The sequence below is a fragment of the Vibrio sp. Vb1980 genome (assembly GCF_033338615.1).
Taxonomy (GTDB): Bacteria; Pseudomonadota; Gammaproteobacteria; order Enterobacterales; family Vibrionaceae; genus Vibrio; species Vibrio alginolyticus.
The window spans coordinates 94406-152076 of sequence record NZ_JAWOSZ010000008.1 but is presented as its reverse complement, the minus strand read 5'-3'; the positions used below and the strand labels follow the sequence as shown (position 1 = coordinate 152076).

Below are 57671 nucleotides of genomic sequence, written 5' to 3'. Positions count from 1 at the left end.
CTTCAAGGTCAGTTAATTATCATGACGATGTTCATGCTGTGCTTCAACTTAATGGCTGACATGCTGTACATGATTCTAGACCCTCGCCTACGTACGGGAGGCAAATAATCATGAAAGAACTATTCAAACTTATTTTAGGTAACGCATTCGCTCGAATCGGTCTTGGTATTGTTACCGTATTCGTATTCGTTGCGATCGCCGCTCCTTTACTTACAAAGCATGCGCCAGACAAGCGAACCGGTAACCCACACGAATACCCAAGCTTTGTTGTAAAACAGGCACAAAACAATCCTGATGGTTGGGTCGCTAAAAACCTAGCAGACGATCGTCGTACGCTGATTATGTCTAAAAAGGCCGACCACGTATTAGGTACTAGCCGAATGGGTCGCGATATCTGGTCGCAAGTGGCTTACGGTGCACGAGTATCACTGGGTGTAGGCTTTGGCGCTGGCATCATCGTGTGCTTCTTAGCAACAGTCATTGGTATATCGGCAGGTTACTTCGGCGGCAAAGTGGATGACGTATTGAGTGCCGCGATGAACATCATGTTAGTAATTCCGCAGTATCCATTGCTATTCGTGTTGGCGGCCTTTATCGGTGAAGCAGGCCCACTCACCATTGCCTTGATTATCGCTGGTACTTCTTGGGCATGGGGTGCACGTGTTGTCCGCTCTCAAACTATGGCACTACGCGAGAAAGAGTTCGTTAAAGCTGCCGAAGTATTGGGAGAGTCTTCATTCCGCATCATCTTCGTTGAGATTTTACCAAACCTTATCCCAATTGTCGGTGCGAGCTTCATTGGCTCAGTAATGCTGGCGATCAACACTGAAGCGGTCATTTCGTTCCTAGGTTTGGGTGATGCCAACACGATCAGTTGGGGCATCATGCTTTACAACGTGCAAACCTCATCAGCCATGCTGATTGGCGCATGGTGGGAAGTACTAGCACCTTGTATTGCCCTAACACTACTGGTTACTGGTCTTGCTCTGTTGAACTTTGCCGTTGACGAAATTGCGAACCCTCAACTTCGTTCTCACAAAGGCATGAAACGCTGGAAAAAACTAGCTGCAAAAGACAAGAAAGAACGTGAGCCTGAACTGGCACCACAAAATGCACTATGGAGCGGAGATAAATAATCATGACTGCACCACTAATTTCCATCCGTAACCTATGCGTAGACTACATCACAGACGCGGGCGATGTCCGCGCCTGTAACAACGTGAGCTTCGACATTGCACCAGGTGAAGTATTCGGTCTGGCTGGTGAATCTGGCTGTGGTAAATCCACTGTTGCCTTCTCACTAATGCGCCTTCATAAGCCGCCAGCGTTTATCACAGGTGGTGAGGTTATCTTCAACGGTGAAGATATCCTTCAGTACAGCGATGATCGCATGCAAGCGTTCCGCTGGAGTGAAATGTCGATGGTATTCCAGAGTGCGATGAACGCTTTGAACCCTGTTCTAACCATGGAAGAGCAGTTCTGTGACGTCATCATGCGTCATACCAATATGACTCGCGCTCAAGCAAAAACACGCGCTGAAGGTCTGCTGGAAATCGTTGATATCCACCCTAGCCGATTGAGTGATTACCCGCACCAGTTCTCTGGTGGTATGCGTCAACGTCTAGTAATCGCAATCGCTTTGGCTCTGAACCCAAAAATGATCATCATGGACGAACCGACTACCGCATTGGATGTAGTGGTTCAACGTGAAATTCTACAAAAAATTTACGCGCTTAAAGAAGAGTTTGGTTTCTCAATTCTATTCATCACACATGACTTGTCATTGATGGTCGAGTTCTCGGATCGTATCGGCATCATGTACTCAGGTGAGTTGATTGAAGTCGCGCCTTCTAAGCAAATTCTGGAAAGTCCTTACCACCCTTACACCAAAGGTTTGGGTAGCTCTTTCCCTCCACTAACTGGACCAAAGACCAAATTGACTGGTATTCCAGGTAACCCGTTGAACTTGCTAGAAGTTCCACAAGGCTGCCGCTTCCAAGCTCGTTGCGATCGCGTACATGAAGCATGTACACGTGTACCAACCCAATTACGTCAAATTGAACCAGGTCGCCTCTCAAATTGCCATTTGTACGGCGACACCATTGCTCAAGCTAAGGTTTAACAACAAAAAAACGCTAGCTAAGAACAAAAATTACACTGGAGAGAATTATGAGCAAACAATTCGGCGAACTGCTGATTGAGGGTAAAAATGTCGTTAAGGACTTCCCTTTAAACAGTAACTCAATCAAACAATCTAAGATGCGCGCAATCAACGACGTCTCTTTCAAAATGTACAAGAGCCGCGGCTTGTCAGTGGTAGGTGAATCTGGTTCAGGTAAGTCTACTACTGCAAAAATGATTGCAAAAATGTACGCACCAACCGATGGCATCATTGAATACAAAGGTCGTGATATCCAAGACATCACCTCTCGTCACGATTTAATGACCTACCGTGAAGGTGTACAAATGGTGTGGCAAGACCCATTCGGCTCGCTAAACCCAACACACAACATTTTCCACCATATTGCGCGCCCGCTGCTGATTCATAAGAAAGTAGCACCGGGCAACAAGAAAGAACTGGAAGAGCGTGTGTACGACCTACTTGAACAAGTTGGTCTTATTCCACCAAAAGAAACGGCGCAAAAGTTCCCGCACCAGCTATCTGGCGGTCAGCGTCAACGTGTAAACCTAGCTCGTAACATCGCAGTTGGTGCAGAAGTGGTATTGGCGGATGAGCCAACATCGATGCTCGATGTATCAATCCGTGCCGGTGTTCTGAACTTGATGGAAGAGATGAAGTTCGAGAAACAAATGTCTCTGCTTTACATCACTCACGACATCGCAACAGCGCGTTACATTGCTGAAGATCTCGCGGTCATGTACGTAGGTCACATGGTTGAATGGGGCGATACTGAAGAAATCATTCACGATCCTCAACACCCATATACGCAACTGTTGGTATCTGCGGTTCCAGATCCATCGAAGTCTATTCACGAGAAACTGAAAGGCAACAAAGGGGAAATCCCACTTTGGACACCAGAATCTGTCGGCTGTCCATTTGCTGGACGTTGTGTACACGCTACCGACAAATGTCGCGAACGACTACCGGGCGTCACTCAACTGTCCGACAACCACTTTGTCCGCTGTTACTTATTTGAAGATTAATCATAACGAGGGTCAGGTTCAGCCTGGCCCATTCCTGTTTTTATCGTTTCCCGGAGACATTGAATGCTGCTACTGACTAACCACATTGGTTATGAACGTCTGGGCCCAAAGAAAGCCATTATCCAGACCGAACAACCACACTTGTCTTCTTACACTGCTCAATTGATTTGTGCCACTAGCGAGCAAACCGTGGCAACTTTTGCGGTTGAAGAACAAGGTAAAGTGGCGAACTGGCATCAGGGCTATTTCTACCTCATCGACTTTTCCTCTTTCACAACGTCAGGTGACTATTTCTTGCAAGTAGAAGATACGCGCTCTTCCTCTTTCATCGTTGGCGAACACATTCTGTTGGATCAAACTTTGTCAGATGTGATCCACTACTTCAAATCGCAACGTTGCGGCGGGATCTTCGATCAACAAGATCGACAACTTCCAGTACTAAACTCCAATAAAAAGGTTGATGTACACGGCGGCTGGTACGACGCATCAGGAGACGTTAGCAAGTATTTAAGTCACCTTTCATACGCGAATTATTTGAATCCTCAACAAACCCCAATGGTGGTTTGGAACATCCTAAAAGGGGTTTCATTGCTTGAAGGAAGCGAAGACATTGCAGCTTTCACACGTACACGTCTGATTGAAGAAGCCCTGTTCGGTGCAGACTTTCTTGTGCGTATGCAAAACGAAAAAGGCTTTTTCTACATGACGGTCTTTGACAAGTGGAGCAAAGATACTGCGCAACGCGAGATTTGCGCGTACGAAACTCAACTTGGTCACAAATTTGACGACTATCAAGCAGGCTTTCGACAAGGTGGCGGTGTCGCCATTGCAGCGCTAGCGGCAGCATCGCGTTTAAGTGTTCACGGTGAATACGATCAACAAAAATACCGCAACGCTGCCGAAAATGGTTACTGGCACTTAAAAGAGCACAATACGCAGTACCTCAATGATGGGGAAGAAAACATTATCGACGAATACTGTGCGCTACTGGCTTGTGTAGAACTGTTTAAAGCAACCAAAGAAACTCGCTACTTGGAAGAGAGCCGTTTGTGGGCGCAACGTTTAGTTGCACGCCAAATGAGCGACGAGCAGATTCAACACTTTTGGTCAGCAAACCAAGACGGCAGCCGTCCATATTTTCACGCAGCCGAAGCTGGTCTACCAGTTATTGCCCTATGCGAATATCTATCAATTGAAGACGACTCAGCACGAGCGGAATCGGTAAAACGTATCGTCAACCTAGCGTGTGAGTTTGAGATCACAATATCGAATAAAGTGATCAACCCATTCGGTTACCCTCGCCAATATGTTAAAGGCGTAAATGAGTCAAAACGCGAGGCATTTTTTGTCGCACACAACAATGAATCTGGCTATTGGTGGCAAGGCGAGAATGCTCGACTGGGCTCACTCGCGACCATGGCGTACCTTGCTCAACCGCATATAGCGTCGCAAGAAGTACAGCAACAACTTTCTGTGTTTGCTCAAGATGCATTGAACTGGATTGTAGGCTTAAACCCATACGACATGTGCATGCTAGATGGCCATGGTCGTAACAACCCTGATTACCTCCCTCAATATGGTTTCTTCAACGCAAAAGGTGGCGTGTGTAACGGAATCACTGGCGGCTTTGAAGACGAGGAAGACATTGCATTTAACCCACCAGCACAAAAAGAAGACGTGTTACAAAACTGGCGCTGGGGCGAACAATGGATCCCGCATGGCGCTTGGTACCTACTCGCGATAATCAGTCAAGCTCAGCATGTTTCTCAGTTGGCGACCTCTAAAAATATGAAGGAAGAATAATCATGGGAATGTATTTTGTCGGTATCGATGGTGGCGGCACGTCATGTCGAGCCAGGATTAAAGATTCACAAGGTAATTTTCTTGGCGAGGCCAAAAGCGGCAGTGCCAACATCATGCTAGGTGCTGAAATAGCAATGGCTTCGATTCTTGAATCCATCACTTCGGCTACCGAGCAAGGCGGTCTGACACAACAAGATTTCGCGTCGATGCACGTCGGCTTAGCCCTTGCTGGCGCAGAGCACAAAGCATCTTGGCAAGCCTTCATGTCTCTTCCTCATCCATTTGCCAGTATGACTCTGAATACCGATGCTTACGGTGCGTGCGTTGGTGCGCACAATGGCGAAGATGGCGCAATCATGATTGCGGGAACCGGTTCTTGTGGCATCTACCTTAAAGGATTGGAGCAACACGTTGTCGGTGGTCGTGAATTCCCTATTTCGGATCAAGGTGGCGGCGCAGTGATGGGGCTACGCCTAGTTCAGCAAGTTTTGTTAGCTGAAGATGGCATCAGAGAAAAAACGCCCCTAGCACAACACGTTATGAAGCATTTCGAAAATGAGGTCGACAACGTGGTGGCGTGGTCAAAACAGGCGCTTCCTCGTGATTATGGGCAGTTTTCTCCGGCTATTTTCCAACATGCGGAACAAGGCGATGCACTGGCCATTGAAATGCTGAAGCAAACCGCAGCGGATATAGAAATGTTTCTCGTGGCATTAAACAAGCGCGGCGCAACACGTATTTGTTTAATGGGTAGCATTGCTGAACGCATTTTACGTTGGCTCTCACCACCAGTTCAGCAATGGATTGTTGAGCCACAGTTTGACGCGATTGAAGGCGCAATTATGTTTGCTGGCAAACCAGAACATAACCTTTACTCGCTCAGTGCGGCGTAGGAGTAGATATGGAATATCGTGTTGATCTCGTGGTCCTTTCTGAGCAGAAACAAAACTGCCGCTTTGGCCTTACCTTTCATAACTTGAGCGACCAAGACCTGAACAGCTGGAGCTTAACTTTCGCTTTCGATCGTTACATTCTTCCAGACAGCGTTTCAAATGGTCAACTGACTCAAATTGGTAGTTTTTGCACACTTAAGCCAGAAGGGCTGGTACTGGCTGCCAACCATCACTATTACTGTGAATTCAGTATTGGTTCGAACCCATTCCGTTATTACTCGGATGGCTTTAACGAAGCGATGATCAACTTTGTCGTTGATGGAAACCCACAGCGCGCACAAGTGGATGTCACGCCTATCGTATTAGCTTCACCATACCGTGAACGCAGTGAGATTCCTGCAAGTTTAACCCATGCACAGCCCTTGCTGCCAAAACCAAACCATATTGAGGTCAGCGATCACTATTTTAGCTTTGATCATCATGCTGGCGTCGCGGTTTATTCAAGCCTGGCCAATTCAGCTAAAGAATGGCTACTTGATGAGCTTAAGCGCATTCACCAATTTGAGTTCGCATCAGACAATGGCAGTCAGATCATCTTCAAAGGCAACCCAACCTTGGATGAAGGCGCTTACAAACTGAAAGTAGCCGAAGAGTCAATCAAAATTGAAGCAGGATCTTCGTCTGGTTTTACCCATGCTTGTGCAACGTTATTACAACTAATCAAAGTTGGCGATCAACCTAACTCAATGGAAGTAGTTTGCTGTTCAATCAAGGACAGGCCACGTTTTCGTTACCGCGGTATGATGCTGGATTGTGCTCGTCATTTTCACTCCGTTGAGCAAGTCAAACGCTTGATCAACCAACTGGCTCATTACAAGTTCAATACGTTCCATTGGCATCTTACCGACGATGAGGGTTGGCGAATTGAAATCAAATCACTGCCTCAACTGACCGATATTGGTGCTTGGCGCGGATTGGATGAGATCAATGAACCACAGTACACGCACTTTGATGAACGTTACGGCGGCTTCTACACACAAGAAGACATCAAAGACGTTATCGAGTTTGCATCGCAACGCGGCATCACCATCATTCCTGAAATTGATGTACCTGGTCATTGCCGAGCCGCCATCAAGTCGTTACCACACCTATTGGTAGAAGCGGAAGATACCACCGAATACCGCAGTATTCAGCATTACAACGACAACGTCATTAACCCTGCTCTGCCGGGGAGTTATGAATTTATCGACAAAGTGCTAGAAGAAGTCTCTGCGCTTTTTCCTGCGCCTTACGTTCATATTGGTGCCGACGAAGTACCTAACGGCGTATGGTCAAAAAGCCCAGCATGCCAAGCACTAATGGAACAACTGGGTTACAGCGACTACAAAGATTTGCAAGGACACTTCTTGCGTTATGCCGAAGACAAACTTCGTAAATTGGGCAAACGCATGCTGGGCTGGGAAGAAGCTCAACACGGCGACAAAGTCAGTAAAGATACGGTGATCTACTCATGGCTAAGCGAAGAAGCGGCCTTGAACTGTGCTCGCCAAGGCTTTGATGTGGTGCTGCAACCAGCACAAACCACTTACCTAGATATGACCCAAGACTACGCACCTGAAGAACCGGGCGTGGACTGGGCAAACCCACTGCCACTAGAAAAAGCTTACAACTACGAGCCGCTCGCTGAAGTGCCTGCTGACGACCCAATACGTAAGCGCATTTGGGGCATTCAAACAGCATTATGGTGCGAAATTATCAATAACCAACCTCGCATGGACTACATGATCTTCCCTCGTTTAACTGCAATGGCAGAAGCATGTTGGACAGACAAACAACACCGAGATTGGACCGACTATTTATCACGCTTGAAAGGCCATCTACCTCTGCTTGATTTGCAGGGAGTGAATTACCGTAAACCGTGGAAGTAATACAAAACTGATGTCGAAACATCACGCTTGAAGAGTTTTTAAATTTTGGCTGCTGATGCAGCTTCGTAAAAAGGAAAGACACAAATGAAATACGGCTATTTCGATAACGAGAATCGCGAATACGTCATCACTCGCCCTGACGTACCAGCACCATGGACCAACTACCTAGGTACTGAGAAGTTCTGTACGGTTATCTCGCACAACGCGGGGGGCTACTCGTTCTACAACTCTCCAGAATACAACCGTGTTACTAAATTCCGTCCAAATGCGACATTCGATCGCCCAGGACACTACGTTTACTTGCGTGATGATGAGACAGGTGATTACTGGTCAATCTCTTGGCAACCAGTTGCGAAGAGCTTAGACGAAGCAAACTACGAAGTTCGTCACGGCTTGTCTTACTCTAAGTTCAAATGTGAATACAGCGGTATTACCGCAACAAAAACTCTGTTCGTGCCAAAAGGCGAAGACGCTGAAATCTGGGATGTAGTGATTAAAAACACCTCTGACAAACCACGTACGATCAGTGCATTCTCATTTGTTGAGTTCTCATTCAGCCACATTCAGTCTGATAACCAAAACCATCAGATGTCTCTGTACTCGGCAGGTACGGCTTACAACGAAGGCGTGATAGAGTACGACCTGTACTACAACACCAACGATTTCGAAGGTTTCTACTACCTAGCTTCAACATTTGATCCAGATTCATACGACGGCCAACGTGACAGCTTCCTAGGTCTATACCGTGACGAAGCAAACCCGTTAGCAGTAGAACAAGGTAAGTGTTTCAATACAGCGCAAACTTGTTACAACCACTGTGGCTCTCTGCACAAGCAATTCACTATCCAGCCGGGTGAAGAAGTTCGCTTTGCTTACATTCTAGGTATCGGTAAAGGCAATGGTGACCGTCTACGTGCTAAGTACCAAGACCTTGCAGAAGTCGACAATGCATTTGCGGGTATCAAAGCACACTGGGATGAGCGTTGTGGCAAGTTCCAAGTGAAATCACCAAACGAAGGTCTAGATACCATGATCAACGCTTGGACCCTATACCAAGCAGAAACGTGTGTGGTGTGGTCTCGTTTTGCTTCATTCATCGAAGTGGGTGGTCGTACAGGTCTTGGTTACCGCGATACAGCGCAAGATGCAATCTCAGTTCCTCACGCTAACCCAGCAATGACGCGCAAACGTATCGTTGACCTACTGCGCGGCCAAGTAAAAGCGGGCTACGGTCTACACCTATTCGATCCAGATTGGTTTGATCCAGAAAAAGCGGATGTTAAACCATCTAAATCTCCAACCGTAGTTCCAACACCTTCTGATGAAGACAAAATTCACGGCATCGAAGACACCTGTTCTGATGATCACCTATGGCTAGTTCCAACCATCTGTAAGTACGTGATGGAAACCGGTGAGCACAGCTTCTTCGACGAAGTGATCCCTTACGCCGACGGTGGCGATGCAACGGTTTATGACCACATGAAAGCCGCGCTAGACTTCTCGGCTGAATACGTAGGTCAAACCGGTATCTGTAAAGGTCTGCGTGCAGACTGGAACGACTGTCTGAACCTAGGTGGCGGCGAATCTTCAATGGTGTCGTTCCTACATTTCTGGGCACTGCAGGAGTTCATCGACCTAGCGAAATACCTAGGTAAGGAAGCCGACGTTGAAAAATACACCGAGATGGCAGCAAACGTGCGTGAAGCGTGTGAAACACACCTTTGGGACGAAGAAGGCGGCTGGTATATCCGTGGTCTAACGAAAAACGGCGAAAAGATCGGTACAGCGCAACAAAAAGAAGGTCGTGTACACCTAGAGTCAAACACACTTGCGGTACTTTCTGGTGCGGTATCTCAAGAGCGCGGCGAAAAAGCGATGGACGCTGTCGATGAGAACCTATTCTCTGAATACGGCCTCCACCTAAACTCACCATCTTTTGCAACACCGAATGATGATATCGGCTTCGTAACTCGTGTTTACCAAGGCGTAAAAGAGAACGGTGCGATATTCTCGCATCCAAACCCATGGGCTTGGGTAGCTGAAGCGAAACTGGGTCGTGGTGATCGTGCAATGAAGTTCTACGATGCGCTAAACCCATACAACCAGAACGACATCATCGAAAAACGTATTGCAGAACCATACTCATACGTTCAGTTCATCATGGGTCGTGACCACCAAGACCACGGTCGTGCAAACCACCCATGGTTAACAGGTACGTCAGGCTGGGCTTACTTCGCTGTTACCAACTTTATTCTTGGTGTGCGTACAGGCTTCGATGGCCTAACTATCGATCCATGTATCCCAACGAACTGGCCTGGTTTCGAAGTGACTCGCCAATGGCTAGGAGCAACGTACAACATCAAAGTCGTTAACCCAGACTCAGTAAGCAAAGGCGTTAAGTCGATTACCGTGAACGGTGAAGCTGTAAATGGTGCATCTGTACCAGTTCAAGCGGAAGGTTCAGTAAACGAAGTTATCGTTACTCTAGGTTAATCATCTTTTGGGGGAGTCCTTCTCCCCTTTTGATTTATCCGGTGCATTTATGTTTTACAAGTGCATCGGTTCGCTAGCAAAGATTTAAGACGCGGTGGGATGCCGCTCTTATCGAGGATCGAATCATGATCAAATTTGGTACAGGCGGTTGGCGTGCATTTATTGGTGAGGAGTTCACCAAAGATAACGTACGCTTGGTTGCCCAAGCAGTTGCAAACATCACGAATAACGAATCGGTTGCTGATCGCGGCTTTGTGATTGGCTATGACCGTCGTTTTCTTTCCGATAAAGCAGGTCGTTGGTTCGCTGAAGTTCTAGCAGCAAACGGCATTGTGGTTAGCTTTATCGACAAATTTGTCCCAACACCTATCGTAATGTTTAAAGCGAAAGAAATGGGCTGCGCATACTCGGCATGTATTACCGCATCACACAACCCTGCCGATTACAACGGCATTAAAGTCTTCATTGAAGGCGGTCGTGACGCAGATGAAATCATCACCCAAAAAATCGAATCACAAATAGACGCGCTCACTGCGCACGATGTAAAAAGCGTCGACTTTGAACAAGCGGTTGAAGATAAGCTGATTGAAATCATCAATCCGATGAACGAATTCGTTGACTCAATCATCGACTTTATCGACATCGAAGCGATCAAGAAGGCGAATTTACGTGTTTTGATCGACCCAATGTTTGGTGTCGCGAAAAACGCACTGCAAACCGTATTAATCAACGGCCGCTGTGACGTTGATGTGATTAACGATGGCAAAAACCCAGATTTCGGTGGGTTAATGCCTTCGCCAAGCGCTGCAACACTCTACCGTTTGATGCACCTAGTGAAAGAGCAAGGTTACGATATTGGCATCGGTACTGATGGCGATGCGGACCGTCTTGGTATTATCGACGAAAAAGGTAACTTCATTCATCCAAATGAAGTGCTACTGCTGCTTTACTACTACCTACTTGAATACAAAGGCTGGAAAGGCTCCGTGGTACGTAACATCGCAACCACCCACCTTCTCGATAAAGTCGCCGAAGATCATGGCGAGAAATGCTTTGAGGTTCCTGTAGGCTTTAAGCACATCAGCTCCCAAATGGAAGCGGATGACTCACTGATTGGCGGGGAAAGCTCTGGTGGCCTAACCATTCGCGGCCACATCAAAGGTAAAGACGGCGTATTCGCATCAAGCCTATTGGTAGAAATGATTTCAGTAACCGGCAAGAAGCTGTCTGAGTTGCTGGATGAAATCTACAGCAAGTACGGCTATGCCTACATGGCAGAAGGCGATTGTAAGTTCAAACCAGCGCAAAAAGACGTACTGTTCAACAAGATTTATGTTGAAAAGCAGTTGCCTGAGTTTGAGTTTGAAATCGAAAAAGTCAGCTATGAAGATGGTGCGAAAGTCTACTTCAAAAACGGCGGTTGGATCATCGCCCGCTTCTCTGGCACTGAGCCACTGCTACGAATTTTTGCAGAGATGCAAGATAAGGACACTGCGGAACGTGTTCTTCAACAGTTTAAAGACTTCTTGTCTTTATAACTGAACCTTGTGCCCGCTTCGAGCACTATGATGAGAGTCGACGCTGTCTGAAAGGGCGCTCATCAACAGGAGAAGAGCACTTGCCCGGCCCCACTGCCGGGCTTTTTTATTGTATATTGGAAAGTCGTAAACGAGATAGCAAAGATACTCAGGAGCGTTAAGCAAATGCCAGGACGCCTTGCGTTTCAATTTTCACCGCGACGGACTCACCTATATTTAATGCTTGTGAAGCTGTAGCTAACAAACGGTCACCATTCGCGTTAATCACATAACGGCAGTGATCACCCATAAAATGCTGTTCCAATACGGTTACCGAACTATCTTCATCGGATTGAATTTGCACATGCTGCGGTCTTAGCAGTAAAGAGCACTCCGCCTGTACTGGAATATCTTGTTGAGCCGTGGCTTCAACCACGCCCAAGTGGGTTTCATATTCTGAATTCGAAACCCGTTTAGCAGCAAGGTAACTGCCACCACCTAAGAAATCAGCGACAAATTTACTTGAAGGCTGGTAGTAAAGCTCAGATGCTGTGCCATATTGCTCGATGACTCCATTGTTCATCACTGCCATTTTATCGGCGAAAGCAAAAGCCTCTTCACGGCTATGCGTAACAAAAATGGCAGTCACACCTTGGGCCTTAAAAATCTTACGGATCTCACTTATCAACTCATGGCGAACTTGCGTATCAATATTAGAAAACGGTTCATCCAGTAACAGTAAGTCTGGGCTGTAAGCTAATGAGCGAGCAATCGCAACACGCTGCTGCTGTCCACCAGACAATTGATGAGGATAACGATCGCCATAACCTTGAAGGTGCACGAGTTCTAACATTTCTTGAACTTTGGCATTTTTCTCTTTTGTCGAGCACTGCTTTAAGCCAAAGGCAATGTTTTGCTCCACCGTCAAGTGAGGAAAAAGTGCGTAATCTTGGAAAATCATCCCTATGTTACGCTGTTCTGGCGGCAACCAGTTTTCCCCATCATCAATTGTGACGCAATTTAGACTCATTTCGCCTGACGTTAACGGCAATAATCCCGCAACGGCCTTTAATAGTGTTGTTTTCCCACAACCACTTGCTCCTAGCAAACAGACAATCTGCCCTTGTTCTACCTCAAGAGACAATGATTCGAGTACGGTTTGATCGTCATATTGGCACGTTAGGTTTTTAATTGATAATGCACAGCTCATCAGTGATTTTGCTCCAGTGAACGGTTAACAACAACAAGCGGGATCAACCCAACAAGAACCAACAGAACCGCTGGCAAAGCGGCCAATTCTAAATGCTCATCCGAGGCGAAGTTATAAACGTATGTGGCTAGTGTTTCAAAGTTAAACGGACGAAGTAACAAAGCAGCATTAAGCTCTTTCATCGACTCGATAAACACTAATAAAGCCGCAATCAGTGCACCGCGCTTAACCAGCGGAAAGTGCACGCGCCATAGCATGACATTGGGCTTACAACCCATAGTGCGCGATGCCATATCTAACGACGGAGAAATTTTATTTAAATTACTTTCGATACTACCAATCGCTACCGCGGAAAAGCGCACAACCATGGCAAATACTAGTGCGAACATGGAACCAGAAAAGATAAGTCCCGGCCTTCCCCACTCCATGGCTTTAGCAACATCGTTGACACGATGATCCATAAACAGCACAGCGACCATCACACCGATGGCTAGTACCGTTCCTGGTACTGCATAGCCCATAGAAGAAAGACGCATAAATGCCAAGCTTTCTCGTTTACCACTGACTCGATGGGTAAAGTTAACGATCAGTGCGACAGCAACACCAATAATCGCAGCAATAACAGACACAACTAAGCTATTCCATGCGTATTCACGAAACTCTGAGGTCCAACTCTGCGCAAAATAAGTGATCGCATAATCAATCAGCTGTAGTAGCGGCAAAATAAAAGCGACTGAAACCAAGCCCCAACACCAAACCAGTGCGGTCCACTTTTTCCAGCCCGTCAACTCGTAACGAAAATCTTCGTGACTGTTAAATTGGCTTTGAAAAAGCTTTTGTTTACGGCGGCTGTATCGTTCGGCACTAAGAAGCAGTACTACAATGACGAGCATCATGGCAGAAATCTTGGCTGCCGCATTAAGATTAGAGTACCCCAACCAAGTATCGTAGACCGCTGTGGTTAACGTATTCACCGCGAAGTAACTTACCGTACCAAAGTCACCGATGGTCTCCATTGCGACCAATGATAAACCTACTGCGATAGAGGGTCTTACTAACGGCATCGAGATGCGCCAAAAGCTTTCCCATGGAGAGCACTTGAGCAAACGCGCGCTTTGCAATAAAGATACATTTTGCTCCATAAACGCAGCCCGGCACAATAAATACACGTAAGGATACAACACCAAAGCCAACACAAAGGTCGCACCAGGCAACGTACGAATGTCAGGGAACCAATACTCGCCAGGTCCCCATCCGGTTACATCACGCAAAAAGATCTGAATCGGGCCTGCAAAATCAAACCAATCAGTAAAAATATAACCAATGATATAACCTGGCATTGCAAGAGGTAGCACCAATGCCCACTGCAACCATTTTTCGGTCGGCAGTTTACACATGGCCATTATCCAAGCGCTTGGAATACCAAGAATTACGGACAGCACCATTACGCCAACAGTTAGCGCAACCGTGTTAAAAATATAAGTCGGCATGACCGTTGCCATTAAATGAGCAAACAAATCATCCGTTTCACCAATTGCGGTGTAGAAGATCGCTAAGATCGGCAAAACCAGTAGCAGAGTTATTACCCCACTACTGGTTTTCCATAAAGAGTGTTTATCTTTCATCGCCTAATTACTGCAAGGCTGTATGAAATACAAATGCTGTTGCAAATACATCTCATATCCTTTAATCAAATGGGGGTACTGTTATACCCCCACAAGGAATTAAAGGTCAAATTTCACTTCATCTAATAGCTTAATTGCCGCTTCGTGGTTGGCTGCAATATCGTCTAGAGAAAGCTTGTCTGCTTTAAAGTCACCCCAAGATTCCACAAGCTCAGAACGCTTCACGCCTTCTTTAACTGGGTACTCGTAGTTAACTTCTGCGTACATTTGCTGCGCTTTGTCACCCGTTAGGAATTCCATTAGCTTCACAGCATTGTCTTTGTTTGGAGAGTACTTAGCCATCGCCATACCAGAGATATTCACGTGAGTGCCTGTAGTCTCTTGGTTAGGGAAGTTGATGTAAACTGCATCAGCCCAAGCTTTTTGCTCTTTGTCGTTAACCATTTTACCTAGGTAGTAGCTGTTACCTAGAGAAACATCACATAGGCCTTCTTTGATCGCTTTAACTTGTGCACGATCGTTGCCTTGTGGTTTGCGAGCAAGGTTTGCTTTCACGCCTTCTAACCACTCTTTGGTTTCTGCTTCGCCATTGTGAGCAATCATTGCTGAAACTAGAGAAACGTTGTACGGGTGCTTACCGCTACGAGTACAAATTTTACCTTTGAACTCTGGCTTAGCTAAGTCTGCGTAGTTGAAATCTGCGCCTAGTTTACCTACGCGATCACGTGATGAATAAACGCTACGAGAACGTAGAGTTAGAGCAAACCACTCATTCTCTTTATCTTGGTATTGAGCAGGTACGTTTTCTTCAATGATTTTGCTATCGACTTTCTGAACTAAACCTTTGTTTGTCAGTTCAGCTAGACGGCTGATGTCTGTCGTAAGAATAACGTCAGCAGGGCTGTACTCACCTTCTTGAGCTAGCTTTTCTGCTAAGCCTTTTTTAGCAAATTTTACGTTTACTTTGATACCAGTTTCTTTAGTGAACTCATTGAACATAGGTTCAACTAGGAAAGGTTGACGGTAAGAGTAGACGTTCACTTCTTCAGCAGCCATTGCTGTTGGAGCTAGAGTAGCGCAAGTTAGTGCTGAAAGAGTTAGCAGTTTTTTCATTGTTTAATCCTTTACCATGCTAATGATAACGTTTATCAGTTGCGTTATTATATGTATGTTCAATAAGAAGACAATGACGAATATTAAAAAACCTGCTCATCGGAGCAGGTTTTATTGTGTTAAGTGTGTAACCATTTATTACAAGCTAATGATTATTTCACCGTAACAAACTCTGGGTAAGCACCAACACCACAATCATGCATGTCCATACCTTCCATTTCTTCATCTTCTGTAACGCGAATCCCAACGGTCGCTTTCAAGATTGCCCACACAACTAGGCTAGCACCAAATACCCAAGCAAAGATAACTACGGCACCTAAAAGCTGTGCACCAAACGTTGCATCACCGTTGCTCAGTGGCACTACCATTAGGCCGAAGAAACCACACACACCGTGAACTGAGATAGCACCTACTGGATCGTCAATTTTAAGTTTATCTAGAGCAATGATACTGAATACTACTAGTGCACCCGACACCGCACCAATCGCAACCGCGTACAGTGGTGATGGCGATAGAGGGTCTGCAGTGATGGCAACCAAGCCAGCTAGCGCGCCATTGAGGATCATCGTTAAATCGGCTTTACCCCAAGTAGTTTTACAAACGAATAGCGCCGCAATTGCACCGGCAGCCGCTGCTGCGTTAGTGTTTAGAAAGATCTGACCTACCGCTGTAGCATTCTCAAAATCTGAAACCATCAACTGAGAGCCACCGTTAAATCCAAACCAGCCAAACCAAAGGATAAAAGTACCCAACGTTGCCAAAGGCATGTTAGAACCTGGAATCGGATAGATTTCACCATTTTTACCGTACTTACCCTTACGCGCGCCAAGCAGTAACACACCAGCAAGAGCAGCAGAAGCACCTGCCATATGTACGATACCAGAACCCGCAAAGTCACTAAATCCAGCTTCTGCTAGGAAGCCTCCACCCCATGTCCAGTAACCTTCCATTGGATAGATAAACGCAGTTAAAATCGCAGAGAAAATCAAGAAAGACCAAAGCTTCATGCGCTCAGCTACCGCACCAGAAACGACGGACATGGCAGTTGCAACGAAGACAACTTGGAAGAAGAAGTCAGACTCTAAAGAGTGGTCGGCCCCTTCACCTTGAGTACCAATTAGCGTACCAAATGAAGGTAACCAGCCTCCTTCTCCATTATCGACATACATGATGTTATAACCGACAATCAGAAACATCGTACATGCGATGGCGTACAAACAGATGTTCTTCGTAAGAATTTCTGTTGTGTTTTTAGAGCGCACAAGGCCAGCCTCTAGCATCGCAAAACCTGCTGCCATCCACATTACCAACGCACCGGAAATGAGGAAGAAAAAGGTGTCAAGTGCGTAACGTAACTCGGTTACTGTTGTTGTTAATTCCATAATAAGTATCTCCAATCCTTTGAATTCTTAAAGTGCTTCTGCGTCCATTTCGCCAGTTCGGATACGCACCGCTTGGTTCAGATCGTAAACAAAAATTTTACCGTCGCCGATTTTTCCGGTTTGCGCAGCTTTTGTAATTGCTTCAACAACGCGATCTACATTGTCTGCGTGAGTCGCGATTTCAATTTTCACCTTTGGTAGAAAATCGACTTGATACTCTGCACCGCGATACAATTCCGTGTGACCTTTTTGACGACCGAACCCTTTAACTTCTGATACTGTCATCCCTTCGATACCGACATCAGCCAATGCTTCTCGTACATCGTCTAATTTAAACGGCTTAATAATGGCATTGATTATTTTCATTGAGTTATCTCCGAAGCTTTCATCCTGAAACACTTCTTATAATCCAATCTACGTGCCAAGTTTTTAAGTTATTGAATAATAAAAACTAACCTCAATTTACATATCTATAAACAAAAAGGGCGCACCATATCGGTGCGCCCTTTTCACAAATTTAAAGCAACGGCAGAGAAGTTACCCAAAACTGTGCATTAAATGTTCAAAAAGTCTTTCCACTGTTCGATAAGTGCCATGAAATCCTCTATCCCACAACTTGCTGTACTTTCTGCATTGTAGAAGTCGAACTCACTTTCCATCTCGACATCATATTCATGGGCTAATGCGTTTTCTTGTACAAGAACTTCGTCGCCCTGAATCATCAAGCTAATTTCCGTGCCTGTTAGGTTATGCTCCTGAGAAGGCGCTGAAAATGACCGCTCAATTAGCTTTTCAACCTGTGCAATCTTCATCGGATCTTTGCCAATTTCTTCTTGCAACCAGCGCCCTACAATCTCATGTCCCATGCTACATTTTACGTAGTACTCGCCCATCAACGTGTTACGAATGAATTCAAATTCCACCGAGATTGCCTATTTCGTATCAATTTGGTGCGAGTATAGCGAATTGCTCCCATAAAAAAAGCACCTCATGTGAGGTGCTTTTGAATTGTGCATTTCTGATTATGCTGGTTCTTGGAAGATCACTTCGTCCGCTTTCTTGGTGTATTGATCCATTTTATGGAAGTTCAAGTAGCGGTACGTATCCGTTGCCGTAGCGTCGATTTGCTTCGCGTATTCTAGGTATTCTTCTTTGGTTGGAATCTTACCTAGGATTGCACCTACTGCAGCTAGCTCAGCTGACGATAGGTAAACATTCGCACCAGTACCCAGACGGTTCGGGAAGTTACGCGTTGAAGTCGACATTACTGTTGATTTATCTGCAACACGCGCTTGGTTACCCATACAAAGTGAACACCCTGGCGTTTCAATACGCACCCCTGCACGTCCGAAGATACCGTAGTAGCCTTCTTCAATCAGCTGGTCTTTATCCATCTTCGTTGGTGGCGCTACCCAAAGGCGCGTCGCTAACTGGCCATTGAACTTATCAAGCAATTTACCTGCTGCGCGGAAGTGACCGATGTTCGTCATACAAGAACCGATGAACACTTCATCAATCGCTGTGCCTTGTACTTCAGACAACAAACGAGCGTCATCTGGGTCATTCGGTGCACATAGTACTGGCTCATTGATTTCAGCCATATCGATTTCAATCACATGTGCGTATTCAGCGTCTTTATCTGCTTGCATCAACTCAGGGTTTGCTAGCCACTCTTGCATTGCAGTAATGCGGCGCTCGATAGTACGGCGATCACCGTAGCCTTCAGAGATCATCCACTTCAGCATCACGATGTTAGAGTTTAAGTACTCTTCGATCGACTCTTGAGACAATTTCACAGTACAACCTGCCGCCGAACGCTCTGCAGATGCATCAGAAAGCTCAAATGCTTGCTCAACCGTTAGCGTTTCTAAGCCTTCAATCTCAAGGATACGGCCAGAAAATTCGTTGATCTTGCCCGCTTTTTCTACCGTTAGTAGACCTTGCTGAATCGCGTAGTAAGGGATGGCATGAACAAGATCACGCAGTGTAATACCCGGTTGCATTTCACCTTTAAAACGAACCAAGATTGACTCTGGCATGTCTAGCGGCATAACGCCTGTTGCAGCTGCAAAGGCAACCAAGCCCGAGCCAGCTGGGAATGAAATACCCAGAGGGAAACGAGTATGTGAGTCACCACCCGTACCGACAGTATCCGGTAGTAGCATACGGTTCAGCCATGAGTGGATAATACCGTCACCAGGACGAAGAGATACACCACCGCGGTTCATAATAAAGTCCGGAAGTGTATGGTGAGTGTTAACGTCTACTGGTTTTGGATAAGCCGATGTGTGACAGAAAGACTGCATGACAAGATCAGCAGAGAAGCCGAGACACGCCAAGTCTTTAAGTTCATCACGAGTCATAGGGCCTGTAGTATCTTGCGAGCCTACTGTCGTCATTTTCGGCTCACAGTAGGTTCCAGGACGGATGCCTTCTACGCCACATGCTTTACCAACCATTTTCTGTGCAAGCGTGTAACCCTTGCCAGAATCTGCGATTTCACCAGGTTTGCGGAATACGTCCGAAGGCTCAAGACCTAGCGATTGACGCGCTTTGTCTGTCAAACCACGACCGATGATCAATGGGATACGACCACCAGCACGAACTTCATCAATCAGTACTTCTGTTTTTAGCGAGAATTCAGCTAGAACCTCACCAGTTTCGTGGTTGCAAACTTTACCTTCATATGGGTAAACATCGATAACATCGCCCATGTTGAGCTTAGTTACGTCAACTTCGATTGGTAGTGCGCCAGCATCTTCCATTGTGTTAAAGAAGATAGGGGCAATTTTGCCACCAAGCACATACCCACCAGCTCGTTTGTTTGGAACGTAAGGGATATCATCACCCATAAACCAAAGCACTGAGTTGGTTGCAGATTTACGTGAAGAGCCAGTACCAACAACATCACCAACGTAAACCAATTGATGGCCTTTGTCTTTTAACTCTTCAATTTGCTTGATCGGGCCAATAGTACCCGGTTGATCAGGGTTTATTCCTTCACGCTCGTTTTTAAGCATCGCCAGTGCGTGTACTGGGATATCAGGGCGAGACCAAGCGTCAGGTGCAGGTGAAAGGTCATCCGTGTTCGTTTCACCTGTTACTTTAAATACGGTTAGAGTGACTTTTTCTTCAAGCTTAGGCTTAGAAAGGAACCACTCAGCATCAGCCCATGATTGAAGTACTTTCTGTGCATGCGCATTGCCTGCTTTCGCTTTCTCTTCTACGTCATAGAAAGCATCAAACATCAGCAGCGTATGAGACAGCGCTTTTACTGCGATCTCTGCCAGTGCTTCATCATCCAATAGCTCAACTAGCGGTTCGATGTTGTAACCACCTTGCATAGTGCCTAGCAGTTCAGCCGCTTTTTCACGACTCACTAATGGTGATTTAACTTCACCTTTTGCTACTGCTGTTAGGAAACCCGCTTTTACATAAGCAGCTTCATCAACACCTGGAGGGATACGGTTTTCAAGTAGGTCAAGAATGACTTCTTCTTCACCTTGCGGGGGATTTTTCAGAAGTTCTACAAGTCCAGCAACTTGTTCTGCGTCTAGCGGTTTAGGAACAACTCCTTCAGCAGCACGCTCTTCGACGTGTTTACGGTAGGCTTCAAGCACGACTTTTTCCTCTCATTGCGGTTCCTCCTCTATTATTACTATTGTTAAAGTAAAGGAGTGAACATCCTTGGAAACTTGGCTCTCCATTGCCCTTGTTTTCATTCAATTATGATTGAGAAACAGCGCCGTAGAGGCCAAACTGTGGGCAAAATAATAGCAAATTTAACCTTAAATTAAAATCTTATCATTTTGACCAACATAGCAACTTACGACTAAAGTTCTGCTAATTTTGACCAAATATGCCAAGTTTTTGCTTTCTCATACCCGATTAATTAAACGATGTTCCTACGATCAAATACACAGCATCCAAATCTTGCTCGGTACGACCGTATGCCAACATTATTGGTCCTATTGGTGAGTCAACACCAAAGAAGATGGAGCCAGCATTGTAAAGCGGCGCTTCGTTTAGTTTCAGATCATTATCAGACCAAACACCGCCATATTCGACCGATGCGCCCAGGTAGACTGGAGCTTCAAACAATCCGAAATCATTATCAAACCACTTATATCGGTACACCAAACTGCTGAAAAATAAGTTCTGTCCGATCAGGCTATTTCTTGGGATTCCCGATAGGCTTAAGAAGCCGCCCAACTCTCTGGGATCAAGCGGTAAAGATGAGTTTTTACTCTCTACAAAACTATATTCAGCATGTCCGACTAAAGTATGACGCTGATGACTCACTGCACCTTTAAATCGTGCAGAGATTTCATAAACGGTATCTTCAATAATTTTGTCAGTTTCTAAAAGGCTAACGCCTTGAGGACTTTGATCATGAGACACTAAATATTCGAGATCGACTAAAAGCCCACGAGTCGGAAATGCGAAATCATCAAGTGTATCTAGGCGATAATTGGCAAACAGGCCACGACGTTCAAAATCCAATTTACCAGCAGAAGCCAAAGTAGAAAGCTCAATATCTCCGGTTGAGTAGCGAGCGCCAAATCGAAGTTCTTGCCACAATGTGGGTTGGATACCTATCGCTAACTCTGTTGTAAAATCATCGTAAGTGACCGGAAAAAAGTCATTTACTGACTCTAAATCTGGTGCTTGAGGCTCTGTTAAAGGTAAGTTTCGGCTCTCACTACCATAGGAAATTCGCCCCGATACAAAAAGTTCTTGGCTAGATAAAACAGGGGAATACAACTCAGCTTCAATCAGCTTATCCGTGCCCATTTCTACGTTGAACGCCAACTCCGCGCCATGAGAGTTTAAATTGGTAAAGTTGGTCGATATTCCTATGCCGTACTGGCTATCTGTATCGAAGTCATCTTCAAGAAAAAATCGGAAGTTGAGATAATTAGGCCCCCACGACTTCTCGTTAACATCAAAAACCAACAATGTCTCACCATCAACCTCTTCAAAGTGATAAGTGATGAGCTCGAACCGATCTAACGCGTAGAGGTTTTCAACGGCTTTCTCAATTTCGGCCGTTGAAATACGACGTCCGGTTTCTAATTCAATACGATTCGTCAACAACACATCGCTGTAGTGCGTGTTATTAACAATCACTATGTCATCAACCACACGCTGATCGCCATAAATCAAAGTTTTACGAACTTCTTGTTTGCGATCGATGTATTTTTGATAGTCCGCATTGGACAAGCGCAACCCTTTCAGCTTGTCTTTTAACTGCTTGGTAATATCGTACCCAGCTTGAAAAGCCCAAGGCATTTTGTCGAACTCGACAGTTTCCATGGTGCCCACATTGGGACGAATATAGATATCTTGAGGTTCAAGCTCGTCCACTTGCTGTTGTGTACTACGACGAACGAGATAGTTAGAGAGTTGGTCCGCGACAGTAAACAGCCCCGTAAATTCATCTTCGGTTTTGTAGTCGGTGCTAATATCGACGGCAATAACGACATCAGCCCCCATGGCGCGAGCCACATCGACAGGCATGTTATTGACGACACCGCCATCGACAAGCATATGGCCATTGAGCTTATAGGGAGGAAGCGCTCCTGGTACAGACATGCTAGCCATCATGGCGTCCACAAGGTAACCATTGCCCAGTACGACTTCTTCTAGGGCAAGAATATCTGTCGCAACAGAACGATAGGGAATGGCAAGATCATCAAAAGAATCGAATCGCCCTAAGTTCCCTGTAGTCTCACGCAATACTCGCAACATGTTCTGGCCTTGCACCACACCCGTTGGTGCTCGTACCTCACCGAATCTTAAGCCGAGGTCGGTATTAATTTGATAGCGGTCTTCATACTCTTTGTCACGAACTCTACGTTGGCTACGGTCAACACGATCTCGATAACCGCTGCCCCAATCGACGGTGTAGATAAAACTCTCGATTTCATCAGCACTCATCCCCGTGGCATAAAGCCCACCCACATAGGCGCCCATACTGGTACCGGTCACAATATCCACAGGAATCTGCATTTCTTCCAATGCTTTTAAAACTCCAATGTGTGCCGCCCCTTTCGCTCCGCCACCAGCGAGCACAACCGCCACCTTTGGTCGAGGTTCCAAGTCATCCGTTTTTGTTAGAGAGTTTGCGAGGGAAACAGAAGGAGTGATCATCAAAAAGGTACTAACCCAAAGCGCAAAGTTGCGAACCGATGGGCTTGATAACAGCTTTTTGAACATTCACTTCTTCCTTTATTGAATATCTGATCAAGTAGGGCGTGCTAGCAGTACTGTACTAACACGCCCTAATATGTACTAAGAATTAATCAGATAAACAAGCTAATGTTGTTGATTTGGCGATGCTACCAATCAAATATGCTATTTAACCAGTTTGATTTCTTCTCACACTGTTGCTTTATCTGACCGGTTTTATCCCAAACCGGCAGTTTGTAATCACTACGGCAGTTCATTTCTAAACCTCCATCAGATGTAGGCTTGAACCCTAATGTGGTGATTTCTCTTGGCCATGGGAGCTCTAAGCGCTCAGGAATACGCTGCTTCAAGTACTCTGCGTACACTCGTAATGCACCACTCGACCCCGTTAGATTCACGGGTTTATTATCGTCGCGGCCTAGCCAAATTGTCGTCACCTCACGACCATCAACACCGACAAACCAACTATCGCGGTTGTCATTACTGGTACCCGTTTTTCCTGCCAATGCAGCCCAACCAAACTGGCTTTGTAAGAAGCGGCCAGTGCCTTGAGCAACCCCTTGTTTCATCGCGTAGGTCGTTAGCCATGCAGCTTGTTCATCCACGGCTCTTGATGAACGAGGCAAGGATTGATACAGCACATTACCTTCCATATCCATGACTGAGCGCAGAGCGGTCAGTTTTGCACGCTTACCTGAATTCGTCAGAGTCTGATACATCTGTGCAACTTCGAATGGCGTCAAAGAAAACGAACCCAAAAACATCGAAGGCACTGGGCGAATTTCGTCTTTGTTCACGCCCAAACGCTCTAAAGTATTGGAGACTTCAGGAATGCCAAGTGCCATACCTAAGCGCACGGTTGGTACGTTGAGTGATTTCGCTAAAGCAATGTAAAGTGGTACATCACCACGATATTTTCTATCGTAGTTGCGCGGCGTCCACACGTTACCTTTACTGCTCTTCAGACTTAACGGCGTGTCGTGTAGCGTCGTGCCTAGGTTGTATTTATCCGGTTGTTCTAGAGCCGTTAAGTAAATCGCTGGTTTCACTAAAGAACCAATCGGACGACTGGCATTGAGCGCGCGGTTAAAGCCTTCATAACCGACACGTTTACCACCTACCATCGCACGGATTTCACCACTATGGCGATCAACGGCCACAGCTGCGGCTTCTAACTCTTTACCACCCCGTTTAGCTAGTTCTGGGATCTTTTTCGCGATAGCTTGTTCCATTTTGCTTTGCGATACTGGGTCCAGAGACGTAAATACGCGCAGTCCGGTCCCTGCCTTAAATCGCTCCCCAACTTTTTCTTTTAATTCAATACTCAATTGTTGGAAATAAGCTGGCTGACGGCTCGCAATACGTGGTTTGCTTTGCGTATCGAGTGGACGACTTACAGCTTGTTCATACTGCTCTGAAGTCAACATGTTTTGCTGCATTAACAGGCGCAGAACGAGATCACGACGCTCTTTCGTTCTCTCAGGGTAACGAATTGGGTTGTAGTAAGACGGTCCTTTTACCATCCCAACTAACATCGCCAGCTGATCGATTCGCAACTCCTGAATTGGCTGCCCAAAATAGTAACGCGACGCCAAGCCAAACCCGTGGATCGCTTCACCTCCACTTTGACCTAGGTACACTTCGTTGAGGTAGGCTTCTAAGATACGATCTTTGCTGTAACGGTAATCCAAAATTAGCGCGATATACGCTTCTCGAACTTTACGCCACAGTGTTTTATCACGAGTCAAAAACAGGTTTTTTGCCAATTGCTGAGTCAGCGTACTACCACCTTGAACAGTACGGCCGGCCTTAATGTTCGCAACCAATGCACGTGCAATCGCCAGCGGTGACACCCCGTCATGTTGATAAAAATCCCGGTCTTCGGTCGCAAGCAGTGCATCCACTAAAATTTCAGGGAACTGATCACGACGTAAGAAAAGACGCTGTTCATCACGGTCTTTCTCCAGCATGCCCAACATCTTCGGTTCTAGGCGCAAGTAACCAAGGTCTCCTCGAGATTCTAAAGACTGAATACGTTGCAAGCCGGAATCAGAGAAATGCAGCATAATGTGACGATCCGGCTCGGGACCATCGGCAAACTCGAATGGACGACGAATCAATTCAATCCGAGTGGAAGAAGAGGAATATTCGCCTGGGTAACGAGGTTGACTCACTTTACGGTAATTCAACACATCTAGCTCGTTGCGCAGTTCTTGGATGGTGATATTCTCACCAGGGCTTAGATTCAAGATACGGGCATAAACCACCGTTGGCAGCTCAAACAGCTGGCCTTCAAAGCGTTCTTTCACCACACTATCTAAGTAAATCCCAACAAACAGCAAAACAGCGGCAAGTGCAACGCCAGCTTTCCAGCTAAACGACCACAGAACTTTCAACCACGAACGTTTCTCGTTAGTCGGCTTTTTACTCGGCGTACGTCGAGTCTGTTTTGCGGTTCCTTTATTGGTTGTACTTTTCTTCGCTGGCGCTTTTTTCGCGCTAGGCTTCTTGCTGTCAGTCATTATTCAATTGTCTTTTTGTTTTCGTTGTTGCTACATGATTGGCAGGATCATCTGGCCAAACGTGTTTTGGGTAGCGCCCTTTCATCTCTTTTTGAACGTCTTTGTAGCTTCCGTTCCAGAAAGCCGCCAAGTCCGACGTTACTTGCAATGGACGTTGTGCCGGTGAAAGCAGTTCAAGCACCAAACGCTTGCGGCCAAGAGCCACCGTTGGGGAACCACTCTCCCCAAATACTTCTTGCATACGCACCGATAATATCGGCTCGTGGCCATATTGGTAACGGATACGCTTCTTTGAACCTGTGGGTAGTTGGTAATGCTCAGGTAACCATTCATCCAGTTGTTGATTGAGTGGCCAACCTAATAGAGCATTAAGCGCTTCGACCAAGTTTATCTTGCTCAGGTCTTTAACCGAGCTGACAGACGTCATGTATGGTTCTAACCACTCCTCTAATGAATCCAGCAAACTGGCTTCATCAAACACTGGCCATGACTGCTCAGGTAACCATTCCACCGCACAACGAATCCGAGCCAACAAGCTCTCCGCTGCCGGTGTCCAGTTTAGACTCTGTAAGCCCTGGCGGCGGACATACGTGAGTAAAGCTTGTGTCATTTTTTCTTTGCCCGGGCTTGGCAACGGCTCGCTTTCAACGACTAGCAGGCCGAGTTTTGTTTGTCGCTCAGCTATTAGACGGCCTCTTTTTTCATCCCAGCCCACTACTTCTTCAGACGAAAATAGCGTATCAAAGGTCGTTCGCAATATATTGACATCCAATTCACATGCCGAATGAATTTGACTTGAGTTAGAATGAGAACGCATTAAGTCAACGGCAACCAAATACTCACAGCCACCTAGCATGTCTTCCTGACGACATTCTGCACCATGACCATTAGCCAAAGTAAATCGCCCAAATTGATTTGTGCGCTGCTGCGCAATGCGATCTGGAAATGCCAAACTTAACACCAGCGGTAATGCATCTTCATCCACGCCTTTCAGGTCAAATACCGTATCCAATTTGTACGCTAGAGATTGAGCACGCTTGAACAACATCGACTTTTTTGGATGAGTACCAACAAGCCAACGATGCAAGCTATGAGCGATATTGGTAACACTCCTCTCTGGCTCTTCAATCAGTGCGACCGCCGTCAAAGCAGCATTTAACATCTTATCACTGTAAGATTGCGCTTTAATTAGCATCGCAGCCGCACGAGGCTCAACGCCTAGTTCATGCGCCTGTTTTCCTTCGGACGTTAATTGCCCTTTTTCCGTCAGTAGTCCCAATGACACCAATAGCTGCTTCGCTTGTTCCAATGACGCATTAGCTGGAACATCAAGCCACTTTAGAGCGTGGATATCACTCGCTCCCCAAAAGGCAAGCTCCATAACTAAACTAGCCAAATCGGAATGCAAAATTTCGGGTTGGGGAACCAGCGGTTGCTGCTTGAACTGGCTTTCAGAATAAAGACGAACACAAATGCCCTCTTCTATTCGTCCCGCTCGTCCTGCACGCTGAATCGCTGAAGACTGTGCAATGCGTGTTTGCTCTAAGCGTGTTAAACCGTTTTTCAAATCAAAGCGGGCAACACGCTCTAACCCAGAATCAACGACGAGGCGAATGCCTTCAATCGTTAGTGAAGTTTCTGCAATGTTGGTCGCTAGAACGACTTTACGCTTACCTTGTTCTGCTGGCGTAATCGCTTTTTGTTGATCTGCAAAACTCAGTTGACCATAAAGTGGGCATACGTCGATATCATCCGCTAAATGAGACAACCGCTCTTCAACTTGTTTTATGGCACCAACACCCGGTAGGAAAGCTAACAAAGATCCAGACTCTTTGTTCATAAGACTTTCTATTGTTTTTGCCATACTCGTAGGTAAATGCTCGTTCACACCTAACGGCTGGTAGCGCATTGCCACATCAAAGCTGCGCCCTTCAGATTCAATGTAACTGGCTTCTGGCAACAACGATTGTAATGCTTGTTGGTCAAGCGTTGCCGACATTACCACCAGCTTGAGATCGTCTCGCAATGCCTCTTGAACTTCTAAACTGAATGCCAAAGCGGTATCGGCATGAATGCTGCGTTCATGAAACTCATCAAAGATCAGTAGATCAACCCCATCCAACTCCGGGTCCGTTTGAATCATCCGAGTCATGATCCCTTCGGTCACGATCTCCAGCTGCGTTGCAGAACTTACCTTTGCCTCACCACGGACTCGATAACCCACGCGTTGACCTACTTGCTCTCCCAATTGCTCAGCAAGATAACGGGCAATGTTACGCGCCGCGAGTCGTCTTGGCTCAAGCATGATGATTTTTCCAGCAACCGAATGATTTAAGAGTAACTGCAAAGGGAAGTAAGTCGACTTACCGGCACCAGGCGCCGCTTTTACGATCACTTGATGTTGATTTTTGACCGCCGTCAGCAACTCAGGCATCACGGCTTCAATCGGCAATTGTGACAAAGGAAATACCTTATGGTGTAATGATGGCAACATTGTACATAAAAAATTTTTTGTCTAAATAAGCAAATGCATTTCACACCCGCTTTAGAGTCCGCCACTCTACTCAAACGCTATAAACGCTTTCTTGCCGATATCGAGCTCGATACTGGTGAAATCCGTACAATCCACTGCGCAAATACAGGTGCAATGACGGGTTGTGCAACGCCCGGAAACAAGGTTTGGTTTTCTACTTCCGACAACCCGAAACGAAAATACCCCAATAGTTGGGAGTTGAGTGAGACCGAACAAGGCCACCGTATTTGTATCAACACCGCGCGTGCCAATCAATTAGCCGTAGAGGCTATTGAAAATAATGTCATTTCAGAGCTTTGTGGTTATGACACACTTCAAACTGAGGTGAAATACGGCAATGAAAATAGCCGAATTGATATCTTGCTCAGCGCAGACGACAAGCCAAAGTGCTATATAGAAGTGAAAAGCGTCACTCTTCTTGATGAGACCGACTCTACTGGACAAGGATACTTCCCAGATGCGGTCACGACTCGGGGACAAAAACACCTGAGAGAGCTCACAGAAATGGCACAAAATGGAAGTAGAGCCATACTTTTATTCACTGTTTTACATTCAGGTATTGAAAAAGTATCCGCGGCGCACCATATAGACGCGAAATATTCACTATTACTCAAACAAGCACAAGACGCTGGAGTGGAAGTTCTCTGCTACAAAGCTGAACTGAGCGATACTGGAATGAAGCTGATTTCCGCTATTGATTTTATCAATTAAGAGAAAAAATGATGTCGTCTTCACATTGACGATAACTTTGCGATTCAGTATTTGCTTGCACCGCCTCTTTTTGCTATAGATACCCGCCTTAAATTGACTGCGTAGCAGTTGACTAGGTGTAAGTAGGAGATGCTGTATGCCAGAATCAAAGAAGAAAACGATAGGCATCCTAGCCATTGCCGGCGTGGAGCCATATCAGGAAAAACCTGGTGAAGAGTACATGTCACCAGAGCAGGTTGAACACTTTACGAAAATCTTAACAGCTTGGCGCGACCAGCTAAGAGCTGAAGTGGATCGTACTGTTCACCACATGCAGGACGAAGCAGCAAACTTCCCAGATCCAGTTGACCGCGCCTCTCAAGAGGAAGAGTTCAGCCTAGAACTGCGTAACCGTGACCGCGAACGCCGTTTGATCAAGAAGATTGAAAAGACTTTGGATAAAATCAAAGAAGACGATTTTGGCTTCTGTGAGTCTTGTGGCGTAGAGATTGGCGTTCGCCGTCTTGAAGCACGTCCAACCGCTGACCTTTGTATTGACTGTAAAACACTTGCAGAAATCAAAGAGAAGCAAATGCAAGGTTAATCACCCAGCATTATGATTGTTGAAGGGAGCTCAGGCTCCCTTTTTGTTTTGGCTATCTTCGCACCCTATTTGTTTACTAAATTCGAGATACACGCATGACACGCTATGTAGGTCGATTCGCCCCATCTCCTTCTGGTCCACTGCATTTTGGTTCACTGATTGCCGCTCTTGGCAGTTATTTTCAAGCGAAAGCACAAAACGGAGCTTGGTTAGTACGTATTGAGGACTTAGACCCACCAAGAGAAATGCCAGGTGCAGCGCAACTTATCCTAGAGGCACTCAAGGCCTATCAGCTGCATTGGGATGGAGAAGTGGTATACCAGAGCGAACGTCACGACCTTTACCAAGCTCAAATAAACAAATGGCTCGAAAATGGAGAAGCCTATTATTGCCAATGTACTCGTAAGCAAATTAAAGAGCATGGCGGTTTTTATCCTGGCACTTGCCGCGATAAAAACTTGAAAGACGGCGCGATTCGCCTAAAAATGACCAAGCCTGTCGCTCATTTCCTCGACCAAAAGCAGGGAACCATTACGATTCCAGAGCAACTCGTTAATGAAGATTTCATTATTAAACGTCGAGATGGATTATTTGCTTATAATCTTGCGGTAGTATTAGACGACATCGACCAAGGCGTCACAGAAGTCGTGCGAGGTGCAGACTTAATCGAGCCGACAGGGCGTCAAATTAGCCTGTACCAAATACTTGGTCAGCCTGAAGTTAGCTACTTGCATTTACCATTGGCGATGGACAACAACGGCAATAAATTGTCGAAACAAAATCACGCGACGGCTATTGATATAGATACACCAAAACCTACTCTATTGCGCGCCATGACATTTTTAGGTTTCGAGATACCTGAAACCGTAAGGGCGGCCAACATAGAAGATATTCTTCGTTGGGGCTGCGAAAACTGGCGGTTGGAACAGCTTCCAGCAGAGATCGAGATCACACCGTGATTCTCAAATGGCATTGTGTAGGCTATCATTAGCCGCAAATTAGGCCCTAGAGGCGTATAAAACTAACCAAAGCAAGATTGGATTAAACCCAGTTATTGCCAGATGCACATGAATACAAACGACTATACACCAAGCGAACCTGCCACAATTCCAGAGCTCGCTCTCAATGTAATAACTCGTGAAGAGCACAACATTTCGCGTAAGCAGATCAGTGATAATGCGCTGAAGGTACTGTACCGCCTAAATGGTGCTGGTTTCGATGCTTTTCTTGTGGGTGGCGGGGTTCGAGACTTACTGCTTGGACAAAAACCAAAAGATTTTGACATTGCGACCAACGCAACGCCGGAACAGATCAAACAGCTATTTCGTAACTGCCGTTTGATTGGTCGCCGCTTCCGCTTGGCTCATATTATGTTTGGCCGAGACATCATTGAGGTTGCGACATTCCGTGGTCACCACCAAGAGCAAAAGAATAAGAGCATTTCTCAGCAATCAAAAGAGGGTATGCTGCTGCGTGACAACGTCTACGGCACCATCGATGAAGATGCTGAGCGCCGTGATTTCACGATTAACTCGATGTACTACAACATCGCAGATTACTCGATTCACGACTACGCACGTGGTATTGAAGATTTAGAAGATCGCCTAATTCGACTGATTGGTGATCCAGAAACACGCTACCGTGAAGACCCTGTGCGCATGCTGCGTGCGGTTCGTTTCGCGGTAAAACTAGACTTTGATATTGAAGAAGACACCGCAGCGCCAATCGAACACATGGCACCGTTGCTCGGTGACATTCCGTCAGCGCGTCTTTTTGAAGAGTCACTCAAATTATTGCAATCCGGTCATGGCTTAGAAACCTACCACCTACTGCGTGAGTACAACCTATTCCAGCAACTATTCCCGACGATTGCAGCGCACTTTACAGAAGATTACTCCTCTCATACTGAGCAGATGTTGGATCTTGTCCTAGATTCTACCGACATGCGCATCGAAGATGGGAAACGCATCAATCCAGCATTTATGTTTGCTGCAATGCTGTGGTACCCACTGTGTGCGAAAGCCGATGAACTGATGGAAGAGCGCAACTTAGGCCATTACGACGCCATTATGGAAGCGAGCAACATCATTCTTGACGAGCAAGTTCGCACAATTGCCATTCCAAGACGCCACACCGCAACCATTCGCGAGATTTGGCAGTTACAGCTTCGTCTTCCACGACGTAACGGTAAACGTGCATTCCGTCTTATGGAGCTCAATAAATTTAGAGCTGGCTTTGATTTTCTTGAAATGCGCGGTGAAATTGAAGGTGGTGACACTCAGAAGCTTGCCAAGTGGTGGGAAACTTTTCAAAATGCAGGCCGAGAAATGCGTCAAGCAATGGCTGCCGACTTAGACGGTCAATCACCGAAAACAGGCCAGCGCCGCCGTAAAACTTATCGCAAGAAAAAGAGTAAGCCCAAATCATGATTACAGCGTACATTGCGGTAGGCAGTAACTTGGCTGATCCTGTCAGCCAAGCAAAGCAAGCGATTGAAGCATTAAAAACGCTGCCTAAATCAGAGTTTGTTCAAGCTTCTTCGCTATACAGCAGCACGCCAATGGGGCCACAAAACCAACCGGATTACATCAATGCGGTTGTGTCTATTAACACCAGTTTGACGCCTATTGAATTGCTCAATTGCACACAAGCTATAGAGCAAGAACAAGGGCGTGTCCGTAAAGACGAACGCTGGGGACCAAGAACCTTGGACCTCGACATTGTGCTTTATGGCAATGAGGTGATTAATTCCGAGAGGCTGATCGTTCCTCATTATGGAATGAAAGAGCGTGAATTCGTACTCTACCCTCTTGCGGAAATTGCACCAAGTTTACAACTCCCTGATGGGACCGAGGTCTCTGAACTACTGGAACAAGTAGATAGAAACGGCCTCAGTATCTGGCAGTCATAGCCAACTCCTAGTAAGGATAAAACCATGAAAAAAATGACCATCAACGACCTAATCAAGTGGAAGCAAGAAGGTCGTAAATTTGCTACTTCAACCGCTTATGATGCGAGCTTTGCCCAACTGTTTGAAAGCCAAGAAATGCCAGTACTTCTTGTCGGTGATTCTCTAGGTATGGTTTTGCAAGGTCACAACGATACTCTGCCAGTAACGGTCGATGATATCGCTTACCATACTCGTTGCGTACGCGCTGGTAGCCCAAATTGTTTGTTGATGGCAGACATGCCATTCATGAGCTACACCACGCCAGAGCAAGCTTGCGAAAGTGCGGCTAAACTGATGCGTGCTGGTGCCAATATGGTAAAAATTGAAGGTGGTGACTGGCTTGTCGACACGGTGAAAATGCTCACTGAACGATCAGTTCCAGTTTGTGCTCATCTTGGTTTAACTCCTCAAGCTGTTAATATTTTTGGTGGTTACAAAATCCAAGGTCGCGATCAAGAAAAAGCAGACCGCATGGTAAAAGACGCATTAGCGCTGCAAGAAGCAGGCGCTCAAATCGTCTTACTAGAATGCGTACCAGCTGAGCTTGCTGAACGTATTACGCAAGTGCTTGACGTTCCTGTTATCGGTATTGGTGCAGGTAACGTAACAGATGGTCAAATTCTCGTGATGCATGATATGTTCGGTATTTCTGCCAACTACATGCCGAAATTCTCCAAAAACTTTCTTGCTGACACAGGTGATATGCGCAAAGCCGTTACTAAATACATTGAAGATGTAGCCAACGGTGTATTCCCAGACGACGCTCATACCATTGCCTAGAGGATAAATGCATGCAAACTTTTGCGGAAATCTCAGCAGTTCGTGAACACCTTAAAACCTTTAAACGTGAAGGTCGTAAAGTGGCGTTTGTCCCTACCATGGGCAACCTTCACGAAGGCCACTTAACTTTAGTGCGTAAAGCACGCGAATACGCTGATATCGTTGTCGTAAGCATCTTTGTTAATCCGATGCAGTTTGATCGTGCTGACGATTTAAATAATTACCCACGCACGCTAGAGGAAGACTTAAGCAAGTTAACCTCTGAAGGGGTCGATGTGGTATTTACGCCAACACCAGAAGTTATCTACCCTGAAGGTCTGGATAAGCAAACCTTCGTCGATGTCCCTGGCCTATCAACAATTCTCGAAGGCGCGTCTCGACCAGGTCATTTCCGTGGCGTGACGACGATTGTGAATAAGCTGTTTAACATCGTACAACCGGATGTCGCGTGCTTCGGCGAGAAGGACTTCCAACAACTTGCTGTTATCCGCAAGATGGTTGATGACCTAGCAATGGACATTGAAATCATCGGTGTACCAACCGTACGTGAAATGGACGGTTTAGCAATGAGTTCACGCAATGGCTTGCTTACGCTGGACGAGCGTCAACGCGCTCCTGTACTTGCTCGTACAATGCGTTGGATCAGTAGTGCCATTCGCGGTGGCCGCGATGACTACGCATCGATCATCGAAGATGCAAGCGACCAACTTCGAGCTGCAGGTCTGCACCCTGATGAGATCTTCATTCGTGATGCTCGTACATTACAAGTGATCACACCAGAAACGACACAAGCTGTTATTCTGATGTCTGCGTTCCTAGGCAAAGCTCGTCTTATCGATAACCAAACGGTAGATATGGTTGTCGAAACGAAGGAAGAAGCTGAATCTAACAATACAAACTCAGAGAACGCAGAGTAAGCTCTGAGCCATAAAAGTAAAAAGGTCGACTCTTAGTCGACCTTTTTTATACTCTACGTATAGACGCAATCTAACCCTTCAGGGCGAGTTTTAAACCGCTTGTGCAGCCACATCCACGCTGGAATATCACGTTTTATCATTTTCTCAAGCTCTTGGTTCAAGATGCTTGCCGCTTTAACCGCATTACGTCTCTCGAAACGCTCGCTAATGTCTTTTCCAATGTACAGCGTGTAATGGTGATTTTTACTCACTGTAACGCCAGATATAACCGCGCACTTTGTTGCATCAATGAGAACACTAGACCCGACGGTACTCGCCGCTTGTTCAACAGCAAAAAACGGCGCAAAAACAGAATGGCTAACGCCATAATCATGGTCGGGTAAATACCAAAGTCGATGACCATTCTTCAGAACTTTGAGCATTGATTTCACGTCTTTTCGATCAATCATTTGATGTCCAAAACGAGTTCGACCTCGATGTTGAATAAACTCATAAGCAGGATTCGAATTTGGGCGATAAACGCCATAACCTTGGGCAAACTGGCTAAAAATACGAGCGGTTATCTCCAAGTTTAAATGGTGACTGCACACCACCAACACACCACGTCCATTCTTTTCCTCAGCGAGTAAACGATCTTTTCCAACAATAGAGGTTATCCGACGTATCCGCCAATCTGGCCAAAACCAAGCGATACCGGTTTCGATGATCGCCATTCCAGTATATTGAAAGTTTTTTCGTACTACGTCCTTACATTGCCAATCCGTAAAATCAGGGAAACACAGCTGGAGATTACGCAGAGCGATCTTGTGTCGGCGCTTCATTACATGCATCGCAATACAGCCGATGCTTCTACCTAAGATTCGCAATACTACGTATGGCAGTACATTAACAAGAATCGCTAAAGATCCAAATGCCAGCCATACAGACCAATATTTGGGCTTAAGTAACTGATAGGAGAAAGGCGGCGGCGGGACAATATTCATAGGATCACTCATTTATTACAAATGATTGAAACCTACCATGATAAAAGCCGAAAAATTGTATGGGTATGTATTGTTATGCACGCGAAAGAGCAGCGTGAATCGCCGCTCTTTGCTTTATGAGAATGGCTTAGCTTCTTAGCCCAATCCCTTTGGTTACTAGATAATGCGCAATGGCATACAGTGCAACAACAAACACTGCAAGTACACTAAATGAAGTGACAATGCCCACATCCGAGACACCTAAAAAGCCGTAGCGGAACGCATTCACCATGTAGACGATTGGGTTGATCTTAGAAACGCCTTGCCAAAATTCAGGCAGCAGACTGATCGAATAAAAGACTCCTCCCAAGTAAGTTAAAGGAGTCAATACAAACGTAGGGATGATCGAAATATCATCAAACGTTTTTGCGTAAACCGCATTGATCAAGCCACCGAGAGCAAATACAACCGACGTCATGAAGACAGTCGCGACAATAATGCCCCAGTGCTCCACTTGCAAATCAACGAACAAAAGTGACACACAAGTAACAATTGCACCGACCAACAAACCTCGAGTCACGCCGCCCATCACATAGCCAGCAATAATCACATAGTTTGGTACCGGTGCCACCAGCAGTTCTTCAATATTCTTCTGTAGCTTTGCACTAAAGAATGACGACGCCACGTTCGAGTATGAGTTAGTGATCACCGACATCATGATCAAACCTGGAACAATGTACTCCATGTAACTAAAGCCGCTCATCTCACCAATTCGAGAGCCAATAAGATTGCCGAAAATGATGAAGTACAACGTCATCGTAATGGCTGGCGGCACTAAGGTTTGCACCCAAATACGTGTAAAACGAGTAACTTCTTTGCTCAGCAAGCTGCGAAATGCCGTCCAATATAAACCGTACATTTAATTACTCCCCTCTCTTACAATGCTGACAAACAACTCTTCAAGTCGGTTGGCTTTGTTACGCATTGAGAGAACTTTAATGCCATGCTCTGTTAACTGACTGAATACCGAATTCAATCCTTGGCTCTTATCTAGTTCTATCTCTAAAGAGCCATCAACAATACTTTGTCGATTAACACCTTCAAGCTCAGGCACCTCGACTTCTGACTCAATATCCAAGATAAATGTCTCGACGCTTAGCTTACCTAGTAACGCCTTCATGGTGGTATTTTCAATCAGCTCACCACGATTAATAATGCCGATATTTCGACACAGCATCTCCGCTTCTTCTAGGTAGTGTGTCGTTAAAATAATCGTAATTCCTTGCTCTTGGTTGATCTCTTTCAGAAACCCCCACATTGAGCGGCGTAGTTCAATATCCACTCCAGCCGTTGGTTCATCTAAAATGAGTAATTGCGGCTCGTGCATCAAAGCTCTTGCGATCATTAAACGACGCTTCATCCCACCGGATAGGTTACGAGCACGCTCTTGGCGTTTTTCCCATAAATCCAATTTTTTCAGGTATTTTTCTGCTCTTTCTTTGGCTAATACTTTAGACACACCGTAATAGCCAGCTTGCTGCATCACAATTTGCTCAACGGTTTCAAACTGGTTGAAGTTGAACTCCTGTGGCACCAAGCCTAAATTCTGCTTGGCCAATTCGAGGTCGGTATCAATGTCATAACCGAAAACTTTCGTCGTTCCGGAGGTTTTATTCACTAAGGAGGAAATGATGCCAATCGTGGTCGATTTTCCTGCACCATTGGGACCCAGAAGCGCGTAGAAGTCACCCTTTTTCACTTGGAGACTTATACCTTTTAACGCCTCAAAGCCACCTGCATACGTCTTGCGCAATTGTTCAATTTCTAATGCGTACATAAGGTCTTGATTGCCGTTTGTTTGTGATTACTAATACCGACTCATATTTAGCAGCGGTTTACTACAAAATCGCCTTGGGTATCGTACTGGAGGTCCATCAGTTTATCGTTGAATAACGATGATTACAAATAAACCTTTCGATAATATTGGAAATATAACCCTTACCTCGTAAAGGTTATCTCTAAGTAAGACAAAATAGAGCATAAAAAAACGCAACAGGAAACTGTTGCGTTTTTAACTGTCAGAATGATTACGCCGTTATGCGCTGATACTGGTCTGCCTCAACATGTGCCACCGCCGCATTCAATGCTTCGTAACGGAATTGGTACATATTTTCATCCGGGACAAGGTCAATCACATGGAATTTCTCTAGCTGTTCTCGTGTTCGCTCATTCGGGCATAATAAATACACGGCACAATTGGCATCGAGAGCATCCTTAATCGCATTCTCTAACGCCAAACCGACGGTTACATCAATCATTGGTACATCCGTAAGATCGAGAATCATCACGTCATAGTCCGAAATACTAGAGTGCTGACGTGAAATGGCTTTAGAAACACTAAAGATCATCGGACCGGAAAGATAAAAGAACAGCACTTTACCATTAGCACGATCCAACAAACCACGCTCGCTGTCAGTCAGCGGCACATCATCTTCATCCGCGTCGCTGATCGCTTTTACTTGTCGCGCCTGCTCTCGGCTCAAACGCTCGATGATGATAATGTTCGAGATAAAGACGCCTAAACCCACCGCAACGATAAGATCAACGAATACTGTAAGCAACATAACGCCATACATCACCGCCATTCCGGAAAAGCTTACCTTATGTGCCCTCTGAATAAAGCTCCAGTCTAGGATGTTAAAGCCAACATACACCGCAATGCCTGCTAACACAGCCATCGGGATTGGCTCTGTTAATCCGCCAGCAACCAGTACAACCAACGCCAACATTAGTGCACGAATCACACCAGATAATGGCGAACGAGCCCCAACTTGGATATTCGTTACCGTCCCCATGGTAGCCCCCGCCCCCGGCAGCGCACCAAACAAGCCTGAGATCATGTTAGCTAACCCTTGACCTCGCAGCTCTTTATCTGAGTCGTGTTCTTTACGAGTTAATGAGTCACCGATAACCGCCGTTAACAAAGTATCAATACAACCTAATGTGCCTAGCACTAATGCATCAATGACCATCTCGACAAACATATCTGTGTCAATATAAGGGGCGACGAGAGAAGGTAACCCAGCAGGAATTTCACCGATACGACGAATATCTTCTGTATCAAAGAGAATCACAGACAATAAAGTCACCGCGACCAATGCCACGAGCTGTGCAGGAACGTATTTACGATATTGCTTAGGGAAGAAAAAAAGAATCCCCAAAGTCAGTAGTCCCAAAAACAACTCACTGAACTTAAGGTTAGAAATGGTCTCCGGCAAAGCAGATAACGTTCCGAGTACTCCCCCTGAAGGCGCAGCATGCCCCATCAAAGGCGATAACTGCAGAATGATAAGAATCACACCTATGCCAGACATAAAACCGGAAATAACGCTGTAAGGCATCAAGGTAACGTATTTACCCAGTTTTAATGTCCCCAATAGGATTTGGAACGCGCCAGCCATCATGACAACCGTGAAAGTCATAGCCATGCCCGTTTCTGGGTATTTCGCCATCATACTGGTTAATACTGCGGTCATGATTACCGTCATTGGCCCTGTCGGTTCTGATATTAACGTATTAGAACCACCAAATAACGAGGCAAACAAACCGACCATTATTGCCCCCCAAAGGCCGGCCTCAGCCCCGGCTCCGGATGCAACACCAAACGCTAACGCCAGAGGGAGAGAGATAATCGCCGTGGTTACCCCGCCAAATACATCCCCTTTGAAATTGATATCTTCAAAACGACTACCGAACACTGCTGATTTTCCCTGCATTCAATTTTAAAAAGTAAAATATCACTACTTTAACGAGCTAGGCGAAAATTTAAACCATAAATAGATTAAGGCTAAATTCACACCACAAATAGTTTCACCAGATTTTACTTTTTTCTTAATGAAAACTAGTCAGATGAGTCCTATCTGACGAATATTTAACGAGATCGAAATTGTAACATTGTGTATAGTTACAACACTGATCGCTTGCATGTGCACACAAACAGCGGCAGCGATTTTGTCTTTTAAGGGAAGTAGTTTGCAAAATGCCGGAAATAAAACAGTTATTTGAAAACAATTCGAAATGGTCTCAAGAGATCAAATCTGATCGACCTGAATACTTCGCAAAACTCGCTGAGGGGCAAAAGCCTGATTTTCTTTGGATTGGCTGCTCTGATAGCCGCGTTCCTGCCGAGCGACTAACCGGGCTATACTCAGGTGAACTCTTTGTTCATCGGAATGTTGCAAACCAAGTTATCCATACTGATCTCAACTGTCTATCTGTCGTCCAGTACGCCGTAGACGTTCTTAAGGTTAAACACATCATTGTCTGTGGACACTATGGATGTGGTGGCGTAAATGCAGCCATTGATAACCCTAAGCTAGGTCTTATTAATAATTGGCTGTTACATATCAGAGATATCTATTTCAAATACCGCACATACCTAGATCAAATGCCGCAACAAGATCGAGCGGATAAACTAGGCGAGCTTAATGTTGCAGAGCAAGTGTACAACTTGGGTAACTCAACCATCCTGCAAAACGCTTGGGAGCGTGGGCAAGATGTTGAAATTCATGGTGTGGTATACGGAATTGAAGATGGTCGCTTAGAGTACTTAGGCATTCGTTCTAACTCTAAGGAAACCGTAGAAGCGTCTTACCAGAAAGCTCTTTCGACGATTCTAAATACAGACAACAAGCTCCTTTGTCGCTAAGTCATATCTAAAAGTTGAACGAAAAACGCCCATCTTAGATGGGCGTTTTTTATATTTTTAATGCTGAACTCAATGATTATTCTTGAGGTACAACTTTACCGATGTATGGTAAGTGGCGGTATTTCTGCGCGTAATCAATACCCACCCCAACGACAAATTCATCTGGAATTTCGAAACCAATCCAATCCACAGGAACATTCACTTCACGACGAGATGGCTTATCTAGGAGCGTACAAATAGCGATAGACTTCGGCTCACGTAGCGAAAGAATCTCACGGATTTTATTTAGTGTGTTACCAGTGTCAATGATGTCTTCAACAAGCAGAATGTCTTTACCTTTGATGTCATCATCCAAATCTTTCAAGATACGAACGTCACGTGAGCTTTCCATCGTATTGCCGTAGCTTGACGCAGTCATAAAATCAACTTGGTGAGTCAGTTCGATAGCACGTGCCAAGTCTGCCATAAATACAAATGAGCCACGCAATAAGCCTACCAACACAAGATCTTCACTACCTTGATAACGCTCTGTAATTTGTTTGCCTAATTCACGAACTCGCTCCTGAACTTCTTGCTCAGAAATCATGACTTCTATTGTATGTTTCATACTGTGCTCAATCTAAATTTGTGGGTTGAGGTAAGTCGCACGCAAACGATCACCTAATCTTACGGCGTGTAGTGTATCACCACGTTCATTGGGTTGAAAGTCGCATCCTGTTGCCAAAAAATCTTGGAAGAAGGTCTTAGTTTTATAAAGTTCATAGCTAAATTTATCAATAATAATGACATTACTGTATATAAATTGTTCTACAGATGTTGACCTTGTGCATATGCACCATTACACTCATCACTGCTTTAAGCAACTATTAAAATAATCAATTAGGGGGTTACCCCCAATATCAACTCAAATGGCAAGGAAAATGGATATGGACTCAATTGCAAAGAGACCTAGAACTAGGCTTTCTCCAATTAAGCGTAAGCAACAGTTAATGGAAATCGCATTGGAAGTATTTGCGCGCCGCGGCATCGGTCGTGGTGGTCACGCAGATATCGCAGAAATTGCTCAAGTTTCTGTAGCGACTGTTTTTAACTACTTCCCTACACGCGAAGACTTGGTGGATGAAGTTCTCAATCACGTCGTACGTCAGTTCTCAAACTTCCTATCGGATAACATAGACCTAGACTTACATGCACGTGAAAACATCGCCAATATTACTAATGCGATGATCGAGCTTGTCAGCCAAGATTGTCACTGGCTAAAAGTATGGTTCGAGTGGAGTGCTTCAACACGTGACGAAGTATGGCCATTGTTTGTTTCAACTAACCGTACTAACCAGTTGCTGGTACAAAACATGTTCATTAAAGCAATTGAACGTGGCGAAGTGTGTGACCAGCACGATTCAGAACACTTGGCAAACCTGTTCCACGGTATTTGTTACTCACTGTTTGTCCAAGCGAACCGCGCTAAAGGTGAAGCGGAGCTGAAACATCTAGTGAATTCATACTTAGATATGCTTTGCATTTACAACCGTGAACACTAAAGCTTAGCTCGTAATATATGTCAGCCCACCGTTTGGTGGGCTTTTTATTGTCTGCTGTCAGCTAAGCACACATTTATATTTCTATATAACAAGCATAAAAAAACCGCTGCAATGCAGCGGCTTCTATCATTCAGTCAGAAAAAGCTTACTTCTTCTTAACTGCTTTTTTGTTTGGCAGGTCAGTGATTGAACCTTCAAATACTTCAGCAGCCAGACCTACAGACTCGTGTAGAGTTGGGTGAGCGTGGATAGTCAGAGCGATATCTTCTGCATCACAGCCCATCTCAATTGCAAGGCCGATTTCACCAAGTAGTTCACCACCGTTAGTACCAACGATAGCACCACCGATTACGCGGTGAGTTTCTTTGTCGAAGATTAGCTTAGTCATACCGTCTGCACAGTCAGATGCGATTGCACGACCTGATGCTGCCCATGGGAATGTTGCTACTTCGTACTTGATGCCTTCTTCTTTCGCTTCTTTTTCAGTCTTACCAACCCAAGCCACTTCTGGCTCAGTGTACGCAATTGAAGGGATAACTTTAGGGTCGAAGTAGTGCTTCTTACCAGAGATAACTTCAGCAGCTACGTGACCTTCATGCACACCTTTGTGAGCAAGCATTGGTTGACCAACGATATCACCGATCGCGAAGATGTGAGGAACGTTAGTACGCATTTGCTTATCAACGTTGATGAAGCCGCGCTCGTCAATTTCTAGACCCGCTTTTTCACCGTCGATTAGCTTACCATTTGGTACACGACCGATAGCAACTAGAACCGCATCGTAACGCTCAGCTTCAGCTGGCGCTTTCTTGCCTTCCATTGAAACGTAGATACCGTCTTCTTTTGCTTCAACTGCTGTTACTTTCGTTTCTAGCATTAGCTTGAACTTGTCTTTGATACGCTTAGTAAATACTTTCACGATATCTTTGTCTGCTGCAGGAATTACCTGGTCAAACATTTCAACAACTTCAACTTTAGAACCTAGAGAGTGGTAAACCGTACCCATTTCTAGACCGATGATACCACCGCCCATGATAAGCAGTTTTTCTGGCACTTCTTTTAGTTCAAGAGCGTCAGTAGAGTCCCAAATACGTGGGTCTTCATGCGGGATAAATGGCAGTTTGATTGGACGAGAACCAGCCGCAACGATTGCGTTATCAAAGTTAACAACTGTTGGCTCACCTTCGCCTTCTACAAGGATAGAGTTAGGGCCAGTGAACTTACCGTAACCGTTAACTACTGTTACGTTACGCATCTTAGCCATACCGCTTAGGCCGCCAGTTAGTTGGTTAACAACTTTTTCTTTCCAGATGCGGATTTTGCTGATGTCTGTTTGAGGCTCACCGAACACAACGCCGTGGTCCGCCATCGCTTTCGCTTCTTCAATTACTTTAGAAACGTGAAGCAGTGCTTTAGATGGGATACAACCCACGTTCAGACATACACCGCCAAGCGTGCTGTAACGTTCAACTAGTACAGTTTCAAGACCTAAGTCCGCACAACGGAATGCAGCGGAGTAACCAGCAGGACCAGAACCAAGTACAACAACTTGGGCTTTAATTTCTTTGCTCATTTTGACCTCTTGTAGTCATTATCCCTAACAGGCTGAGTGGGTATCGATTTTTTATGTTTAAGAGAGATTTGTTTTAAACAGTTATTTTCAGACCGCTAACAGTTTACAGAGATGTTAATGGTGTGAAAAGTAAATCAATTTAGCCTGTGAGCTAGACAACAATTCGATTGTGAAAACCCTGAACGAAGCAAGGCTGATAACCAAATTGTCGGTAATTATGATTAGCAGAGGCGGCTAAGTTGCCGCCTCTCATTCATCTAATTTCTATTACAGAACTAGACGACGAATGTCAGATAGACATGAGTTTAGGTAAGTGATGAAGCGCGCACCTTCAGCACCATCGATCACACGGTGGTCGTATGATAGAGACAGTGGAAGTTGTAGACGCGGTTCGAACTCTTTACCGTTCCATACCGGTTTCATTTCTGACTTAGACACACCTAGGATACCAACTTCTGGTGCGTTTACGATTGGAGTAAACGCTGTACCGCCGATACCGCCTAGGCTAGAGATAGTGAAACAGCCACCTTGCATGTCAGCCGCAGTTAGCTTACCAGCACGTGCTTTCTTAGAAACCGCCATTAGCTCTTCAGATAGCTCGTAGATGCCTTTCTTGTTCACGTCTTTAAATACAGGAACAACTAGACCGTTTGGTGTATCTACCGCGATACCAACATTCACGTATTTCTTCAGAATTAGGCTCTCACCGTCTTCTGATAGAGAAGAGTTGAACGCTGGGAACGCTTCAAGCGCTTTAGCTACCGCTTTCATGATGAACACAAGTGGTGTGATCTTCATGCCAGTGTCTTTCTTCGCTTCAATCGCGTTTTGCTCTTTACGGAATGCTTCAAGAGCCGTGATGTCTGCGTTATCCCACTGTGTAACGTGCGGGATCATTACCCAGTTACGGTGTAGGTTTGCGCCAGAGATCTTCTTAATGCGAGATAGCGGTTGAACTTCTGTCTCACCAAACTTGCTGAAGTCCACTTTTGGCCATGGTAGTAGACCAAGAGCCGCGCCGTCGCCTTTGCCAGATGCTGCTGCACCTGCGCCAGACTCAAGACGCTTAAGTGCATCTTTCACGTAAGCTTGAACGTCTTCTTTTAGGATACGGCTCTTACGACCAGAACCTTTAACCTTAGAAAGATTAACGCCAAATTCACGCGCTAGACGACGAACAACTGGAGACGCGTGAGCGTACTCATCGTTTTCTTTGAAATCGCCAGTCGCTGCTGGAGCTGCTGCCGCTGGAGCTTCTGCTTTAGGAGCTGGAGCTGCAGGTGCTGCCGCTTGAGCTGGAGCTGCTGCAGGAGCAGGTGCTGCGCCCGCCACTTCGAATACCATGATTAGTGAGCCAGTAGACACTTTGTCGCCAGCTGCAATCTTGATTTCTTTAACTGTGCCAGCGAATGGTGCAGGAACTTCCATAGAAGCTTTGTCACCTTCAACAGTGATTAGAGATTGCTCTTCTTCCACTGTGTCGCCAACCGCAACCATGATCTCAGTAACTTCAACTTCGTCGCCGCCGATATCTGGAACGTTCACTTCTTTTGCCGCAGACGCTGCTGGAGCTGCTGCCGCAGGAGCTTCAGCTGCCGCTGGTGCTGCTGGAGCGCCTGAACCTGCTGTTTCGAATACCATGATAAGTGAGCCAGTCGATACTTTATCGCCTGCTGCAACTTTGATCTCTTTTAGAGTACCTGCGAATGGCGCTGGAACTTCCATAGAAGCTTTGTCGCCTTCAACAGTTAGAAGAGATTGCTCTTCTTCGATGCTGTCGCCAACGGCAACCATGATTTCAGTAACTTCTACTTCATCACCACCGATGTCTGGTACGTGAACTTCTTTTAGTTCTGCCGCTGCTGCTGGAGCTGGAGCCGCTGCTGGAGCTGCTTCTGCCGCAGGAGCAGGTGCAGCGTCAGCTGCACCCTCGGCTTCGAAAATCATGATTAGAGAACCAGTAGAAACCTTGTCGCCTTCTGCAACTTTGATTTCTTTAACGATACCCGCTTGAGAAGCAGGAACTTCCATAGAAGCTTTATCGCCTTCAACTGTGATCAGAGATTGCTCTTCTTCAACCTTGTCGCCAACGCTTACAAGAATCTCAGTAACTTCAACCTCATCCGCACCGATGTCTGGTACATTAATTTCGATTGCCATTTCTTATCTACCTTCTTAATTAAGCGTATAGCGGGTTTGTTTTCTCTGTGTCGATGTCGAATTTCTTAATTGCTTCTGCAACTACAGATTTCTCAACTTCGCCACGTTTCGCTAGTTCAGTTAGCGCTGCTACTACTACGTAACCTGCGTTCACTTCGAAGTGACGACGTAGGTTTTCACGGCTGTCTGAACGACCGAAGCCATCAGTACCAAGAACTTTGAAAGACTCAGCAGGAATGTATGCACGAACCTGCTCTGCGTAGTTCTTCATGTAGTCAGTTGCTGCGATAGCAGGTTCAGTACCCATTACTGTTTGGATGTAAGGTACTTTCGCTTCCGCTTCTGGGTGAAGCATGTTGAAACGCTCTGCATCTTGGCCATCGCGAGTTAGTTCGTTGAATGACGTTACAGAGTAAACATCAGAAGCAACACCGTAATCTTCGCTTAGGATTTGAGCTGCTTTACGTACTTCATTCATGATAGTACCAGAGCTCATTAGCTGAACTTTCGCTTTGTCGCCCGTGTAAGTTTCTAGCTTGTAGATACCTTTACGGATGCCTTCTTCAGCGCCTTCTGGCATTGCTGGCATTGCGTAGTTTTCGTTCATTAGCGTTAGGTAGTAGAACACGTTTTCTTGTTCTGGACCGTACATGCGACGGATACCGTCTTGCATGATTACAGCTACTTCGTACGCGAACGTTGGGTCGTAAGAAATACAGTTAGGAACCGTACCCGCCAAAATGTGCGAGTGGCCGTCTTCGTGCTGTAGACCTTCACCGTTCAACGTTGTACGACCCGCAGTTGCACCTAGTAGGAAACCACGTGCTTGTTGGTCACCAGCCATCCACGCCATGTCGCCAACACGTTGGAAGCCGAACATTGAGTAGTAGATGTAGAACGGAATCATTGGTAGGTCGTTTGTCGAGTATGAAGTCGCAGCAGCAACCCATGAAGACATAGCACCTAGCTCGTTGATACCTTCTTGTAGAACCTGACCTGAAGTCGCTTCTTTGTAGTAAGAAACAACGCCACGGTCTTCTGGTGTGTATGTTTGGCCGTGCGGGTTGTAGATACCGATTTGACGGAACAGACCTTCCATACCGAATGTACGTGCTTCGTCAGCAATGATAGGAACGATGTTCTTACCAATGTTCTTGTTCTTAAGTAGAACGTTTAGTGCACGTACGAATGCCATAGTAGAAGATATATCACGCTTCTGTTCTTCTAGTAGTGGCTTGAATTCTTCTAGCTCAGGAACGATGAATTCTTGAGTGAATTTTGGTAGACGCTGTGGCGTGTAGCCGTGTAGCGCTTTACGACGAGCGTGTAGGTATTCGTACTCTTTTGAACCTTCTTCAAGTTTCAGGTACGGAAGTTCTTTCACTGCTTCGTCAGTTAGGATGTCTTGAAGACCTAGACGATCACGTAGGTGTAGTACGTGAGTCATGTCCATCTTCTTAACTTGGTGCGCGATGTTCTTACCTTCAGCCGCTTCACCCATGCCGTAACCTTTAACAGTCTTAGCTAGGATTACTGTTGGACGACCTTTAGTTTCTGCCGCGTTTTTGTATGCCGCGTATAGCTTAGAAGACTCGTGACCACCACGCTTAAGTGCGAAGATTTCGTCATCAGTCATGTCAGCAACAAGTGCAGCTGTCTCTGGGTACTTACCAAAGAAGTGCTCACGTACGTACGCGCCATCTTTTGATTTGAATGTTTGGTAGTCGCCGTCGATCGTTTCATTCATAAGCTGTAGAAGCTTACCAGTCGTATCTTTAGCTAGTAGTGAATCCCAGTTGTTACCCCAGATTACTTTCACTACGTTCCAACCAGCACCTTTGAACAGACCTTCAAGTTCTTGAATGATCTTACCGTTACCCATTACAGGGCCATCTAGACGCTGTAGGTTACAGTTGATTAGGAAGCATAGGTTATCTAGTTTCTCACGCGCAGCAAAAGAGATAGCACCACGTGATTCTGGCTCATCCATCTCACCGTCACCTAGGAACGCGTAAACGCGCTGCTCTGAAGTATCTTTAAGACCACGGCCTTCTAGGTACTTAAGGAAACGGGCTTGGTAGATAGAAGCGATTGGACCTAGGCCCATCGATACTGTCGGGAACTGCCAGAATTCAGGCATCAGTTTAGGGTGCGGGTATGAAGGAATACCTTTGCCGTCTACTTCTTGACGGAAGTTGTCTAGCTGCTCTTCAGTTAGACGACCTTCAACGAATGCACGTGAGTAGATACCTGGTGAAATGTGACCTTGGTAGTAAACTAGGTCGCCACCATCCTTCTCGTTTGGTGCACGGAAGAAGTGGTTGAAACATGTCTCGTAGAACGCAGCAGAAGACTGGAAAGACGCCATGTGGCCGCCTAGCTCTAGGTCTTTCTTAGATGCACGTAGAACGATCATGATAGCGTTCCAACGAATAATTGAGCGAATACGACGCTCAAGTGTTGTGTCACCTGGGTATGCTGGTTCTTGGTCTGCAGGAATCGTGTTGATGTAGTTAGTTGTGATACCTGTTGGCATATCAACACCGTCTAGACGTGCTTTATCTAGAACTTGCTCTAATAGGAATTGAGCACGCTCTAGACCTTCTTCACGTACAACTGACTCAAGCGCTTGTAGCCATTCTTGAGTTTCCAGTGCATCTACGTCATGCTTCATATCAGACATGGCGATCTATCCTTCTGTTGGTTGGATCTACTTATTTAAGTAACGCTCTTACGAGTCATTACCCTGCTGAATTCGACGTAGAGAACGCTCTCGTCGAGACTCTTCTCGAGTCAAATCCAACAATGTTTCTTCGATGTAAGCCAAGTGCGAGTGGGACATTTCTCGCGCCTTTTCAGGCTGACCAGAAACAATCGCATCCACGATATTGGCTCGGTGTTTACTGACTTTCTCGACCGCTTCTGGGCGGCGACGTAGTAATTTAAAATTTTGTAGAATATTTTGCTCAAGCAAAGGTGCTAAGCTTCGAACAATGTGCAACAAAACCACGTTGTGCGCGGCCTCTGTCAAAGCGATCAAAAATTGCATTACTTCCGCAGATTCAGCTTCGATATCGTTGTTTGCTTGCTCTTGGCTAATGCGCTCAAGGCAACCTTGAATACGCGCAAAATCTTCTTCGGTACCACGTAAAGCTGCAAAGTAGGCTGAAATTCCTTCCATCGCATGACGAGACTCAAGCACATCAAGCTGGGTTTCAGAATGACTAGACAACAAATTCAACAAGGGATCTGAAAAGCTCTTCCAGATATTCTCACTTACGAATGTTCCGCCACCTTGGCGACGAGTCAACAAACGCTTCGCTTCCAAGCGTTGAATGGCTTCTCGGACTGAAGGACGAGACACATCGAACTGTTTTGCCAGTTCACGCTCTGGAGGCAGTTGTTGCCCCGGAGACAATGTTCCTTCCACTATCAACCTTTCTAACTCTTGTTCTATAACATCAGAGAGTTTTGGCTGACGAATCCTTTGATAAGCCATAATTTATTGTTCTTCTACTCTTGCAGGTAATTGGTAATACCAATTTTAAGTTGGTGCAGAAATTAACATAATTAAAACGCCACTGTCCAGCCGAAAATTGACCTAAATCATAGAACGAGCTTACTTCCAACACTCTGATAACAATCGACTGTTAAAACAGCAATAGAATTGGTATGACCAATTACATAAAGCATACAAATGGGAAGTCGACGTGCTAGCAGTTTTGGAAAAGAAATACAGAAAATGACAAAATTATCAGTCTATTTATTCACCAAAACGGCATGTACGAGCGTAAAAATGTAGTTAACTTTTAACAATCATTAATATTTCTGGTATCAAAAAAAGGCATACCTGATCGTATGCCTTATTTATTTCGCTTTTTTGAATTTACACTTTCGCTACAAATCAACGCTGTATAAGCAGTCTATATTTCACCCAATCAAAGCTTAGACCAGGATCGCTTTTTCTCAAGGGCGCAATATATTGATGACCGGTAATTCGTGGCGGGGTGATTTGAGGATAAGATTGCATAATCACCTCAGTTATCTCTGCAAGTGATTGATATTGCGCTTCTGTGTAGGCAGTAAATTCTGTCCCTTCAAGCTCGATACCAATGGAATAGTCATTACAACGCTCCCTGCCCGCGAAACTGGATTGACCGGCATGCCATGCTCTATCGAGAAAAGAAACAAATTGAACAACCTCGCCGTTTCTCTTAATCAAGCAATGTGCAGAAACGCCCATTTTGTGAATAACTTCAAAAAATGGATGTTCACTTGGGTCTAGCTTGCCAGTGAAGAAGTCCTCTATATATGGTCCACCAAACTGCCCAGGAGGCAAACTGATATTGTGTACCACCAGCAGAGAGATGTCGTTTATATCAGAGCGGGCATCAAAAAATGGTGACGGAACATGCTTTGCTTGTGTCAGCCAGCCATTCTCGATAATTGGGCGCATATCAACCTCTCTACTTTGCAAATTAACTGCTGAAATTATTGACACCGGAGAGTATCATTCGTTGCCATCTCCCTTTCAAGACAAGATTTGCGATGAAGAACACACACAACATTCAAGAACGCTTAGAATACCTTAAACAACAACTCCCTTTAGAGATCACTCGCTCTGTCGCTGATACCTTAAAAGAAGATCTAGGTGGCAGTGTCGACGCAGATAACGACATTACTGCATCTTTGATCCCTGCCGAGGCGGTTAATACCGCAACGATTATTACTCGTGAGCATGGTGTGTTCTGTGGTCAAGCATGGGCTGATGAAGTTTTTAAACAGCTCGGTGGCAAGGTCAGCATTGAATGGCACGTAAAGGACGGAGATAAAGTCGAACCTAACCAAACCCTTTGCACGCTGACAGGCCCTGCTCGTGACTTGTTAACTGGTGAGCGTAACGCAATGAATTTCATCCAAACGTTGTCTGGCTGCGCAACAGTTACCGCAGAGTACGCTGAAAAAATCGCGCATACTGAGTGTCGTCTACTAGACACACGCAAAACCATTCCTGGTCTGCGTAGCGCACTAAAATACGCCGTGACGTGTGGTGGTGGCTTTAACCATCGCATCGGCGTGTTCGACGCTTACCTCATTAAAGAAAACCACATTATTGCTTGTGGTGGCATCACTCAAGCCATCCAAAAAGCGAAAGAGCTTAACCCAGGCAAACCGGTAGAAGTAGAAACGGAAAGCTTAGAAGAGTTGAAACAAGCGATAGAGGCTGGTGCCGACATCATCATGCTCGATAACTTCACAAAAGAAATGATGCGTGAAGCCGTAGCGATTAACGCAGGTCGTGCCGCTTTAGAGAACTCCGGCAACATTACGCTAGAGACCATCGCAGAATACGCAGAAACCGGTGTCGATTACATTTCGGTAGGCGCGTTGACTAAGCATTTAAAAGCGATGGATCTTTCGATGCGCTTCAAATAATAAAAGCAACACAATCTAAATTACTTCAACCAACTCAGTGAGTTGTGAGTGATTCATCATTAAAAAGGGCCAATAGGCCCTTTCTTTTTATCCATTAAAAAAATAGTACTACTCGCAAAACTCTGCATGCAATATGCAACTTTCTACCAAAGAGTTTTATCTCACTCGAGAGCCCACCCCTTCCCCATTTTCAACCCACCTTAACTCTCCATAATCTTTCGCCAATGCAAGAGCATTATTAATTTTTAGGAAAGGGTTAAAAATGAAAAACAGTAAACAGAAAAAACAACAGGGTTTTACTCTGATTGAATTAATGATTGTGGTGGCCGTTATTGGTGTTTTAGCGGCAATTGCACTTCCTCAATATCAAAAGTACGTTGCGAAAAGTGAAGTGGCATCGGTATTAGCAACTCTGACTGGAGCTAAAACAAATGTTGAAGCATTTACTGTAGAAACAGGACAATTCCCAGCTGCTGGCCAAGAAACAGCGCTAGGTGTACCTGTAATGCCTTTAGGTACCGTAGCATTTGCTCAGGATACCACGAACGTCGATGCGGGAACTGTAACATTCACTTTTGATGCAGCCGGAAACGATGCTAGTACACTTGTTGCGGGCCATACCGTTGTTCTTACTAGAACTTCAAATACAGGTGCATGGGCTTGTACATCAGACATTCCTGCAGTTGAACAATTGTTACCTAAAACATGCACTGGTGCATAATACGTGCAAAGTAACCTCTCAACAATTCTTCGTCAGGTCGGATTACTCACCTTTTCCCAAGAAGAATCGTTACTTGAGCAAGTCAAAGCTTCTGGCATTTCGATGCCGGAAGCTTTACTCAGTTCTGGATTATTTACATCAAGCGAACTCGCTGATCACTTAAGTTCTCTCTTTGGTTTAAATCAGCCCGAGTTATCTCAGTATGAGTACGCCTCACTTTGTCAACAACTCGGTCTACGTGAATTAATCACACGGCATAACGCACTCCCACTCCAGCGTACGTCTTCAACGTTATTACTCGCCGTTGCCGACCCCACCAACCAACAAGCAGAAGATGATTTTCGCTTTGCCACTGGTTTACAGGTTGAATTGGTCTTGGGGGAACTTAGTCAACTCAGCGCGGCAATTCGACGCTTGTATGGTCGTTCATTGAGTCATGAGAAGTCCGGGTTAAAAGAGATCAACCAAGAAGAGTTAGCCAATCTGGTTGATGTGGGCGCAGATGAAATCGACAACATTGAAGACTTGAGCCAAGACGAGTCGCCCGTCAGCCGTTACATAAACCAAATTCTGCTGGACGCTGTGCGCAAAGGCGCATCCGATATCCACTTTGAACCTTATGAAAAGATGTACCGCGTGCGCCTACGCTGTGATGGCATCTTAATTGAAACACAGCAGCCACCAAGCCACTTAAGTCGCCGCTTATCCGCTCGTATCAAAATCCTCTCTAAACTTGATATTGCAGAGCGACGTTTACCACAAGATGGGCGTATTAAGCTCAAGTTGAATCAAGACACCGCAATTGATATGCGTGTATCCACGCTGCCTACTCTATTTGGAGAGAAAATTGTACTACGACTGCTCGACAGCAGCTCTGCATCATTGGATATCGACAAGCTTGGTTATAGTGAACAACAAAAACAATTGTACTTGGATGCGCTGCGTCGCCCACAAGGCATGATTCTGATGACAGGCCCAACCGGGAGCGGAAAAACCGTATCTCTGTACACTGGGCTGAGTATCCTCAATAAGCCAGAAATCAACATTTCCACGGCAGAAGACCCAGTAGAAATTAACTTATCGGGCATTAACCAAGTTCAAGTTCAGCCTAAGATTGGTTTTGGTTTTGCCGAAGCACTGCGCTCTTTCTTGCGTCAAGACCCCGATGTGGTAATGGTCGGTGAGATTCGTGACTTAGACACTGCGGAAATAGCCATAAAAGCATCGCAAACCGGTCACTTAGTACTTTCAACCTTACATACCAATTCTGCGGCTGAAACGGTTATTCGTTTATCAAACATGGGCGTAGAAAGCTTTAACTTGGCCTCATCTCTTAGTTTGATTATTGCCCAGCGCTTAGCCCGTAAACTGTGCTCGCACTGCAAACAATCACAAGAGCTTACCGTTCAGCTACAACATCTCGGAATTCAAGCAAGCGACAACATTTTTAAAGCCAATCCCGATGGATGCAATGAGTGTACCCATGGTTATTCCGGCCGAACGGGGATTTATGAAGTGATGCGCTTTGATGAATTTCTTTCCGAAGCGCTTATTAAAGGTGCCTCGGTACATGAACTAGAAAAACTCGCCATCGCAAATGGTATGAGCACGTTACAAATGTCGGGCATAGAAAAACTCAAACAAGGGATCACAAGTTTTAGTGAACTACAGCGCGTACTTTATTTTTAATCCTTTAATCAGCAGTCACCTCTATGAAAAGCACTACACCACAACTTAAAAACTTCCGCTGGAAAGGCATCAACAGTTCAGGCAAAAAGACGTCTGGACAAACCCTCGCGATGACAGAAATTGAAGTACGCGAGCGTCTAGACGCACAGCACATCAAGATCAAGAAGTTAAAGAAAAGCAGTATCTCGTTTCTCACCAAACTCAGCCATCGCGTGAAAGGCAGAGACATCACGGTGTTCACCCGTCAGATTTCGACGATGTTGATAACTGGTGTGCCGTTAGTTCAGGCTTTAAAATTGGTCTCAGAAAACAATAAAAAAGCAGAGATGAAATCCATTTTGATGAGCGTGACACGCGCCGTTGAAGCCGGTACGCCCATGTCAAAAGCCATGCGCACTGCAAGTGAACACTTTGACCCACTCTATACCGACCTTATCGCAACAGGTGAGCAATCCGGTAACTTAGCGGAAGTGTTCGAGCGCTTAGCCACCTACCGAGAAAAAAATGAGCAGCTTCGTGCGAAAGTGATCAAAGCACTGATTTACCCAGCCATGGTAGTGCTAGTAGCGTTAGGCGTGTCGTTTATCATGCTCACCAAAGTCATTCCCGAGTTCGAAAAAATGTTTGTTGGTTTTGGTGCTGACTTACCTTGGTTTACCAGGCAAGTGTTAGATCTTTCCGCCTGGACACAAAACTGGAGTCCGTTTATCGCACTAGGCTCCATTAGTTTATTCACCTCGGCGAGAATCCTCTCTAAGCGTTCAGATTCTTTTCGCTTAATGCTCAACCGCTCTGTGCTTAAATTTCCTGTTCTGGGCCCTGTATTATCAAAAGCCGCTATCGCCAAATTTAGTCGAACACTCGCCACAAGCTTTACAGCGGGTATTCCAATTCTAACCAGTTTAAAAACCACATCAAAAACCTCAGGAAACTTACACTATCAACTCGCCATAGAAGAAGTTTACCGTGATACCGCCGCAGGTATGCCAATGTATGTAGCCATGCGCAACTGTAATGTGTTCCCTGAATTGGTGTTACAAATGGTTATGATCGGTGAAGAGTCTGGTCGACTTGACGACATGCTCAATAAAGTTGCAACGATCTACGAGTTTGAAGTCGATAACACCGTCGACAACCTTAGTAAAATTCTAGAGCCACTAATTATCGTTTTTTTAGGTATCGTTGTTGGCGGATTAGTGACAGCAATGTACTTGCCAATCTTTAACTTAATGAGTGTATTGGGCTAGAATGGGCTGTTAACTCCTTTAAAACAGCATCTTGCTGATTTCACTCATCGCTCAAGAGACAAATATGGAAGTATTCCAGTACTACCCTTGGCTATTCGTTGTATTTGCCACCATCTTCGGTCTGATCGTGGGTAGCTTCCTCAATGTGGTTATTTATCGACTACCTAAAATCATGGAACTAGAATGGCGACGCGAATGTGCCGAGTCATTTCCTGAATACAAAATAGAACCTCCTAAAGAAGTGCTGACCTTGAGCGTTCCACGCTCCTCCTGCCAGAAATGCGCAACACCGATACGTATTCGCGACAACATTCCTGTGATTAGCTGGCTGCTTTTAAAAGGCAAATGTCACAACTGTCAGGCAACCATTAGTGCACGCTATCCACTGATTGAACTGCTCACCGCGTTCTGTTCAGGCTTTATCGCTTATTACTTTGGTTTTAGTTACTTTACCGTTGCCCTACTCTTTTTTACTTTTATCTTAATCGCCGCAACATTTATCGATCTCGATACTATGTTGTTACCTGACCAATTAACATTACCATTAACTTGGGCTGGCATTGCCTTAGCATTAGTCGAAATAAGTCCTGTTACTCTACAAGATTCTGTCATTGGTGCTATTGCTGGTTACCTATGTCTCTGGTCCGTTTACTGGGGCTTTAAGCTACTTACTGGTAAAGAAGGAATGGGGTATGGTGATTTTAAACTACTGGCGGCACTAGGAGCTTGGCTAGGTTGGCAGTCACTGCCGATGATCATTCTACTTTCTTCTGTGGTTGGCATCGTATTTGGCATCATTCAACTACGCTTGCAAAAGCAGGGAATTGAAAAAGCTTTCCCTTTCGGTCCTTACTTAGCAATTGCTGGTTGGATAAGCTTAATTTGGGGCGACCAGATTTTAAACTGGTACTTTACTTCAGTTCTAGGAGTGTAAATGGCTTTGGTTATTGGTTTAACAGGCGGTATCGCTAGTGGAAAAACAACCGTCGCGAATCTGTTCAAACAACAATTTAAAATCGATATCGTCGATGCCGACATTGTAGCAAGAGAAGTTGTCGAGCCAGGTACTCCCGGCCTAAACGCGATTATTGAACACGTTGGTCACGATATCGTACGTGAAGACCAAACTTTAGATCGCGCAAAGCTGAGAGAAAAAATCTTTTCGAATTCAGATGAAAAAGCATGGCTCAATGCACTGTTGCACCCGATAATTCGTGAAAAGATGATCGAAGATTTGCAGCAAGTCACTTCAGAGTATGCGTTACTTGTGGTGCCGTTGCTCGTAGAAAACAAGCTAGATAGTTTGTGTGATCGCATTCTTGTCGTCGATGTAGAACCGAATACACAGATATCTCGCACGATGAAACGAGACAATGTGAGTGAAGATCAAGTTCGCGCCATCCTTGCCTCTCAAGCATCAAGAGAGCAAAGGCTCGCGCTTGCAGACGATGTGGTTAAGAATAATCCAAGTGACCCTGATCTTTTGCTTCAAATCACAGATTTGCACGAAAAGTACCTAGCCATGTGTAAGAAAAATCTGCGAAAATAGGAACGAAACTCACAAAGGCTTATGTCGATGACCACGCACAAATTTGAACATCCGTTAAATGAGAAAACTCGTATTTATCTAAGAGTGGAGTCTCTGCTGCGTCAGGCTCACTTGGCCTCTGGGTTTAGCGAAAATCATCAGTATCAACTGTTTTTCCGTGCGTTATTCGATATGGTTGAGATCTTCGAACAAATCCAACTGAAAAGTGAACTGGCTAAAGATCTTGAGAAGCAACGGCTGTCGTACCGCCATTGGCTAAATGTTGATGGTGTCGATCAAGACGCATTAAATACCCTACTACAAGAGATAGATGTCGTTCATAGCCAACTAATGGGTGCTGAACGTTTTGGCCAAGCATTAAAAGAAGATCGCTTCTTAAGCTCTATCCGCCAACGCTTTAATCTACCGGGTGGTTCATGCTGTTTTGATCTGCCAGCATTACACTACTGGCTTCATCTACCTATTGAACGTAAAAAGCGTGATGCACAACAGTGGCAAGCAAGCTTAAAGCCCTTATCTGATGCGCTTTCGTTATGGTTAAAGCTCACTAGAGAGACCGGACATTTCAAAGCTCAAATCGGTCGTGCAGGTTTCTTCCAAAGCGACGCTGATGAAGCCAACATTCTAAGACTTCACATCCCAATGGAATATGGCGTTTATCCTATGATTTCAGGTCATAAAAATCGCTTTGCGATCAAGTTCATGTCGTTTGAAAACGGTCAAGCATGCACACAAGATATTGAATTTGAACTTGCTGTTTGCAGCTAAGACGACACTACGCCTCGCCTCCATAATCTAAAATTCAACGCTTTATTGCGCTTATATTTGATAAAATTTCGTAGCAGCAATAGCGCGTTGAATAAGCCATCTTTAATTCGTTTAGGTATACTACCCTTTAACACCAATTAGTAATGGGACGCTCAACTATGTCTAAAGTTACCATCGTTCAATGCCCACAATGTGGCGCCGACGTAGAATGGGGAGAACAAAGTCCTCATCGCCCTTTCTGCAGTAAACAATGCCAAATGATTGATTTTGGTGAATGGGCAGATGAAGAAAACACCATCCCAGGCGCACCCGATATGTCCGATAGTGATGGCTGGTCTGAAGACCAGTATTAAATTGAGACCTAGGGTAAAGGAATACCCTAGGTTCCTTCTTGGGGAACCGAATCACGCTCCGTCGTCGCTGTCCAGAATGACGAATTTGAACCTCAGTGCTATATAATCTTTGACCATCATTTTCCGTCATTCCGAGGAGCCATAGCGACATCAGGAATCTACTCATAGCAAGGATGAAGCTAACAACGTAAACACTTGCATGCTCGACTAGTAGATTCTGAATCACGCTCCTTCGTCGCTGTCCAGAATGACGAATTTTAACCACGGTACTCTGTAATCTTTGACCATCATTTACTGTCATTCCGAGGAGCCATAGCGACATTAAGAATCTACTAACAGCAAGGATGAAGCTAACAACTTAAACACTTACATTCTCAACTAGTAGATTCTGAATCACGCTCCTTCGTCGCTATCCAGAATGACGAATTTTAACCACAGTACCCAGTAATATTTGATCATCATTTCCCGTCATTCCGAGGAGCCATAGCGACATCAGGAATCTACTCATAGCAAGGATGAAGCTAACAACTTAAACAATTGCATGCTCGACTAGTAGATTCTGAATCACGGTCCTTCGTCGCTATCCAGAATGACGAATTTTAACCACAGTACCCAGTAATATTTGATCATCATTTCCCGTCATTCCG

General features: G+C 45.4%; 46 protein-coding genes (1 of these 46 cut by a window edge). 26 read left to right on the top strand and 20 right to left on the bottom strand.

Translation table 11 applies throughout. The annotated features are described in order from the left end of the window. From R7F64_RS14250 to R7F64_RS14210, 9 genes are all read left to right on the top strand, one after another. Window positions 1–108 carry the end of an ABC transporter permease gene (locus R7F64_RS14250; RefSeq protein WP_005380038.1) on the top strand. It extends 879 nt beyond the left edge of the window, so the window shows 108 of its 987 coding nt (coding positions 880–987); its start codon lies beyond the left edge, outside the window; the stop codon is at window positions 106–108. Window positions 109–110: 2 nt separating this feature from the next. After that, entirely contained in the window at window positions 111–1136 is a 1026-nt protein-coding gene (locus tag R7F64_RS14245) for an ABC transporter permease (protein ID WP_054730004.1), read from the top strand. A 2-nt stretch (window positions 1137–1138) separates the two neighbouring features. Beyond that, complete coding sequence (locus R7F64_RS14240) at window positions 1139–2122, top strand: ABC transporter ATP-binding protein (protein WP_005386550.1); 984 nt, start codon at window positions 1139–1141, stop codon at window positions 2120–2122. 47 nt (window positions 2123–2169) lie between these two features. Then, the gene (locus R7F64_RS14235) at window positions 2170–3165 is read left to right on the top strand and encodes an ABC transporter ATP-binding protein (protein ID WP_005380041.1); all 996 of its coding nucleotides are present in this window, start codon (window positions 2170–2172) and stop codon (window positions 3163–3165) included. Between the two features lie 63 nt (window positions 3166–3228). Further along, a complete protein-coding gene (locus R7F64_RS14230) occupies window positions 3229–4968 on the top strand; it encodes a glycoside hydrolase family 9 protein (protein WP_085569820.1) in 1740 nt (579 codons plus the stop codon). Between the two features lie 2 nt (window positions 4969–4970). Next, window positions 4971–5861, top strand: a complete 891-nt coding sequence (locus R7F64_RS14225; RefSeq protein ID WP_318071809.1) for an N-acetylglucosamine kinase — start codon at window positions 4971–4973, stop codon at window positions 5859–5861. 8 nt (window positions 5862–5869) lie between these two features. Then, complete coding sequence (locus tag R7F64_RS14220) at window positions 5870–7789, top strand: beta-N-acetylhexosaminidase (RefSeq protein WP_318071808.1); 1920 nt, start codon at window positions 5870–5872, stop codon at window positions 7787–7789. 84 nt (window positions 7790–7873) lie between these two features. Continuing rightward, window positions 7874–10282: a GH36-type glycosyl hydrolase domain-containing protein gene (locus R7F64_RS14215; protein ID WP_318071807.1), complete on the top strand. Its 2409-nt coding sequence runs from the start codon at window positions 7874–7876 to the stop codon at window positions 10280–10282. 125 nt (window positions 10283–10407) lie between these two features. Next, a complete protein-coding gene (locus tag R7F64_RS14210) occupies window positions 10408–11820 on the top strand; it encodes a phosphoglucomutase/phosphomannomutase family protein (protein ID WP_206954585.1) in 1413 nt (470 codons plus the stop codon). 157 nt (window positions 11821–11977) lie between these two features. Here the strand turns inward: R7F64_RS14210 and R7F64_RS14205 are convergent, their stop codons facing one another. From R7F64_RS14205 to hrpB, 10 genes are all read right to left on the bottom strand, one after another. Continuing rightward, window positions 11978–13009 carry an ABC transporter ATP-binding protein gene (locus tag R7F64_RS14205; protein ID WP_005380055.1) on the bottom strand — a complete coding sequence of 344 codons (1032 nt, stop codon included), beginning with the start codon at window positions 13007–13009 and terminating at the stop codon, window positions 11978–11980. Continuing rightward, window positions 13009–14634, bottom strand: coding sequence for an iron ABC transporter permease (locus R7F64_RS14200; RefSeq protein ID WP_318071806.1), 1626 nt, complete (start codon window positions 14632–14634; stop codon window positions 13009–13011). The genes R7F64_RS14205 and R7F64_RS14200 overlap by 1 nt, the downstream gene beginning before the upstream one ends. Window positions 14635–14733: 99 nt before the next feature. Continuing rightward, window positions 14734–15747: a Fe(3+) ABC transporter substrate-binding protein gene (locus R7F64_RS14195; RefSeq protein ID WP_005386566.1), complete on the bottom strand. Its 1014-nt coding sequence runs from the start codon at window positions 15745–15747 to the stop codon at window positions 14734–14736. A 152-nt stretch (window positions 15748–15899) separates the two neighbouring features. Beyond that, entirely contained in the window at window positions 15900–17129 is a 1230-nt protein-coding gene (locus R7F64_RS14190; protein WP_005386568.1) for an ammonium transporter, read from the bottom strand. A 27-nt stretch (window positions 17130–17156) separates the two neighbouring features. Next, complete coding sequence (locus tag R7F64_RS14185) at window positions 17157–17495, bottom strand: P-II family nitrogen regulator (RefSeq protein ID WP_005386570.1); 339 nt, start codon at window positions 17493–17495, stop codon at window positions 17157–17159. 188 nt (window positions 17496–17683) lie between these two features. Further along, complete coding sequence (locus R7F64_RS14180) at window positions 17684–18052, bottom strand: YacL family protein (RefSeq protein ID WP_017635908.1); 369 nt, start codon at window positions 18050–18052, stop codon at window positions 17684–17686. Window positions 18053–18151: 99 nt separating this feature from the next. Further along, on the bottom strand, window positions 18152–20749 hold the full coding sequence (acnB, locus tag R7F64_RS14175; protein WP_005380009.1) for a bifunctional aconitate hydratase 2/2-methylisocitrate dehydratase: 2598 nt from the start codon (window positions 20747–20749) through the stop codon (window positions 18152–18154). 268 nt (window positions 20750–21017) lie between these two features. Next, window positions 21018–23348 carry a patatin-like phospholipase family protein gene (locus R7F64_RS14170; RefSeq protein WP_005380018.1) on the bottom strand — a complete coding sequence of 777 codons (2331 nt, stop codon included), beginning with the start codon at window positions 23346–23348 and terminating at the stop codon, window positions 21018–21020. Between the two features lie 122 nt (window positions 23349–23470). After that, window positions 23471–25843, bottom strand: coding sequence for a penicillin-binding protein 1B (mrcB, locus tag R7F64_RS14165; RefSeq protein WP_262640634.1), 2373 nt, complete (start codon window positions 25841–25843; stop codon window positions 23471–23473). Next, window positions 25836–28337, bottom strand: coding sequence for an ATP-dependent helicase HrpB (gene hrpB, locus R7F64_RS14160; protein WP_206169861.1), 2502 nt, complete (start codon window positions 28335–28337; stop codon window positions 25836–25838). Before hrpB ends, mrcB begins: the two co-directional genes overlap by 8 nt. Before the next feature lie 33 nt (window positions 28338–28370). Between hrpB and sfsA the strand changes: the two genes are divergently transcribed. The 7 genes from sfsA (at window position 28371) to panC (ending at window position 34317) form a co-directional block, all read left to right on the top strand. Next, window positions 28371–29087: a DNA/RNA nuclease SfsA gene (gene sfsA / locus R7F64_RS14155; RefSeq protein WP_017635909.1), complete on the top strand. Its 717-nt coding sequence runs from the start codon at window positions 28371–28373 to the stop codon at window positions 29085–29087. A gap of 136 nt (window positions 29088–29223) precedes the next feature. Further along, window positions 29224–29670, top strand: coding sequence for an RNA polymerase-binding protein DksA (gene dksA / locus R7F64_RS14150; protein WP_005386584.1), 447 nt, complete (start codon window positions 29224–29226; stop codon window positions 29668–29670). A gap of 95 nt (window positions 29671–29765) precedes the next feature. Next, window positions 29766–30629 carry a tRNA glutamyl-Q(34) synthetase GluQRS gene (gluQRS, locus tag R7F64_RS14145; RefSeq protein ID WP_047102653.1) on the top strand — a complete coding sequence of 288 codons (864 nt, stop codon included), beginning with the start codon at window positions 29766–29768 and terminating at the stop codon, window positions 30627–30629. A 102-nt stretch (window positions 30630–30731) separates the two neighbouring features. Continuing rightward, window positions 30732–32099, top strand: a complete 1368-nt coding sequence (gene pcnB / locus R7F64_RS14140; RefSeq protein WP_005386589.1) for a polynucleotide adenylyltransferase PcnB — start codon at window positions 30732–30734, stop codon at window positions 32097–32099. After that, window positions 32096–32581, top strand: a complete 486-nt coding sequence (gene folK, locus R7F64_RS14135; protein WP_017635910.1) for a 2-amino-4-hydroxy-6-hydroxymethyldihydropteridine diphosphokinase — start codon at window positions 32096–32098, stop codon at window positions 32579–32581. The genes pcnB and folK overlap by 4 nt, the downstream gene beginning before the upstream one ends. Before the next feature lie 24 nt (window positions 32582–32605). After that, window positions 32606–33400 (top strand): 3-methyl-2-oxobutanoate hydroxymethyltransferase, encoded by a 795-nt coding sequence (gene panB, locus R7F64_RS14130; protein WP_318071805.1) that lies wholly within the window; start codon window positions 32606–32608, stop codon window positions 33398–33400. A gap of 11 nt (window positions 33401–33411) precedes the next feature. Further along, window positions 33412–34317 (top strand): pantoate--beta-alanine ligase, encoded by a 906-nt coding sequence (gene panC / locus R7F64_RS14125; RefSeq protein WP_065274834.1) that lies wholly within the window; start codon window positions 33412–33414, stop codon window positions 34315–34317. A gap of 53 nt (window positions 34318–34370) precedes the next feature. On the opposite strand, the gene R7F64_RS14120 is transcribed toward panC, so the two are convergent. From R7F64_RS14120 to R7F64_RS14105, 4 genes are all read right to left on the bottom strand, one after another. Then, entirely contained in the window at window positions 34371–35300 is a 930-nt protein-coding gene (locus tag R7F64_RS14120) for a Kdo(2)-lipid IV(A) acyltransferase (protein ID WP_053304122.1), read from the bottom strand. Window positions 35301–35427: 127 nt separating this feature from the next. Continuing rightward, on the bottom strand, window positions 35428–36198 hold the full coding sequence (locus tag R7F64_RS14115) for an ABC transporter permease (protein ID WP_005386598.1): 771 nt from the start codon (window positions 36196–36198) through the stop codon (window positions 35428–35430). Next, on the bottom strand, window positions 36199–37116 hold the full coding sequence (locus R7F64_RS14110; RefSeq protein WP_005380000.1) for an ABC transporter ATP-binding protein: 918 nt from the start codon (window positions 37114–37116) through the stop codon (window positions 36199–36201). Between the two features lie 250 nt (window positions 37117–37366). Beyond that, window positions 37367–39037, bottom strand: coding sequence for a SulP family inorganic anion transporter (locus tag R7F64_RS14105; RefSeq protein ID WP_005379997.1), 1671 nt, complete (start codon window positions 39035–39037; stop codon window positions 37367–37369). Window positions 39038–39318: 281 nt separating this feature from the next. Here R7F64_RS14105 and can point away from each other — a divergent pair, with 281 nt between their 5' ends. Then, a complete protein-coding gene (can, locus tag R7F64_RS14100) occupies window positions 39319–39987 on the top strand; it encodes a carbonate dehydratase (protein WP_213907281.1) in 669 nt (222 codons plus the stop codon). A gap of 76 nt (window positions 39988–40063) precedes the next feature. Here can and hpt read toward each other — a convergent pair whose 3' ends face one another. Beyond that, on the bottom strand, window positions 40064–40594 hold the full coding sequence (gene hpt / locus R7F64_RS14095) for a hypoxanthine phosphoribosyltransferase (protein ID WP_005379995.1): 531 nt from the start codon (window positions 40592–40594) through the stop codon (window positions 40064–40066). A 319-nt stretch (window positions 40595–40913) separates the two neighbouring features. Here hpt and opaR point away from each other — a divergent pair, with 319 nt between their 5' ends. Beyond that, window positions 40914–41528 carry a transcriptional regulator OpaR gene (gene opaR, locus R7F64_RS14090; RefSeq protein WP_005379994.1) on the top strand — a complete coding sequence of 205 codons (615 nt, stop codon included), beginning with the start codon at window positions 40914–40916 and terminating at the stop codon, window positions 41526–41528. Window positions 41529–41673: 145 nt separating this feature from the next. On the opposite strand, the gene lpdA is transcribed toward opaR, so the two are convergent. From lpdA to ampD, 5 genes are all read right to left on the bottom strand, one after another. Beyond that, window positions 41674–43101, bottom strand: coding sequence for a dihydrolipoyl dehydrogenase (lpdA, locus tag R7F64_RS14085; protein WP_005379993.1), 1428 nt, complete (start codon window positions 43099–43101; stop codon window positions 41674–41676). A gap of 267 nt (window positions 43102–43368) precedes the next feature. Further along, a complete protein-coding gene (aceF, locus tag R7F64_RS14080; RefSeq protein ID WP_005396678.1) occupies window positions 43369–45261 on the bottom strand; it encodes a pyruvate dehydrogenase complex dihydrolipoyllysine-residue acetyltransferase in 1893 nt (630 codons plus the stop codon). A 19-nt stretch (window positions 45262–45280) separates the two neighbouring features. Beyond that, on the bottom strand, window positions 45281–47944 hold the full coding sequence (gene aceE, locus R7F64_RS14075; RefSeq protein ID WP_005386612.1) for a pyruvate dehydrogenase (acetyl-transferring), homodimeric type: 2664 nt from the start codon (window positions 47942–47944) through the stop codon (window positions 45281–45283). 48 nt (window positions 47945–47992) lie between these two features. Then, window positions 47993–48760, bottom strand: coding sequence for a pyruvate dehydrogenase complex transcriptional repressor PdhR (gene pdhR / locus R7F64_RS14070; RefSeq protein WP_005379989.1), 768 nt, complete (start codon window positions 48758–48760; stop codon window positions 47993–47995). 405 nt (window positions 48761–49165) lie between these two features. Further along, window positions 49166–49717 carry a 1,6-anhydro-N-acetylmuramyl-L-alanine amidase AmpD gene (gene ampD / locus R7F64_RS14065; protein ID WP_025768186.1) on the bottom strand — a complete coding sequence of 184 codons (552 nt, stop codon included), beginning with the start codon at window positions 49715–49717 and terminating at the stop codon, window positions 49166–49168. A gap of 92 nt (window positions 49718–49809) precedes the next feature. Between ampD and nadC the strand changes: the two genes are divergently transcribed. The 8 genes from nadC (at window position 49810) to yacG (ending at window position 57024) form a co-directional block, all read left to right on the top strand. Further along, on the top strand, window positions 49810–50697 hold the full coding sequence (nadC, locus tag R7F64_RS14060) for a carboxylating nicotinate-nucleotide diphosphorylase (RefSeq protein ID WP_047102656.1): 888 nt from the start codon (window positions 49810–49812) through the stop codon (window positions 50695–50697). A 262-nt stretch (window positions 50698–50959) separates the two neighbouring features. Next, on the top strand, window positions 50960–51418 hold the full coding sequence (locus R7F64_RS14055) for a pilin (RefSeq protein WP_047102657.1): 459 nt from the start codon (window positions 50960–50962) through the stop codon (window positions 51416–51418). A 3-nt stretch (window positions 51419–51421) separates the two neighbouring features. Then, a complete protein-coding gene (gene pilB, locus R7F64_RS14050) occupies window positions 51422–53107 on the top strand; it encodes a type IV-A pilus assembly ATPase PilB (RefSeq protein WP_047102658.1) in 1686 nt (561 codons plus the stop codon). 23 nt (window positions 53108–53130) lie between these two features. Further along, entirely contained in the window at window positions 53131–54354 is a 1224-nt protein-coding gene (locus tag R7F64_RS14045) for a type II secretion system F family protein (protein WP_047102659.1), read from the top strand. Window positions 54355–54418: 64 nt separating this feature from the next. After that, the gene (locus tag R7F64_RS14040) at window positions 54419–55288 is read left to right on the top strand and encodes a prepilin peptidase (protein WP_017635919.1); all 870 of its coding nucleotides are present in this window, start codon (window positions 54419–54421) and stop codon (window positions 55286–55288) included. Next, window positions 55289–55903, top strand: a complete 615-nt coding sequence (gene coaE, locus R7F64_RS14035; RefSeq protein WP_318071804.1) for a dephospho-CoA kinase — start codon at window positions 55289–55291, stop codon at window positions 55901–55903. It abuts the gene before it with no gap. Between the two features lie 27 nt (window positions 55904–55930). Continuing rightward, window positions 55931–56671 carry a cell division protein ZapD gene (zapD, locus tag R7F64_RS14030; RefSeq protein WP_005373086.1) on the top strand — a complete coding sequence of 247 codons (741 nt, stop codon included), beginning with the start codon at window positions 55931–55933 and terminating at the stop codon, window positions 56669–56671. Window positions 56672–56829: 158 nt separating this feature from the next. Then, window positions 56830–57024, top strand: a complete 195-nt coding sequence (gene yacG, locus R7F64_RS14025) for a DNA gyrase inhibitor YacG (RefSeq protein ID WP_017635922.1) — start codon at window positions 56830–56832, stop codon at window positions 57022–57024. Window positions 57025–57671: the final 647 nt, after the last annotated feature.

Excerpts from the sequence above, each read along its gene's own strand:
- R7F64_RS14170 (WP_005380018.1), bottom strand. The coding sequence starts at position 23,348 with ATGTTCAAAAAGCTGTTATCAAGCCCATCGGTTCGCAACTTTGCGCTT.
- R7F64_RS14120 (WP_053304122.1), bottom strand. The coding sequence starts at position 35,300 with ATGAATATTGTCCCGCCGCCGCCTTTCTCCTATCAGTTACTTAAGCCC.
- R7F64_RS14200 (WP_318071806.1), bottom strand. The coding sequence starts at position 14,634 with ATGAAAGATAAACACTCTTTATGGAAAACCAGTAGTGGGGTAATAACT.
- sfsA (WP_017635909.1), top strand. The coding sequence starts at position 28,371 with ATGCATTTCACACCCGCTTTAGAGTCCGCCACTCTACTCAAACGCTAT.
- gluQRS (WP_047102653.1), top strand. The coding sequence starts at position 29,766 with ATGACACGCTATGTAGGTCGATTCGCCCCATCTCCTTCTGGTCCACTG.
- panB (WP_318071805.1), top strand. The coding sequence starts at position 32,606 with ATGAAAAAAATGACCATCAACGACCTAATCAAGTGGAAGCAAGAAGGT.
- R7F64_RS14230 (WP_085569820.1), top strand. The coding sequence starts at position 3,229 with ATGCTGCTACTGACTAACCACATTGGTTATGAACGTCTGGGCCCAAAG.
- pcnB (WP_005386589.1), top strand. The coding sequence starts at position 30,732 with ATGCACATGAATACAAACGACTATACACCAAGCGAACCTGCCACAATT.
- R7F64_RS14115 (WP_005386598.1), bottom strand. The coding sequence starts at position 36,198 with ATGTACGGTTTATATTGGACGGCATTTCGCAGCTTGCTGAGCAAAGAA.
- can (WP_213907281.1), top strand. The coding sequence starts at position 39,319 with ATGCCGGAAATAAAACAGTTATTTGAAAACAATTCGAAATGGTCTCAA.
- R7F64_RS14205 (WP_005380055.1), bottom strand. The coding sequence starts at position 13,009 with ATGAGCTGTGCATTATCAATTAAAAACCTAACGTGCCAATATGACGAT.
- R7F64_RS14220 (WP_318071808.1), top strand. The coding sequence starts at position 5,870 with ATGGAATATCGTGTTGATCTCGTGGTCCTTTCTGAGCAGAAACAAAAC.
- R7F64_RS14055 (WP_047102657.1), top strand. The coding sequence starts at position 50,960 with ATGAAAAACAGTAAACAGAAAAAACAACAGGGTTTTACTCTGATTGAA.
- yacG (WP_017635922.1), top strand. The coding sequence starts at position 56,830 with ATGTCTAAAGTTACCATCGTTCAATGCCCACAATGTGGCGCCGACGTA.
- R7F64_RS14215 (WP_318071807.1), top strand. The coding sequence starts at position 7,874 with ATGAAATACGGCTATTTCGATAACGAGAATCGCGAATACGTCATCACT.
- hrpB (WP_206169861.1), bottom strand. The coding sequence starts at position 28,337 with ATGTTGCCATCATTACACCATAAGGTATTTCCTTTGTCACAATTGCCG.
- coaE (WP_318071804.1), top strand. The coding sequence starts at position 55,289 with ATGGCTTTGGTTATTGGTTTAACAGGCGGTATCGCTAGTGGAAAAACA.
- R7F64_RS14210 (WP_206954585.1), top strand. The coding sequence starts at position 10,408 with ATGATCAAATTTGGTACAGGCGGTTGGCGTGCATTTATTGGTGAGGAG.
- dksA (WP_005386584.1), top strand. The coding sequence starts at position 29,224 with ATGCCAGAATCAAAGAAGAAAACGATAGGCATCCTAGCCATTGCCGGC.
- R7F64_RS14040 (WP_017635919.1), top strand. The coding sequence starts at position 54,419 with ATGGAAGTATTCCAGTACTACCCTTGGCTATTCGTTGTATTTGCCACC.
- hpt (WP_005379995.1), bottom strand. The coding sequence starts at position 40,594 with ATGAAACATACAATAGAAGTCATGATTTCTGAGCAAGAAGTTCAGGAG.
- R7F64_RS14240 (WP_005386550.1), top strand. The coding sequence starts at position 1,139 with ATGACTGCACCACTAATTTCCATCCGTAACCTATGCGTAGACTACATC.
- nadC (WP_047102656.1), top strand. The coding sequence starts at position 49,810 with ATGAAGAACACACACAACATTCAAGAACGCTTAGAATACCTTAAACAA.
- R7F64_RS14045 (WP_047102659.1), top strand. The coding sequence starts at position 53,131 with ATGAAAAGCACTACACCACAACTTAAAAACTTCCGCTGGAAAGGCATC.
- R7F64_RS14195 (WP_005386566.1), bottom strand. The coding sequence starts at position 15,747 with ATGAAAAAACTGCTAACTCTTTCAGCACTAACTTGCGCTACTCTAGCT.
- aceF (WP_005396678.1), bottom strand. The coding sequence starts at position 45,261 with ATGGCAATCGAAATTAATGTACCAGACATCGGTGCGGATGAGGTTGAA.
- lpdA (WP_005379993.1), bottom strand. The coding sequence starts at position 43,101 with ATGAGCAAAGAAATTAAAGCCCAAGTTGTTGTACTTGGTTCTGGTCCT.
- R7F64_RS14245 (WP_054730004.1), top strand. The coding sequence starts at position 111 with ATGAAAGAACTATTCAAACTTATTTTAGGTAACGCATTCGCTCGAATC.
- R7F64_RS14190 (WP_005386568.1), bottom strand. The coding sequence starts at position 17,129 with ATGGAATTAACAACAACAGTAACCGAGTTACGTTACGCACTTGACACC.
- folK (WP_017635910.1), top strand. The coding sequence starts at position 32,096 with ATGATTACAGCGTACATTGCGGTAGGCAGTAACTTGGCTGATCCTGTC.
- R7F64_RS14185 (WP_005386570.1), bottom strand. The coding sequence starts at position 17,495 with ATGAAAATAATCAATGCCATTATTAAGCCGTTTAAATTAGACGATGTA.
- opaR (WP_005379994.1), top strand. The coding sequence starts at position 40,914 with ATGGACTCAATTGCAAAGAGACCTAGAACTAGGCTTTCTCCAATTAAG.
- pdhR (WP_005379989.1), bottom strand. The coding sequence starts at position 48,760 with ATGGCTTATCAAAGGATTCGTCAGCCAAAACTCTCTGATGTTATAGAA.
- panC (WP_065274834.1), top strand. The coding sequence starts at position 33,412 with ATGCAAACTTTTGCGGAAATCTCAGCAGTTCGTGAACACCTTAAAACC.
- aceE (WP_005386612.1), bottom strand. The coding sequence starts at position 47,944 with ATGTCTGATATGAAGCATGACGTAGATGCACTGGAAACTCAAGAATGG.
- R7F64_RS14110 (WP_005380000.1), bottom strand. The coding sequence starts at position 37,116 with ATGTACGCATTAGAAATTGAACAATTGCGCAAGACGTATGCAGGTGGC.
- R7F64_RS14225 (WP_318071809.1), top strand. The coding sequence starts at position 4,971 with ATGGGAATGTATTTTGTCGGTATCGATGGTGGCGGCACGTCATGTCGA.
- mrcB (WP_262640634.1), bottom strand. The coding sequence starts at position 25,843 with ATGACTGACAGCAAGAAGCCTAGCGCGAAAAAAGCGCCAGCGAAGAAA.
- zapD (WP_005373086.1), top strand. The coding sequence starts at position 55,931 with ATGACCACGCACAAATTTGAACATCCGTTAAATGAGAAAACTCGTATT.
- R7F64_RS14235 (WP_005380041.1), top strand. The coding sequence starts at position 2,170 with ATGAGCAAACAATTCGGCGAACTGCTGATTGAGGGTAAAAATGTCGTT.
- ampD (WP_025768186.1), bottom strand. The coding sequence starts at position 49,717 with ATGCGCCCAATTATCGAGAATGGCTGGCTGACACAAGCAAAGCATGTT.